Here is a 57,671-nt window from a genome sequence, read left to right on the forward strand (position 1 = left end):
AACCAATTGGACAAACAATTGGAATTGTTGGAGGTATTGTAATTGGACAAGCAGCTGTTCAAGCAGGACTTGTGAGTAATGTTATGGTTATTATCGTATCTATTACTGCCATTGCATCATTTGTTGTTTCTAATTATGATTTATCAAGTTGTATTCGGCTTATTCGTTTTCCAATGATGTTATTTGCCTACTTTTTTGGAATTGTAGGTATTGTTAGTGGATTAATGCTCTTATTTGCTCATTTTGTTTCATTAACTTCCTATGGTTCACCATATGGATTGCCAATTGCACCATTTCGTCTCCAAGAGTTAAAAGATTCTTTTGTAAGATTTCCCATTTCTATGATCACCACCCGCTCGAGCACGGGACAGCCGAAACAAAGAAAGAAAAAAGAAGGTGGTTCGCATGGGGAATCTTAAATTCCAAAGTATAACCTTATTCGAATATATTGTTTTCATTCATTCACTGCAACTTGCATCAGGTATGTTAATTATGCCAAGCCCTCTTGCCACTACCGCTGGTACAGACGGCTGGATTTCTATCATTCTGGGATGGATAATTACTTCTATAATTGGCGTAATTATTATATTAATGTTACAAAAAAATCCTAACAAAAATTTCTCTCAGATCTTAAATGCATACTTTGGTAAATGGCTAGGGACAATTTTTCTTCTTTTATATGCCTTTTATCTATTTTTTGCTGGTTTTAATACTTTATTAAAGGCAACTGATATTGTAAAAGTGTGGATATTCCCTTCCACTCCTGCTTATCAAATTTCCATATTATTACTATTACCTTTTATTATTTTATCACTGAGTGGGATAAGGGCTCTTACTAGTTACTCTATGCTTGTTTTCTTCTTCACTACTTGGATGCCAATCTTTCTCCTTTTCTCATTACAGAGTATTTACAATCCTTTACACCTACTACCTATTTTTAAAGATGGCTTATATCCTATTGTAAAGGCAACAAAAGAAACCATTACTCCTTATGCGGGCTTAGAAATTGCATATTTTATTTATCCGTTCTTACAAAAAAAACAAAAAGCCATAAAAGGAATACTAATAGCGAATACTGGAACCATGTTTTTCTATCTATATGTGACTATTCTTTCTTATATATACTTTAGTCCGGAGGGGATAAAAGAAGTAATTTGGCCAGTATTTCATCTGTTAAAAGGAGTTCGTTTTTCTTTCATAGAACGATTAGAAATTTTATATATCGCTTACTATTTGATTGTATTTTCCACTACAATATATCCGTATTTATTTTTCAGTTTCGAATCTGTGACCATTTTATTTCAAAAAACCGTTCGCAATTGGGTGCTGGTTGGTTTTATGGTATTAATAGTCGGCTTATTCGTTTTTCTAAATCCCGATGTGGATCAATATTTGTTTATATATTCTCTTATGGATATCTTAAATATCATTTTCTTTATTCTATTACCAATCTTCTTTTTCGCTTACAGCATTGTTTTTACTTGGTTTACTAGGAGGAAACAGCTTTGATTCGAAAATGGATATGGATTGTAATCTGTTGTGTATGTTTAATTGGTTGTGGTCAGAGAATTCCTCTTGAAAAAGTTTCTTTAATCCTTTTAATCGGCTTAGATAGTACTTCTAATGGAAACATAAAAGTGGGCACAAGCATACCACTCTTTCATCATAAACAGCAAAGCAGTACTGTAGAGCATTGGGTTCAGGCGTCAACCATATATGATGGATTTAGCAAAATGGATACGAAATTAACAGGGTATGTGACATCATCCAAAGCTGAAGTTATTTTAATTGGGGATAAATTAGCACAAGAAGAAAATTGGATACAGGCGCTCGATTCCTCTTACCGTGATCCTTACGCTACCATCAATGCTAAAGTGGTGCTTGTTGATGGACCGGCAGAAGATATGTTTAAAGTTAATAGGCCTGATAAGCCATCACTTCCATCTTATATAAATGGTGTAATCGAGTCTTCAATTCAAAATAATCAATCCGTCTCTTCTACAATTCAACAATTAATGAGAGAAAAAAATGAACAGGGAATGACGCAAACTGTTCCCATTATCAAGAAAACAAATAATGAAATTGATACGGTAGGAATTGCATTTTTAAATCATCAAGGAAAGTACTTAACGAAGATTCCTAAAACCGATGTGAAGTTTTTCAACCTTATTAATAAGTCAAAAAATACAGGTCGGATGATACTACACCTTGTTCTTTCTCCAAAAAAATCTGATAAAAAGCCAAATACGTCTGTTTTCGTACAAAATGCAAAGAGAAAAATTAGTGTTGATTTCCAAAAAGGTAAATTTATTTTTAATATAGATGTAAGTATGAATGTATCCTTAATTGAAAAAACCAACGGAAACTTAACTAAAACTCGTTTACATGGTAATAAGAATATAGGTAGATTGGAACATGAAATCCAGGAAGAGTTCAATAAAAAATTACAAGGCATGTTACAGGATATGCAGAGAAATAAAATTGATCCAATTGGTTTATCGTTACACGCTAGAGCTTTTCAATATAAAGAATGGAAAAAGGTAAAAGAAGATTGGTTGCGCGCTTTTTCAAAAGCTAAAATACGTGTGAATACACATGTTAAAATAAAAGATACAGGAACAATTAGGAATTAAACTATCTAGATTATTTTTAGCCAAGAAAACTTCCCCCTCAATTTGTGTGAAGGTGCAAAGTTTCTCAAGAGATAAACAGAGGCATGAATATATGAGGAAATATTATGAGGCTACTAGTAATTCCTGTAATTCATGATATACCGAAAAGGCGAAGTCTCCAAAGAGACTCCGCCTTTTCAACGTACAATGAACTTCAACAAAATGGTTTAGTTTTAAAGCCATCGATTAAACTTCCTGATGTATATTTTCTTTATAATTTCAGTAACTAGAGCATATATTGTTAAAATTCCAAATAACCACGGGAAATAATACAACGGAAGTGGAGTTAAGCCAATTTGGGTACTTAACCTGGTAAATGGAAGGGAAATCCCTATAATCATAACTAAACCTGTAAGTATCAAAACAGGTCTAGCAGCCGTACTTTGTAGAAAAGGAATATGTTGAGTACGAATCATATGCACAATTAATAATTGTGTTAGTAACCCTACTACGAACCAACCCGTTTGAAATAAGGATTGCATTTCAGGAATATTTGCACCAAATATATTCCACATTACAATAAAAATGATTATATCAAAAACACTACTTACCGGCCCAATAAAAATGATAAAACGAAATAAATCTTTTGTATCCCAACTTCTTGGTTTCACTAAAAATTCATTATCTACTTTATCCCATGGAATTGAAAGTTGGGATAAATTATATAGTAAGTTTTGACATAATATTTGAATTGGTAACATTGGAAGAAAAGGAAGAAATGCGCTAGCAATTAATAAACTTAATACATTTCCAAAATTTGAACTTGCTGTCATCTTAATATACTTCAGTATATTTCCAAACGTTGTCCGCCCTTCCACAATAGCATCTTCTAATACATGTAAATTCTTTTCTATAAGTATAATATCTGAACACTCTTTAACTATATCATCTGCTGTATGGATAGATACACCAACGTCAGACTGTTTTAAAGCAAACACATCGTTAATTCCATCCCCCATAAATCCAACTGTATGGCCATTCATTTGAAGTGCCTTAATAATACGAAATTTTTGACTAGGATTTAATTTTGCGAACACACTTGTTTTACTTGCAAGTTTTACTAATGCTTTATCAGGAAGACTATCAATTTCATAACCCAGTACTGGTTCTCCTATATACAAGCCCATTTTCCTACATACATTTCTTGTCACGGACTCATTATCACCAGTTAAAATTTTCACTTGTACCCCTTTCTTTTGTAGAGTATGAAGTGCAGCCATAGCCGATTGTTTGGGTGGATTTGAAAAACCAACATATCCAACAAGTATCATATCTGATTCATCATCAATAGAGTAACTCCCCACTTTATCACTCTTCAACTGCTTATATGCAACTGCAACAACACGCATCCCCCGTTCCTGCCAGAGTTCAATTAAGTGTTTATTTTTACGTTGGATTTCATCTGTAATAGGAATTATCTTATTATTTTCTTTTATATAACTACAAATTGATATAACTTCTCTAACAGCACCTTTACATAGCATTATTCGTTCGTTAGCATTTGTTTCTACAACAACTGAAATTCGTCTTCGATTAAAATCAAATGGGCATTCATCTATTTTTGAGTATTGAGATATATCATATTCACTACAATCTCTTACATAACGCATAACCGATAGATCAATTTCATTTTTATATGCTGTATGAAAGTAACTATTTAAATACGCTAATTTCAAAACCTTATCCGACTTTTCTCCATTTGTATCTGTATGACGTACCAGGTCCATTTTATCTTCTGTCAACGTGCCTGTCTTGTCGGTACAGAGAATATCCATAGCTCCGAGATTATGGATAGAAGATAGTTGTTTTACAAGTACCTTCTTTTTACTCATATTAATAGAACCTTTAGCCAAATTAGCGGTTACAATCATTGGAAGCATCTCTGGAGTAAGTCCAATCGCTACAGCTAAAGCGAATAAAAATGCCTCATACCAATTCCCATTTATAACTCCATGTATCATCATAACAATAGGTGTCATGATAATCATAAATTTGATTAATAGCCAACTAACTTTGCTTACCCCTTTATCGAATCTAGAATCAGATTTCTTGTTCAGTTTAAATTGATTCTTTGCTATTGAACCAAAGTAAGTATCTGTTCCAGTACCCACAACTATTGCTTTTGCGGTACCACTTATAATATGAGTTCCCATAAAACAGAGATTTTCCAATTCGATCAAATTTTGGATTTTTCTAATTTTACGTTTTTTGTACATATGGAAATACTGATTTGTTTTAACAATGGGTAATGCTTCCCCTGTTAGTGATGATTGATTTACAAGTAAATTTTCCGATGAGATGATTCGTACATCTGCAGGTACAATATTCCCGGCAGATAATTCTATAATATCCCCTGGTACAAGATTCTCAAGAGCAACTTGTACCTTTCCACTTTCTTCTAATACCGCCCTCTTATTTTCCTTATATAAAACATCTCCCCCCCTCAGAACAGTTACCTTTTCATATACAAGATTTTTTAATTTTTCTATAGACTTCTGAGAACGAATTTCTTGTATGAACCGAATTAACACACTTACAGCCACCATAATCCCTACAATAATAGTACCCTTTATATCATTAGTAAGAAAAGATAACATCCCTAATATTATTAGAAGAGAAATAAACGGACTTCTAAAAGAATTAAATAATGTTATATACCATTTTATTCTTTTTTGATAAATCACTTTATTTTCCCCATATACTTCAAGCCGCTTAGTAGCTTCTTCCTGAGAAAGTCCATGAGACGATGTTTTAAAAAAAGCTAACGTCGACTCAACATCACTTTTTGCAATTTCACTTAGCATTTTATAATTTTTTCCTAGTACTTCCTGATTATAAAAAGATTTTTTTTTATTAGATCGCAACAACTTAACCTCCTACCCATTAAATAAAATCCCCCTGTTTTTTCAAAATATAATTTTAACGAATTCCCCGAAAGAATTCTCCTTCCTCAAGCGTGTGAAGGGCGTAGCCCAACGGTAGGTGGCAGATGAATTTCGGTTTGGCATAGCCAAAAACTTTTGATAAACTAGCTATATGAAGTTCTTTGATAACTTGATATATGAGGTTGCAGGAAGAAAATAGAGTGCGAAAACCAAGCCATTCGGTTCCTGCGTAAAATATCAACCGTACCAAAAGAGCGTCCAAGCGTTGGACATCTAGGGGTGGAACACCCCGAAGTAACGCTCAGGGAGACGAAAGGGTACTTTCGTCGTGGAACTGAGAAGCTCCCACTTCAAGCTTTGCTGAGTGGCGAGTAGTTCACAGCTACATTTTTATAATCACCCTGAATTTTTAATCAAATTTAGAAGTGCAATTGCACTTAAATAGTATTATTCTCACCGTAAAAAGTAATTTTTATTTATAAGTTTCCTATTATTAGCAGCAAAACTTTTGAATATAATGTGGTCTGTCGCAAGTATAATAGTGTAGACGCTTTATTTATTATTTTTGAAGTTAGTTTTAACTATATAATGGATTATGAAGGCCCACAAAAATCCTAAAACAGCTCCTATTAATACATCCAGCGGATAATGTACTCCTACCCAGACCCTTGAAAAAGCAATTAAAAAAGCTAACAATAAAAATGCTTTCCCTAAACGTTTTTCATATAAGCATAAAGTTATAGCTATTGCGAAGGCACTTGTAGCATGATCACTAGGAAAAGAAGCATTAGCGGTATGCTCAACAAGTTGTTTTATATTCAACTGAGAAACAAATGGTCGTTCTCTATAAAAAAACAATCCAATAATTCTATTCAACACAAAAGCAAAACAGCATGCTATAATAGCTTGAATTACACAGGTTCTATTTTTATATTTTTTGTTTAACCAAAGAATCATAAATAATAGTATGAACATATACTGAGCATATTCAGCAAAAAAAATCATTAAATAATCGATGTATACATTTCCTTTCACCTGCTCATTTATATACCGAAATCCATTATAATCTAGATTGTTTATTAAATTTAACATTTCTCCTCCATAAGCAAATATATTATCTGTTTTTTTATTGAAAATTGAGATATTTATTAACAGTCCCATTGCTATTAAATTAGCCATTAAAGAACTTCCACCAAAACTAATAAATGGAAGGGGGGTGCCTGTAAGAGGGAACATTCCCGTGACACCTCCTAAATTAGCAATAGATTGAAGACCTATCATACTCCCGATTTCTATTGATATTAGACTTCCAAATTGACTTTTACACTCTTGAACAATCTTAAAAGAGCGAAGTACTATAGTTAATAAACCAGTTAATATGATTAGTACCCCTATAATTCCAAGCTCCTCAGATACAATTGACATAATAAAATCAGTATGAGGCTCAGGTAAAAAACCTTCCTTTTGAATACTATTTCCAGATCCTATGGCAATAAATGAATTTACAAGTTGGTAACCATCCCCTTTTGCATCAAGAAATGGATTGAACACCGTTGTAATACGTGCCATTTGAACATCAGATAAACCAAACCTAAAAAGAAAGTATAAAGTCGGTACCCAAACAATTGAAGTAACAGCTATCCATTTCATTAAAATAAAAATGTTTATTCCAGAACATATAAACATACTTGCCCCTATTCCTGAAATTAATAATGCAGAACCTAGATTGGGTTGTTTGTATATCAAAAAGAACGTAAACATTAAAAGCAAAATAACTTTACCACTGCCTTGCCAATATGATTTTTGCACCTCTTGACGCTTTGAAAAAAAAACCTGCTAGTACAATAATCACACCCATTTTAATAAGTTCTGCAGGCTGTATTCCAAATATCCAAGATTGTGCATTATTAACAACTTTCCCTTTCCATAAAACTAAAAATAGTAATACAATACTTACAATTACAATACACACGGAAACTATGCGTTTTTTCCATATATGAAAAGGTAGTCCTATACAAATTATTAACCCTATTACTCCTAAAAAAAGTTTATTTAATTGAGAGCGAAAAAAGAAATCACCACTATAACCATAATTTTTTACTGCAACAATTGAGCTAACACTATACATCATCAAAATTCCAAATATAATTGTAACGATAAGCGAAAACACCAACGGATAATCCAGTAACTTGAATACTTTTTTCATTTCTATTCTCTCTTTCTCCATGCTTCCCACAATCTTGTCTACAAACTTTACGGGAACGAACCTAGGTATAAAAACTTAATATAAATTTTTTATAAGCCTAATAACATTTTTGCAATGGTAAAGTACAGAATTAACCCCGTCCCATCGACTAATGTCGTAATGAACGGACCTGAAATAACAGCTGGATCCAACTTTAACTTATTTAGAATCAAGGGTAATACAGATGAAACAATAGACGACCAAATAACAATGAATAATCCAGTTATAGCTACAACTTGTGCGACTTCTGTACCTACGCCTAAAGTGTACGCACGAATTAATGCCGCAACGGCTAATGTAAGCCCGAGTAAAATACCTACTAATGCTTCTTTTTTCATAACACGAAATATATCTTTAAATTTCACCTCATTTAGAGCTACAGCACGAACCAATGTAGTTACGACCTGTGTGCCTGTATTTCCACCAGTTCCAATTAACAATGGAATAAAGAAAGCCAGTGCAACTACATGAGTCAAAGTTTCTTCATAATGTCGAAGTACAGAACCAGTATACGCTTCCGCTACAAACAGAAGTAATAACCAACCTATACGTTTACGGTATATTTGCCAAATAGAGGTTTCGAAATATGGCTTATCTAATGGGGTGCTCCCCCCTAATTTTTGAATATCTTCAGTTGCTTCTTCTTCAAAAACATCCATTGCATCATCAAAGGTTATGATACCTATCATCCGATTATCCATCGTTGTTACAGGTATAGCAGATAAATCATAATCCATTAGCTTTTGTACAGCTTCCTGCTGGTCTAGGTCCACTGAAACTGAAATAACATCTGATGCCATTATTGACGATAAAGTCTTATCATCTGAGGCTAGCAATAATTCACGAATAGAAACAATTCCATTAAGCTGACCACGCGTATCCAGAACATAAATATACGAAATTGATTCAACCCCTGCCCCAATTTTTCTAATATGCGACAGCGTATCTTTCACTTTCCAATTTTCCCTGGCGGCAATATAGTCAATTGTCATCAGACTGCCCGCTGTTCCAGATTGAAAAACCAGCAGACTTCTAATTCTTTGTTGAGATTCTTCAGACATAAGTTGTATCAGCTTTTTAGCCTGAAGTGCATGAATTGAAAGAATTACATCAACAAGGTCATCAATAGATTGCCTTGCTAATAGCTCTTCACCTTTATCCAAAGGCAAATTGGTACAAATATTATATTGCTCCTCTGGAGTAAGGTAACTAAGAATTTTCGCACCTTTTTCAGTTGGAAAATATTTCATTAAAGATATCTGATCTTTATGATGAAAATCTTTCATTTCCATTGCAATATCATAGGATTGAGTTTTTATAAGCTCTCGCACTAAGTGTATGTCTTGTGTCTTTAATAATTGTTGCAAACATTTTTTCATCGTAATTCCTCCTTAAGGACAATGGTACTTGTTATCATTTTCCCACTTCTGGGCAAACAAATTTCTTAATAAATATGGGATCAATATCATCAATCATTAGTTTTCCCCCCTTTTATAAGAGATTTATTACAAATAAAATTTTGCATATAAAAAACCTCCCCTAGTGATTCAACTAAAGGAGGTTGATTTAAAAAAGACATAGCTAAATAAAGCTCATTCCCCCTAGTTGAGTTTTGGCACTATACAACGTAAAGGATGAATCATTCATCACTTAGCTATCTTAAGAAGAGCCTTAATCCGACAATTCCTGTTCTACCCATTGGCATCTTTCGATATTTTTGGGCAATAGCCTGTGTTTGTATAGGAGCCTCACCTAACAGGTTATAAATATTTTAAATTTTTTGTTCGTTTCGTGTTAAAGCATATCCACTATTTTTGAACTTGTCAAGTAATAATAAAACTTATTTCTTCATTTTTTGATATCAAATCATTCCCAAAACATAGATATAAACAACTGTATACTAATTTATATTTATACAACGAACTTTACAATTTATGCGCTAAATTTTCTAAACTATAAACTATTATACAAATGAAATGATTTATAGATTTCCTTATATAAATCTCTCGCAATATTTAAAATTTAAATATAAAAAAGTAGAAAGCATTCTTGCTAACAAGAATACTTTCTGTTTTACACGAGTCTTTTAGTAACTATTTATTTTTAGTAAAAAGGATATAACTCGGGTCATAATATACCCATTGATCATCATCAATACTTAACCATCCATTTTGTTCCTTATATACAGAATATGATTCATTTTTATTTAGTTTCCGAATTACTTCATAAGCCGTCCCGGGTCCCTTGCGCAGATTTACTCCAGAACCAGTTATGGTAACAACACCTATTGTATTATTGTTATCATTATTTAATACATGTAGCATTCTATTCAGAAAGGCAGCGGCTTCTCCGCGAGTGGCTGTACCTTTGGGCATAAATTCGTTTTTTTCATTTCCTTTTACAATCCCTAGTCCATAAACACGTTGTACAGCTTGTTTATCATACGCTAAGTTCTGATCAGTAAAAGGCAAGTCTACTAGCTTTCCAATAATATTTTTATATTGTAACGCTCGATCAATCATAATGACCACTTCATCACGCTTAATTGTGTCATTTGGAGCAAAAATATTATCTCCTCTACCACTAATGATTCCAGCTGCTGCTGCACGATTAATCCCATCTATTAATGAGGGGTGTGCCGTATTAAGATCAGTAAATTTTGAAGTACCCTCAGGCAACTTTAAGGCTCTAGTAATAAATGTTGCAAATTCTGCTCGAGTAACAAGACGATCCGGCCAATATGAACCTTGTCCATCTCCTACCATAATCCCTTGCGATGCTAATTCACGAATATCTTTTTCATACCAACCACCGGTAATATCATCTTTATTGTTAGCGTTATAATAGTTTTTTGTACCAACTAAAAAATCATTCCAAGCATCTCTTTTAATCATTTTTGATGGACAAATTTTCCCGCTCCAATTTTGATGTTTAACCACATGATCTATAGTAATATCTAACTCCCTCATCAAATATGCTGTTAATTTACGAGCGTTATCCACAGATTTATCATAATTCCCATCACTATTTACAGCAATTTCAATTGCAATGGATTGTCTATTTCCAGTTCCATTCGTTCCATCACCTGCATGCCACCCGTTCTCATCTAAAGGTAGATGTTGATAAATCTCTTTATCATCCACTGTAAAATGCCACGAAGCAGCACGATCTGTATTCCCTGTTGCTTGATTATATAAATATTGTGCGTGATTTTTTGCACCTGCCCCTGGGCTCTCATTATCTGTTTCATGAATTGTAATATACTTTGCATTCATCGCATATCCAGGACGAATATTATCGTTACCTTTTGGAACCATCCATTCTGTAAATGGTACACCATATATATTACTAGTAGCAGCTCTTTGTTTAATAAGTGAAGGCTTTGACCCTTTAAATTTTACAGAAGGCGACTTTATCCATTTGATCTCACCATTAGTTTGTATTTGAAACCAATCTCCTGCCTGTGTTATAGCATCTAGTGTTTGGGGTTCTAAACTACCATTTTCTTCAAATTCATCAAATGGAGATGAATAAACTTCTGTTTTCTCATTAATTACTATTTTTCTTGAATCACTTGGTAAAGTATAGATATTTCTTTCTATAAAGGTTTGATTACTATTATATATCCAACCTTCTCCCGAGCTTGTTTGAACAAAATACCAGTCACCATTCTTCTTTGTTCCTGTTGCTATTTGTTTAGGTATTTCACTGGTAACAGTAGATTGTATATTAGGAGAATCATATAAAGTAGTTTGTTTTTGGATATTTACAATAAAGTTTCCTTGTATTTCACCATTTTCATCTATTTTATCCCCTTTTCCATCCTCATCTCTCATATCATCTTCAATACTCTTTATCGCTTCTATATCAGAAGACGTTATTTTAGTTCCCGTTACTACATTTTCTACTGAATCTGCAAACGAAGTAGTAGGAATGTTTATGTTTACTATTTGAAGTACCATGACCGTTGCTAAGACGTTATAAAGTCGTTTATTCATATTAATTTTTAACACACAATGCACGTATTACGCTGTGTTAAATCCCCCTCCTTTTTTAAAATAGTTTTAGCAAATTTACAAATGAAATTAATTTCAATATTCTGTAATTTTATACTAAAAACCACCATTTCTGTATTATTGTATATAAATAAAAGTGGAAATTATCTTTAATAACAGTTCTCCCTCCTCTTCCCATAATCATATTTCTAATAATTACACGCATTTTAGAGTAGCGTATAAAAAAAGAACTACAATGATAAAGAATAATTTACCTCTTGAATTTCAGAGTTTAACAAAATTTTATGCAGTGAATATGGGGAAATTATGTCCGTTATTTTAATTCAAATATTTATCTATAGTAATTATATACTCATAATAATTAATCAAGAGACGCTTATAAAAAAGCTGCTGATCCCTTCTATATAGACATGTTCATCCTCTTTTAAATTTCAATATAATAATTTTTGGTATAAAGATATTTCTATATTTAGAGTAAGACAGCACAATAAATTTGAGTATTTATATCATTTTATTTATTTCAAATAGTATTTCAAGTAAAATAAGGAATTTTTTTCTTTTTTTATTTTTCTGTATTTTCTAATTTCATATGTTATAATGAAAAAAACTTAAATTTCGACATTTTTCGTCAAAAAAAAGGAGAGTGCTCTATGAAACAATCGTTAACTTTTAAAGAAACAATCCCTATTGGACTTATGCTGTTTGCAATATTTTTCGGTGCAGGTAATATGATATTCCCTCCATTATTAGGATATTCATCTGGAACCAATATTTGGATATCAATTTCGGGATTTGTTGTGAGTAGTATTGGACTTCCATTACTAGCCATCGCTGCTATTTCCCTTTTTGGTGGAAATGTTAGTACCCTTGCTAGTAGGATTCACCCCGCCTGTGGTGTTATTATCCCTCTTATCATTTATTTAGCAATTGGCCCTTTTTTCGCCATTCCTCGTACAGGCACTGTTTCATATGAAATGGCAGTTGCCCCCTTTTTAAGTAACAACATGCAAAATCAATGGTATATATTACTCCTATACACATTTGTATATTTCGCTATAACGTATTATCTATCTTTAAATCCCTCTAAATTGGTAGATAGAATTGGAAAATATTTAACTCCGCTGTTACTAATCATGATTAGTATTATTATTGTTAAAGCAATTTCTTCACCAGTTGGATCTATTTCAACACCCTCTGATTCATATCAGCAAGCTCCTTTTTTCAAAGGATTTATTGAAGGATTTTTAACAATGGATGCCCTTGCTGCTCTCGTATTTGGAATTATCGTAATTAACGCTATAAAAGAAAAAGGTGTTACAAATAAAAAATCCATTGCTAAATCTACTATAGTAGCAGGGCTTATAGCCGCATTTGGATTATCTATCATATATATATCACTTGCTTATATTGGAGCTACTTCTCAAACATTTGGCACATTTGAAAACGGAAGTGTGTTATTAACAAATGTAGTACAACATCTATTTGGACAATATGGTCTTTCCTTATTAGGAACTACAATGTTATTCGCATGTTTAACTACATCTGTAGGACTCGTTTCAGCATGTGGGAGATTTTTCACAACACTATTTCCAAAGATTTCTTATAACAAAATCATTTTAATTATTTGCTTATTTAGCTTTGGAGTATCAAACCTTGGTTTGTCTATGCTAATTAAACTTTCCCTACCCATCCTAATTGTTATCTATCCTGTAGCAATTGTGCTAATTATCCTCGCTTTTTTTGATCGATTTATAAAAGATAAGCAGGCTGTCTATGTTGGATCAGTTTTAGGAGCATTACTGATTAGTATAGTACAAGGATTAGAAACAGCAGAACTTGCTAGTGACTCGTTGCTTACTTTCATGCAATACGTTCCTCTATACAATGAAGGAATGGGATGGATTTTAATAGCCTTACTTGGTAGTTTGATTGGTTTGATGATTTCAGGAAGAACTAAACAATGTTCTACTACCTAAAATCATTAAGGCAATTGTAATCATTGGAACAATGTAACTCTAAAGGGGCGTCTGATTCCTGTACAAAAAGAAAATATATAAACGAAAATAGTATCGGGATTGAATTTTTCCTGGTAATAACATTATGGTAGCTTCTTTGAACTCCCCCCACTTAACAATCTTACGAGATGTTTGAAGTGGTGGATTCCTGCGAACATCGATATATCCACCAGTTATCTTAGCAGGCTCTTCCCGTAGTTCCTACGGTAAGAACTGAAGTGTCTTGTACGTTGACTCATCACGCTTCCTACTTTAGCTTGGTTTTCGCAACTTCGGCAAGCGTGGGACGATGGAACGTTGAAGATTTTACGATTGCAACGATTTTTCTGCAACCAACCTCATATCTTCAGTTTTCAAAGAGCAATCTGTACAAGTATATTGTAGCAACCGTTTTGACTTACGCCATCCGACATTTATCTCCCGCCTACCTGCTGGTGCTATCACACCTTCACACAAATTGAGGAGGAAGTGTTCTGTCGGAAAAAGATAAAATAATCTTTGCACATCATGTTTCCACTTATTTTCTTTGTCATACTGAATCCACGTCTTTTTAAATAAATATATATTCATTAGAATAAGGAGGAGTAAGCATATGGATTTTATTAAAGATGTAATCACTCCCATCCACAAATTCATTGGAATTACAAATGAATTTTTATGGGGTTACATCCTAATTGCTCTTTTAATTGGGGTTGGATGCTATTTTACAATTCAAACAAGGTTTGTACAATTTCGCTATGTTGGTGAAATGATTCGCTTACTTAGTGATGGTGCAAGTTCCTCAACTCGTAAAGCACAAAAAGAAAAAAATGGAGTTTCTTCTTTTCAAGCATTTTGCATGAGTACAGCTTCTCGCGTTGGTACAGGAAATCTAGCTGGTGTCGCCATTGCGATCTCCACCGGCGGACCCGGTGCAATATTTTGGATGTGGCTTATCGCAATAATTGGAGGAGCTTCTGCATTTGTTGAAAGTACACTTGCTCAAATATACAAAGTAAAAGATGGAAATAAATTTCGAGGCGGTCCAGCTTACTATATGGAAAAAGGATTAAATAAACGCTGGATGGGAGTTGTTTTCTCAATTTTAATTACAGTTTGCTTTGGTCTTGTGTTTAATGCTGTTCAAGCGAATACGGTTACGCTAGCATTTGAAAACGCATTCAACCTAGAGCCTACAATTGTCGGCTGTATACTAGTAGGTTTGATAGCACTAATCATTTTTGGAGGCGTAAAACGGATTGCTCGTGTCGCAGAAATGATTGTACCATTTATGGCGATTCTTTATGTTGGTGTTGCACTATTTGTGGTTATTACAAATATTACGCAAGTTCCTATTTTATTAAAAGAAATTTTGCTGCATGCTTTTGGTATTAAGGAAGTTGTAGGCGGAGGGCTTGGTGCTGCGATTCTTCTAGGAGTAAAGCGTGGTTTATTTTCAAATGAAGCTGGCATGGGAAGTGCGCCAAACGCAGCTGCGACTGCCAATGTTACACATCCTGTTAAACAAGGATTTATTCAAACGCTTGGTGTTTTTACGGATACACTAATAATTTGTAGTTGTACTGCATTTATGATCCTTCTATCCGATATGCACAATGCTACAGACCTGAATGGGATTCAATTAACACAAGAAGCATTAAAAACTCATATTGGACCATGGGCACCTACCTTTGTAGCAATAGCTATTTTTCTATTTGCCTTTAGTTCTCTCGTTGGGAACTATTATTATGGGGAAACAAACATTGAGTTCTTAAGTGGTAGTAAGACATTATTACTGATATATCGTATTTCGGTAATTGGTATGGTAATGCTAGGTTCTATAGCAACGGTTAAAATTGTGTGGGATATTGCAGATTTATTCATGGGGATTATGGCCATTTTCAACCTAATTGCAATCATCCTCCTTGGAAAATATGCTTTCTCCGCCCTCAAAGATTATATAAGGCAAAAGAAAGCCGGAAAAGATCCGATTTTCTATGCAACTAATATTCCTAATTTAAATAATACTGAATGCTGGAACAGCGAAAGCACCCAAGAAAAGATTGGATAACAAAAATCTTTTCTTAAATACAGAGGAGTCAATTTTTAGAATACCGAAGATGCACCTTTATTCAGGTCGTTTATTAAATACAGATTATATGAACACAACTAAAAAGTTGTGGAAATAGGAAATTATGAACTTGCACGTTTATAATATTTCAGACAATATCTATCCATTTCACCAAAAATTTTATTAACCTTCAGATGAATTAGAGAGAATACATTTAATAAAAAGGAAAAGGACGTATTAGTTATGCACTGTATTCAAACAAATAACCTAGAACAATTACTAGAGCAAGTACAATCATATACAAAAAAAGGGAAACTGGCTACTTATATCCCAGAACTAAGAAATGCAAATCCAGATGATTTAGGGATTGCAATTTATCATAAAGAAACAGATTATATCCATGCTGGGAACTCCCAAACGCTTTTTACCCTTCAAAGTATTTCAAAAGTAATTACGCTTGCACTTGCACTTTTAGAGCGTGGCGAAGAGTATGTATTTTCTAAAGTTGGAATGGAGCCAACTGGGGACCCTTTTAATTCTATTATAAAACTAGAAACAGCTAACCCTTCTAAACCACTCAATCCAATGATTAACGCAGGAGCACTAGCGATTACAAGTATACTAACAGGGGATAGTAATGATGAGAAGATGGAACGGATTCTTTCCTTTGTGCGTGATATTACGGACAATCCTACGATTAATTACTCTTCAAAAGTAGCCGGCTCTGAATTAGAAACAGCTTACTTGAATCGTTCTCTTTGCTACTATATGAAACAAAATAACATTATCAATGGCGATGTAGAGGCGTTAATGGACTTATACACACGTCAATGCGCAATTGAGGTAAACTGCATTGATTTAGCACGGATTGGTTTGATTTTTGCAATGGATGGATATGATCCATATAGAAAAAAACAAATCGTTCCGGAACATATAACAAAAATTTGTAAAACATTTATGGTCACATGCGGCATGTACAACGAATCTGGTGAATTTGCAATTCGCGTCGGAATACCCGCCAAGAGTGGGGTTGCCGGTGGGATATTCGGATGCGTAAAAGGGGAAATGGGAATTGGTATTTTTGGACCCGCTCTAGATGCTAACGGAAATAGTATAGCTGGTTTTAAAATACTAGAACTACTTTCCGCACAAGAAGGCTGGAGTATGTTTTAACGAATTCCCCGAAAGAATTCTCCTTCCTCAAGCGTTGGACATCTAGGGGTGGAACACCCCGAAGTAAAGCTCAGGGAGACGAAAGGTTACTTTCATCGTGGAACTGAGAAGCTCCCACTTCAAGCTTTGCTAAGTGGTGAGTAGTTCACATTCATAAGTTATTATCTAACTGCTGGTGTTCACCATCCAATAAAACCAGTAACTACATCCAAAAAAGTGCTCCTAGATTTATCTAGGAGCACTTTTTTAGGAAATACTCTTCTCTCCATGCTTTGCCTCACACCCAAAAATAAGGGAGCAGATTCTACTCTATAGGTTGACTGTGAATTTGTCGATTCATGGTAACCCAAGTGGTTGTAAACAATATCATTAATAGCATTACAATGATATATAATCCGGTTTGAGGTATCATGGTACCAATCATTACGCCCATCAATAAGAGGGTTGGAATTTGAATAGTCTTAAGTTTTTATTTTCATACATCTAAAGAATCCACGATACCTCTATAAAAGTGAATTCATTACTCAAAAACCTCCCTAAACAACTCATGTACTGCTTTACCTTGATGAAAACGAATTTCCTCTACGTTTTCATGTAATACAATATTTCCGTCTTTTAAAAAGATTACCTCATCAAATGTATTTTCGATTTCTTCTATTAAATAATTTTTTACACCATAACACAAAAAAGACATGAGTCTATACTTCTCAATGACTCATGTCTTTTCTTTTTAAAGTTTATTCTACCGTTTTTATTAAAAGCAAATACTTCTACTTTGTGCTACTATATCGAAACACATACTTTATTTTATAAAAAGTATTATTTTAATTTTGTCAATTCCCAACATTGAGCATCTGTACCATTGTCTGGCCATTGTTGAATATTAGCACCATTGTTTTGTATACTACTCTTCAGATCAAGTAATTGGCCGCTATGCTTAGCTATCAATTTAAGCGTTCCATCCGAATTTTTTTCGATTTTCCATTTTTGATTATCTCCACCAATGTCTTCCCATTGTTCTACATTCGCACCATCACTGTTTGAAGCTCCGGACACAGTAAGCAATTTCCCACTATGAACTGCTTTGATTTTATAATACCCATCCAGCTTCTCTAGTTCCCATTTTTGATGATCTCCGCCGTTATAATCCCATTGTTGGACGTTTACACCATTATCCATTGAGGCGCTAGATATATCTAATACTTTTTGACTTCCTTTATTTTTGATGATATAGACACCACTGTAGTCAATCCCTTCAATACCATCGCAACAAAGTATTTTTGCTTTTTGCAATGTATCTTGTTGCAATTTTTCGTCTAAAATTATTTTTGTTAGTTTGTGGGTCAACTGTTCATTCTCATTGAGTAATTCTTCTGCACTCTGCTTCCCTTCGTTGAAGGCCCGAATTGCATCTTGTATTTTTAATTTTTCTGCTACGATTACTCCTGCAGCCGCTAACTCAGCTTCTCCAATACCTGTCACGATTTTCTTCTGTGCTTCTTTACAATTGCTTTCGTGAATAGCTGTCACTTCATTCGTCATTTCTACTTTACGATAAATTTGTCCATCAGGAATAAGCTTATATTTATAATCAACTTTTGCTTTGTTTGTCACTTTCTTAGGCACTGGGTTATCAATCAACACTTGGAAGGTGACTCTGGTCGTCGTCCCGGGCTCTACCGTACCAATATTCACGCCACTTTCTATATTGCCTGAGAGAGGGCGCCCATCTATCTGTAAACTGCCTGGAACCAACTTCGTTCCATTTGGAACTTGATCCTCAATTACGACATCGGTCAGTTGTGTATCACCTGTATTAGCAAATTCAATGGTATAGGTTATAATGTTACCTGCCTTGACATAAACTGACATGTCTTGCCGTTTCACTACCTCTACCTCTACTTTTCGAATGACCGTAATGGCTTCATTACTATCTGCTGTACCTGAAGAGACCGGTAAGCCTGGGGCACTTTGGAAATCATACACGACAGTAGCTTTATTCACCGCTCTATTGTCTGGTGGCACTTTTAATACTAAGGCTTGAAAGGTAACTTCCGTCGGGCCTTCGATAGATATGGAACCAATGTCTACTCCTTTTATCGGATCTCCACCAGGTATAGGAACGCCATCGATCTGTAAGCTGCCTTCAACAAATTTTAATTCTGGTGGAAGAGTGTCTTTTAAAATAGTTTTTTGTGCTTCGGTCATTCCACTGTTTTCAATTAATAGAGTGTAAGTAAGGATTTCACCCACGATAGCTGCTTCTTTATTTACTTCTTTATTAATTTTGATTTCTGGACTATTCACATCAATTTGGACACCCAGACCTGTCACGATATAACCATCTGATTTCGAAGTCAGTTGAACTAATGCCTCCGTTTGTGAATTCTCCATAGCTGTAGAAGCGTCCACATTGGTAATATCCCAATTATAACGAACTGCTGGTCCGGCACTTCCTGGTATGACATTTACATTCCCATAGGTACCACTCGTATCCAGATTCCCTGCATCATCATTAATTTGTGAAGCAAAGAAGTTGTCAATCGGATTATTGGGACCTGAAATGGGCTTTAAAGAAGAGGCATCTTTTCCAAAAAGTAACTGATCTCCTGGAATCTTTGAATCTCCTTCCATTGCGGTTAGCAACAATCTTGCTTTGACATCACCAAGTTCAGGCGTAGAGAAGCCAGAAATTTTCTGGCTTACTGATCCCGTTTTCTCAATCGATGCAGTTCCGACATGAATGTTCATATTTCGAAGAGGCAGTGTAGGATCTTTATAAACCACAGATAAAGTCCATCCCCCCACGTTGTTCCCTTTATATCTTTGTACTGTCGCTGGTACACCACTGACAGTATAATTACCAGCCCCACCTGCATCTATAAAACTAGTAACATTGGCAGAGCGAACATAAAATATTTGGTTCGCCTGAGCTACTTGCTGACTCGTAGTCGGATCTGGCGTAATGAGGGTACTCCCTTTTGGCGAGATTAACGTTATGGCCCGATCTATTTCACTCGTCACATCCTCGGTACTCGTTTTTGTTGATCCACCCCAAATTAGCTCTGCATATAATACTATGCTTCCCGTAGGTAAGCGAAGCTGTGCAGCAGAAGCATTTTCTTTCCAATCCAGTGTGGTACCTGCAGGATATCCTGGTACCTGCTTAGACAAATCTAATGTGATAAATGCACCAATATCTGTATAACTGATATTGGTATTACTTAGACCCAGTGTGTTGCCAGTAAAAGTAACCGCTCCATTAGTCGTGGTTGAATATCGCTGAATAAACGCCATGATTCTCACCCTTTCTCTATTTATCTATTTCTATCCCTACTTACAACCACAACATAGGTCTTTAACTTGATCTAACTTTTTCTTCAACTCTTTTTCCAGATTAGCAATTTGCTGAACTGCTTTCTTTGCACTCTTGTTAATTGCTAGCAAATCCGTCACTTTAATCCGGCCACCTCGGAATGAATTAATTGCTGCTTGAATCTTTTCGCCTTCCATGTAAAGAATCGTGGCTAGGCCTTTTTCCTCTTGTGCGATGGAATGAATGATTAAGTCACGTGACCATTCACAGGTTGTTCGTCCTGCTGGCACATTGGTTTGTACTTCGTTACTGACCGCATCTACATAACCACCTGAATACTGAGAGCCCATGTAAGCTTTATTCCTAATCACTCCACTAGAATGAGGTTTAATCACTTCAACTTTAAATGTAATGATGATAGGCCCTTCAATGGATAGTCTATCAAGTACAATCGTTTTCGTTGGATCTTCACCAGGTTTTGATTCACCGTCAATTTCCACACTATTCGGGACAAACTGCACCTCTTCTGATAGAAAATCCTTAAAATGACAATTAGTAACATCAATTAGACTATCATTGGAAATGGTAAACGTATATGTTAGAATATCTCCTACCACCGCATCAATTTTGTCTACTTCCTTTTCTATACTCACTTTCGGAAAATTAGACATGTGCCTCTCCCTTTCTTTTCTGTAATTCATACCTTATTAGTGATGAATCAGATTCCCTATTTTTCAAAAGCATCTGAGGAAAAGTAAGACATCCTCTTCTTCTCTACTTACAACCACTACATAAATCCTGAATCGTATTTCTCTTGTTCTGTAGTTCTTGTTTCAATGTAGATAATGTTTGAGAAACACTATTTTCACTCTGAATAATCAAATTCTGTTCATTTTTTGTAATCCTGCCACTATTAAAGGCTTGATTTGCCGTCTTTATTTTTTCTGCTTCTGCATCCAGTAACTCCTGAATGGCCTTCTCTTCCTGTTTAATTGAAAATTCAATGGTACTTTGATTGTTCTCACAGTTAGTAGGAGGACGCACAATCACTTTTGTCTCTGTTATATTACTGGCCGCTTCTCCTTTTTTGATAGGCGTTCCAGAAGCACTTTCAAATTCATAATTTAAGGTGGCTTTATTTTTCACTAGCTCATCTGGAGGAATATTGATTACTTTCGCTTGAAATGTCACTTCAATCAGTTCTCCTGTTCCTACCATTCCTAGCTTAATCCCATTATTTACACTCACACTAGGTTGAGGCACACCATCCACAAAAACACTACCTGGAACAAACTTCAACTCTTTTGGAAGGATATCTTTCAAGATAGTGTTTTGTGCGTCAACCGGATCCATATTTGTTACAAGAACGGTATAAGTCAAAATATCTTTTACTTTTGCCTCATTTTTGTTTACTTTTTTATTTATTTCCATCTTCAGACTATCCTCCATTAATCTATTCGCCTCAGTTTTCATATTTACATACCCCCGACTTTGAGACATATTTCATCACCCTTTCCATCATCGAATCAAATTATATATGGATGTTATGAGCAAAAATCACAAATTTCTTGGGTAACAGCGAGTTTATCTTTAAGCACTGATTCTAGTACGATTAGGCTGTCTAACATATCCTCCACACTTTCATTGACAGCGATGAGATCTTGGACTCCTATTTTCTTATCTCCAAACGCACGAGCAGCTACTTCAATTTTTTCTGCTTCTGCCCGCATAATCCTAGCAATGCTTTGTTCCGCCTCAGCAATCGTTTGGATAATCTGATTTTTCCCTTCTTCACAGGTAGGTGGCTCAATCACTTCAATCCCAGGTTTGTTACTAATACTCGTCGCTGTCGATATAGGTAAATCTGGTCTACTCTGAAAATCAAAGATCATCGATGCTTGATTATGCACCACTTTATCATCAGGCTCTTTCATGATTTTCGCTTGATACGTGATGAGGACTGTTTCTCCTACAGCCAAAGTACCAATGTTCACACCCTTAGCAATATCTTGTCCTGGCCATGCCGCGCCTCTGATTCGTAAACTATCTGGTAAATATTCAAGTTCTGGATCTAAGTAGTCCTGAAGAATCACATTAGTCGCATCTACATAGCCATCATTTTTTACTTCCAAAGTGTAAGTTACTATTTCACCTACTACAGCTTGTTTTTTATCCCCCGACTTATTCATTTTTACGATTGGGCTATTGGCGTCAATCTGTACTCCATATCCACTCACCAAATAGGTATCTTGCGCCGTCGCAATACGGGCGATTGCCTCGGTTTGACTATGATGCAACGTGTGAGAAATATCTACATTCGTGATATCCCAACCCGATCGTACGCCAAATCCGTCTGATCCAAGAGGCTTATTGAGCGTTCCAGCAGTTCCACTAGTATCTAAATTTCCTAGATCATCGTTAATCTGCGACGCAAAAAAATTATTTCCAGGATTATTCGGCCCAGATATCACCGAAAGCGACGAACGATTGGGACCAAATTCAAAGCGATCGCCAGGAAGATTAGAGTTTCCTTCCAGTGCCGTAAGCATGACACGTCCCTGGATATCCCCACCTTCTGGGGTTTTAAAATTATAAATCAACTCATCCACTGGAGGATTAGACATAGAAATCACTTGAGACCCAACATAAATATTCATATTTCGAATTTTAAGTAATGGATGTTTATAAGCGACAGCCAACGTCCATCCCACTGTATTGGTAGAAGCTAGAAAAAAAGTACAATCTCTTACCGTTCCGGGAATACCACCTACTATATAAGTTCCAGCTCCACCTTTTTGTACAAATTCAGTTACATTCGCAGAGCGAACATAGAAAACTTGACCGCCAAAGACGGACTCTTCTCGTGCAGTGAAGGCATCTGGTGCGATGGATACAGTAGCAGCTGGGGTAGTAAAAGTAATCGAAGTATTGATAGCTGAACGAACATCAGTATATTGATCTTTAGTCGATCCACCCCAGATCAACTCGGCATACAATATTTCACTGTCTGCAGGGATTCTCAGCATAGCCAAAGAGGAATTTTCTTGCCAGTTCATTGTACTTCCAGCTGGATAGCCTGACACTTGTTTAGAACTATCTGTTGTCAAAAAAGCCCCGATATCTGTACTTCCATCTGCATAACCTAATGTATTTCCTGTAAATGTAATCGCACCATTGGTTGTTTGGGTGAAACGATGAATAAATGGCATATTCTTCCCCCTTTTCAATCTAAATAAAGCTATAAATTCTTGTGCTTCTTTCTCATTAATCTACTAACAACAAATCTGCTTAGCAATTTCTAATTTATCTTTTAATAATTTCTCCAACTGTGTAGCTTTTTGGACTACTTTTTCGACACTCTGATTAATCCTAGCAAGTTCTTGGGCAGAGATTCGTTCTTCTTCAAATGCCTTTACCGCTTCTTGTACCTTTACACTTTCTGCTTGAAGGATTTTCATCAAACCGAGCTCTTGTTGTGCTACTGATTCAAAAATCTGATTTTGTGCTTTTTGACAATCGGTCTCTAACCACGCCGTAATTAGGTTACTTGTTACTATTTCCTCACGCACATTGCTACCTGGTTTCAGCTGAAATTGATAAATTGCCTCTGCTTGGTTATCTACTTTCACTGGCAACGGACTCTGTAACGCTACTTGAAATGTAATCACAGCTGTTTGGCCAGGAATTAATGTACCAAGAGGAATTCCTGTTGTTAAATCATCAAGCACCGGTGCACCATTTACTTTTAAACTCCCTGGAACGAGTACCGTTCCTGTAGGTATGACATCTTTAATAGAAATTGCATTTACTGAAGTATCTCCATTATTGGTAATATCGAGCGTGTAGGTGATAATATCTCCCTTTTTATCGTAAACCGAACGATCTTCACTTTTCACGAGATCGACTTGTACATGCTTAATGATAGTATTTACTTCATTTGAGCTACTAGATCCTGATGTGAGAGGTAAACCCGCTGCACTTTGGAACTCGTAATCCAGCTTACCCGTATTAGTCACCTTTCCATCTGTAGGGACTGCAATCACTTTCACTTTAAATATGATCTCGACTGGCCCTTCTATGCTTACAAATCCGATATTGACTCCTTTAGCTGGATTTTCTCCGGGTTTGGCTTGCCCATCGATAGTTAAGCTGTTCTGCACAAATTCTAACTCATCTGGAAGAATATCTTTAAAAATGGAATTCTGAGCTTCTACTAGTCCACTATTTTCTACTAAAATTGTGTAAGTTAACTCATCTCCGACTATTGCTATATCTTTATCCACTTGTTTGTCTATCTTAAGTTCCGGACTATTCACATCAATTTGAATCCCTAATCCAGAAAGGATGAATCCATCCATATCTGTTTTGAACCGAGCAATCGCTTCAGTTTGTGAGATTTCCATGGCGTTTGAAATATCCACATTCGTAATATCCCAGCCATAGCGCTGTGTAGACTGTTTTTGCCCTGGGGTTACATTACTATTTCCCGCTGTCCCACTAGTATCTAAATTTCCACCATCATCATTAATCTGTGAAGCGAAAAAGTTATCCACTAAGTTATTCGGTCCAGAAATGGCTTGTAATTGGCCTGGGGATGGACCAAATAAAAATTGGTCCTTAGAAATGAAACTATCGCCTTCGATAGCAGTCAATAAAGCTCTTGCCTGAAACGGTTTGGATTCAGGTGTCCCAAAACCTTTAATTTTTTGATCCACTACATTCCCTCTTTCAACAGATGCCACACCAACATATAAGTTCATATTTCGTGAAGGTAAAGAAGGATTTTTATATATAACAGCAAGCGTCCATCCTGCTGCATTACTTTTACTTGGCCGTTGGATTGTGGCTGGTACCCCACTTACAGTATAAGAACCTGCCCCACTCGCCTTTATTAGTTTAGTAACATCAGCTGTACGAATATAAAATGTGTGATTTTCATGCACTACTACTTGGGCCGTTGTAGCATCAGGAGATATTGTTTGTATTGAACCTTGTGGGTTAGTTAAGGAAATGGGAACGTTAATATCTCCTGTAACATCCACTGCATTAAATTTTGAGGTACCTCCCCAAATCAACTCTGCATACAGCACTTCACTAGCTACAGGAAATTTCAGAACTGCTTGAGAAGCATTCAATTTCCAATTCAATGTACTACCTATTGGATAACTTGGGACTTGTTGGGTAAGATCCAACGTAATGAATGCTCCAATGTCATTATAGCTAGGATTATTCGAACCAAATCCTAGCGTATTACCTGTAAACGTCATCGCACCATTTGTAGTCGTTGTATAACGCTGAACTATTGACATTCTCTTCGTCCTTTCTATAACAACTAGAATAATAACTATTATTTTATTTTTTAATAAAACTTAAGCGGGGATTTCAATTCATATAATTGCCTCCTATGTAAATATTTGATAACACAAATTATATTTCACTCACTGAAAAACTATATCTATAATTAAATGTTCTTTCTATTTATCATTATTTATCTGATTTTTCAGGTAAATATATTTCAAATCCAGTTCTGCTGTTAAAATCATTTAATAGGAATACCACCACATCTCTATTAAGCTAATAATAAAAAAATGATATCATTCAAATTTTTCAGTTAACAATTATAAAGGTTTTGATATTTGGACAGATTGTAACTCCTAGTATTTATCGTTTGAAGGTTGGAACAATACAGACAAAAAAGCAACTAATTGAAATTGGTCGCTTTTTTGTCTTCTATTTACTTGGCCTCTTATCGTGAACAGCCGAGATATGTGTAAAAATAGGTCATAGACTTACTTTTATGGTTCTGGTGCAAAAACTATATGACTTATGTAACTAATCTCTGAAACTTGGACATACTGATACTAGTATTCTAAAAAAGGACGTGATTAGTATGGAAAAGCAAAACCTATTCAAACGGAAACAGATTATTCAGTATTTTCTTTAGGGGATTGAACAGGCATGCACGATTGCCCAAACTGTTCAATTGGACAAAACATTGGAGGAATGGCCTGGTGAAACCCCGGGCGGTGTGCTACGCAATATTGCATCTCACAACTCCTACCATTTAGGAGAAATTGTGCTGATTCGCAGATTATTTAGCGCTTGGCCACCGCCAACAGGCGGATATCCGGCCTAAACAAGGAAAGGGTTCCACCCATCCCCATCAACTTAAGAAAAATAAACGCCCCCAAAACGAAAAAAATGAGCTGACTTCTCAAAGTAACTACCTGTAGAGAAAGTGAATTTTGGTTTTGGGGGTACTTCAAAACCTTAGCTTGATGACGATGGGGTACCGCCAGCATTTCGGAAAAAAACCATGCTAAGAGCATGCAAGGTTTTATACAGTTTTTCGGCTAATCCAGTAACAAACAAGAACCCTAAAACCGCGCCAGGATAGGAATGTATAAAAAAATGCATAGATCCGTAGAACAAAAAAAGGAGGTTCCCTTGTGAGAGTAGGGATCCGCCTTTTTCTTTCTACCCATAATAGGACTTTATGTTAACTTCTATGAATACAATATACATCCATCTCATAAGAAAAACCGCTAGGAAAACATCTTGACGGTCCTTTTGTGTATAAATCCCATGAGGAGTGATAGATATGATCCGGCACTCGTAACCATGTATAGATCGGTATGTTTTCGTTTTCCAAGCAGGTCAAACATATATAATTCACTGTCTGTTTAGACTTGCGTAATGGCTAAATTCCTTATTGATTATTTTATCGTGAGCTGGCGCTACTTGTGGACCTACCGAGTTGATGCACGTTACCAGAATATGCTTCCCGTCTAGAGATCCGACGGCTCTCGATTCATATCCGAAAGTACCTCCGGCATGCCCCCAGTAAGATTGCCCGTCCGCTGTTTTAAATTCATAAATCCCTAGTCCGACTTTACCAAAAGGTCCATCTACTGTTGTGTGCATCTGGTCCATCATCTCTTGAGTCAGAAGCTTCCCGCCCAACAACGCACTGAAGAAGGTAGTCAAATCATTAACTGTTGAGACTATATCTCCCGCCGCATTTGCCCATGATTGATTCATTTCTGTTAAATCATACAAATGACCCGATCTATCCATATTATATCCTGTGGCATGCTTACCCGGAATTTCGTGACTATTTCCCATCACAAATGTCCCTTTCATTCCAAGCGGTATGATAAACCGTTTCCTGATCTGCTCCGCATACGTTTCTCCTGTTACCTTTTGAATAATTTGACCGGCTAGTACAGTATTCATATTGGAATAATTCCAGCCCTTCCCTGGTGCAAATACAGGTGGCTTTGAAAGTCCAAGGTCGATAAGCTCATCGACGGAATAGTAACGGTATGGATTTTGAGGCAAAGTAATATCTCGGAAATCCAAATCTGTATAGCTAGCAAGCCCACTTGTATGATTCAATAACTGACGGATCGTAATTTTGTTGCCATCATACCCTTCACCTTTTATGACACCTGGCAGCCATTTTTCAACCGAATCATCCAGATTCAATTTTTTCTCGTCAGCCAACTGTAATACAACGGACGCTGTGAAAGTCTTTGAAATACTTCCAATACGGAATGAAAAATTGGACTCCACCGGGTGTGGTACTTCATAACTGGCTGTACCTGTAGCGTAAGACCAGCGTTTCCCGTTCTGTAACCCGCCAGCTATGACACTTGGGACTCCTTTGATGGTTACCACCTCATCAATGACGCGTTTGACTTCATCCCGATGCTTGCTTTTCTTTTCCTTCTCTGTCTCCACTTGTACCGCGCCTTTAGTCTGTACCGGGTTTACAGACCCATAAGCAGAAAATACCAGTGTACTCGCCGATATAGCTGTTAATGCAAGTACAGCTCCTTTTTGAATCTTGAGTAATTTCATAACGTATCGCTCCTATTATTTTGGAATGTTGTGTTGCTTTACATCCTCACCTTACCCCCAAAATTGTTAAATCGGATAGTGATGAAACCGCCAAACTTTTGTTGACACTCGGAATTGGACTTGTCACATATACCATATGACAAACTGTCAAATATCTCATGTGACGTGCTTGTTACAGTAAATTCTAACTGTTTACCCTCTCTTTCGCTTGACGGATCAGAAGTTTATGGTGCATGATAGGTTTGATTTATTCAGAATTTATTTTAAAAAATACAAGTAGGTGTGCATAATCCGTGTTCTCTATAATAAAAAAATGGTTCTGGTATGATTGGATATTTGTGGCCATACGAACGCTTTGGATGGTCATTATCATAAGCGCTAGTTTTATCAAACCGTCATTAATCGATGCGTCTTTTTGGGTCTTATTTTCTTTTGCTTTCGTCGTTTATCTCGTTCCATTAATCGCCTGGTGTAGAAATGCAGATTGGTATCTTGCAGTCGACGTCATGGCAGCGGGGGTTTTTCATCTTTATTTAGCCTATACAGCACCGGAGTTACTTTGGTCTTTCGTTTTACTTGTGATGAATATCGGCTTGGCCAGCAATCGAAGAACCTATGTATGGACAGGTATCCTCTGTGGAATCATATTGCCGGCATTGAACGGTTGGATCGCTGGTCGTCTCCCGTATGAATTTATCGTTAGCAACGGTTTTGGATTCGCCATCGGCTTCACGTTTAATATATTAATTCAGTCCCATAAGCAAGCCCTAATTATTCATGAGCAAAAGCTATTGTTGGAGCAGCATATTGAGCGGATTGAGGAACTTACGCTGATGGAGGAGCGCAGCCGGCTGTCACATGAGCTGCATGACACGATTGGCCATACGCTTACCTCACTCATCGTCGGCGTCGAATCGCTGCGATCGTCCGTACCGAATTCACAGATAGAGAGGATCGATTCGCTTGTCGGAATCGCCCAACACAGTCTGGTTGATATCCGAAAACATCTGCATCAGCTCTCTCATACTCCATTGAACCATTCGTTAAGTGAATCTCTACGGCAATTTACCGAAGATTTTATGAAGTCAACAGGTATAATGGTCAAATTCCGTGTGATCGGCAGCGAGACTCTCGTTATGCAAAAAATAAACTTTTGTCTATATCGTTGCCTTCAAGAGTCTCTGAACAACGCGGTTCGGCACGGTTCGGCGAGCTTGATATCCGTTCAGTTGTATTTCGAGAGTCAGCAGCTCAGGTTACAGATCGAAGATAACGGCATCGGAATGGAAGAAATCCAATTTGGATTTGAACTTAATGGGATGAAGGAACGACTTAAGCTATTTCACGGCACGGTGTCCGTGCATTCCGAGCCAGAACAAGGAACTTTCGTCATATGTAATATTCCGTTGCAGACAGAGCCTGCACATGATACAATCCGCCTACTGCTCGGTAACGACCAGGTGATCATTACCGACAGTTTGAAGCAAATTTTGGATCAGCATACTGATTTTAACGTAGTTGGTACAGCCAGGGACGGTGGCGAAGCATTAGAACATTGTGAGCGGTCCCAACCGGATATCGTGCTAATGGATATTAGTATGCAGGGAATGAGCGGGATTGAAACTTTACTTGAGATGAAACAACGATGGCCTGATATGAAGGTTGTGTTCATGACAACGTTTGAGGATTCCTTGCAGGCAGCAACTGCATTGGAGCACGGGGCGGAGGGCTACATGCTGAAGTCGATTCATCCGCGAGAGATGAAGGAAGCCTTGAAACTAATTTATAACGGAGGAATCTGGATTGATCAATCGGTCGCTACGCGAATTTTCGAAGAGATGAAAAGTCAACGCGAGCAATTGGAGAAGATCGGTTCAAGTCAGGAAAACTTCCCGTACGGGCTTACGAAACGTGAAATGGAGATTCTGGAGCATCTGTCAGGTGGACTGCGTTATAAGTCGATCGCCGCCAAATTATTTTTATCGGAGGGAACGATCCGCAATTATTGCTCGACTCTCTACTCGAAGCTCAGCGTCAACAACCGCGAAGAAGCAATAACAAGGGCCCGAAAGGAAAATATTGTGTAGATGGTACTCAAGATATAATCATTTTTCCGTATTCGGGGCACGGCAACGATTACTATTTTTTGGGCCACTAATTATTTTAAGTAACAGAATTAGAGTTCCGTTAAAATATTTACTACATAACCATTTAATTTTAAAGAAGGATTCTTGCGATTTGAAAATTGTACATAGTCACCAATTTTTATTGTTGGAACTGAAATCCTAATTCATCAACTTTACGATTTATACCAGTAGTTTTCATTTTTATTCTTCCTTAAATAATCCAATCAATGCTTTTTTGCTGTGGTTTAAAATTCAACTTAACAGTGGATTATACATTACGGAAAAGATAATTGCCTTAAAATCACAATCTCGGCGACTATCAATATACAACCCCCTTTTTTATATAGATCCCAAATAAAACAAAACCACTCACGAGGCACAGCGAGTGGTTTTGCTCTTTACGTAAAGAAATTAATTATATCTCGCAACTTATACATCAATGAAAAGCAATGATAGCTTAACAAACTTCAAAATTGAATTTACTAGTGTTTTTTCACGAGAACAGGAAATCTTATAATTAAGTTCTTATATTTTCCAATAACTATTTCCCATCATCTCTTCGGTCTCGAATCTTTTGTAAATAATCAAATATACAACTACATATCATTATAAACAACACTGCTCAAATAATCCAAACCCATAATTTCTTTAATCAGATAGAAAGCTAGGGGAAGTACAGTTAAATTTTATGCAATTGTAAGTAATTGCAGTAATTCATCGTACGTTGAAAAAGCAACGCTTACAAAAGAACCTTTAATAGTCTAAAATAATTTTTATCGAACATTAATTTCACCATTCGTTTGAATTACATATTTATACCAATGAAACGAATCTTTTTTGTATCGTTTCATGGATCCATTACCTTCATTATCACGATCCACATAAATCATCCCATAGCGTTTTTTCATTTCGCCTGTAGTAAATGAGACAATATCTATAATTCCCCAAGGTGTATAACCAATTAAATCGACACCATCGTAGGTTACTGCTTTTTCTAATGCTTCAATATGTGATTTTAAATATTCTATTCTTTTCTGGTCATGGATTGCCCCATCTTTTTCTAGAATATCCGCATCTCCAAATCCATTCTCTACGATAAATAATGGAATTTGATATCTGTCATACAATCGATTTAATGCATATCTTAATCCAGTTGGATCAATTGCCCATCCCCAATCAGTAGATTTAATATATGGATTTTCCACACTTTTAGCTAAACCACCGTTTACAATATCTTTTGCACTACTAATTTCCACATCATTTTTTACTGTCGTGGACATATAATAACTAAATCCTAGGTAATCTACTGTACCATTTTTTAATATCTCTTCATCACCTTCTTCGAAATTAATAACGTACCCTTCCCTTTCAAATTCTTTCAACGCATATTTAGGATAGTAACCACGAATTTGAACATCAGGGAAGAAGTATTTTAGTCTTAGTGATTCTTCGGCTAGCATAACATCTTCCGGGTTTGATGAATAAGGGTAAATAGGTATATACGAAATCATTGCCCCAATTTGGAAATCAGAATTAATTTCTTTTCCTTTTGCTACAGCTAATGCACTTGCAATTAATTCATGATGTCCTACTTGATACATTACTTCTTTAGCATTTTCTCCTTCTTTTACAACCACTCCTGAGTTTGTCCATAAAAATAGAGGGTTATTTACATCCATTTGGTTATTGATTTCATTAAAAGTCATCCAGTATTTCACTTTATTTTTATATCGTTTAAAACAAACTTCAGCAAATTTTACAAAGAAGTCTATTACTTTTCGGTTTCTAAATCCACCATATTCTTTGGCTAGATGCAATGGCATTTCAAAATGAGATAATGTGATGATAGGCTCAATACCATATTTAAGTAATTCATCAAATACATTATCATAGAATTGTAGTCCTTCTTCGTTAGGCTCTGTTTCATCACCATTTGGAAAGATTCTGCTCCATCCGATAGAAGTTCTTAAACACTTTAATCCCATTTCACCAAATAAAGCGATATCTTCTTTATATCTATGATAAAAATCAATTGCTTCATGGTTAGGATAAAACGTATTAGGTTCAACTGTATCTGTTATTTGTCTTGGCACTCCATGTTCACCTGCAGTTAGTACATCAACTACACTAGGTCCTTTATTCCCTTGATTCCATCCGCCTTCGAATTGGTGGGCAGCTAAAGCACCACCCCATAAGAATTTCTTTGGCATTGTTTATTCCTCCTTATTTTACTACTGTAAATAATTTCTGATATAGTTTGGTTTCAGAAATATCTGCTACAATAATTTCTTTATAAGTATTCGAATTTGTTATGATAATAGGTGTAATTGTTTTTAACCCCTGTGTTTGAATTAATTCTTTATCAAATTCAATTAATAAATCCCCTTTTTTGATTTTTCTACCATCTTCTACATGTATAGTGAAAGGCTTTCCAGCTAATTTAACTGTATCTAAACCAATATGTACAAGCAATTCAATACCAGATTCTGAGCGTAACCCAATCGCATGTTTGGTAGGTGCAATCCTGACAGCTGCTCCATCAAATGGGGCATATAATTTATAATCTGACGGATCTACAGCTAAACCTGTCCCCATAGCACCTGAGCTAAATACTTCATCAGGTACTTTTGAAAGTGTGATAACATTACCACTAAATGGAGCACCGATTGTTTCTTCATTATTCTGTTGGATATTTGTCTCGCGTTCTTGTTTTGCTGTTAAGTTTTCACCTTCTATTTTTTCTGCTGTATCTTCACCGAATCCAAATATTTGAACTAAAATGATAGGTAAAATAATCGCAACCCCAGAACCTAATAAAATTCCCCAGATAGACATTGGGTAGTCAGCATTTATACCATTTACAATCGTTAATGGACCTGGTAACCCCGCATAGGCAAAGTAGTATGGATTAAAAAAGCTAGCTGTAATTGCACCTATAGCGCCTGAAATACATCCGAATATAAATGGCTTTTCAAATCTTAAATTCACGCCATAAATAGATGGTTCTGTAATACCAAAAAGTCCAGTAATACCCGCTGAAACTCCGACTTTGCGCACATCTTGACTTTTCGCTTTTAAAACAACACCCAGTACGGCACCAACTTGTGCAACCACTGCAATTGTTTGATAGGCTTGGAATGAATCTCTACCATACAAATCAAAATTTGCTAACACCATAGGAGTAGTCCCCCAATGAATACCGAAAATAACTATTACTTGCCAGAACCCTCCTATAATAGCTCCAGCTAATGCAGGTACATTTTCCGCTAAGAAATTATAACCATTTGCAATTCCTGTTGCTCCCATTGTTATAAGAGGTCCAATCAGCAACAATGTAAGCGGAACCATTATTGCCATACATAAAAACGGTACAAATAACGGCCTAATTACCTCATTGATTCGCTTATTTAAAAATCTTTCAAGATAGGACAAAGTCCACACTAAAAATAGTGGTGGTAACACTGAAGATGTATACACTGTTTCAGTTAAGGAAATACCTAAAAAAGTAATACTATGTCCTTTTGCAATTTGCGCCGCCATTTCTGTCCATAAGGGACTTACTAATGCAGCACAACACGCCACTGCTATGTACATGTTTGTTTTAAAGTGCTTTGATGCTGTAATTGCGATAAAAATCGGTAAAAAAGTAAATGGCGCCCAAGAAATAAAGTTTAGAACTTGATAAGTTCCAGTTTCTACAAAGTTATCAGAGAGTAATTTTATTAATATTAGTAAACCTTGTAAAATGCCAGCTGCGGCTAAAATATAAAGAAATGGGGCAAAAACCGCTGACATGGTTGCGATTATACGGTTTAACACTGTTCTTTTTTCTTCTTTTGTTTCACTAGGAATATCGGTGTTTATTAAACCTGCAAATTCTTCATAGACTTCTCCTACATGTTGCCCAATAACAACTTGAAATTGCCCACCATTTTCTACAGCCGCAATAATCCCAGGTAAACTTGCAACTTTTTCTTTGGCTTTTGGATTAGATCTCTTAAGTACCAACCTAAGCCTTGTAGCACATCGTGTAGCATTAATAACATTCGTTTCTCCGCCGACAGCTTCTAAAATATCCTTTGCAAGTTTAGGATAATCTCTAATTTTTTTTGACAATCTTACTCCCTCCTTCGACTTTTATACACACTTATTATAATTGTACCGGTATAATTAATCAATAACTTAACAAAATTATTATTCATTAACGATTATATTAGATGTCCTATTAATAGGTTTATGCTATATTTGATATTAAGCGAAATAAATAATTTAATGAGGTATGTATATGTTAAAATACCAAACAATTGCAAATGAAATTGAAAAGTACATTGAGAATAATAAGCTTCAACAAGGAGATAAATTACCAAATTTAGAAACGTTAATGAATCAATTTGGAGTAAGCAAAAGTACTATTACTAAATCATTAGACCTTTTAGAGAGAAAGGGTGTAGTGTTTCAAGTTCGAGGAAGCGGAATATTTGTTAGAAGGCATAAAAGAAAAGGCTATATTAGTTTACTTTCTAATCAAGGATTTAAAAAAGATCTTGAGGATTGTAATATCACTGCAAGAGTAGTTGAATTAGAAGTTAAAAAACCAACACCAGAAGTAGCAAAGAATTTAAATATGAATCTAGATGATGATATTTATTATGTAAAAAGGATTCGGTACATTAACCAAAAACCGTTGTGTTTAGAGGAATCATATTACAATAAATCTATAATAACGTATTTAAACAAGGAGATTGTAACTGAATCTATATTTAATTATATTACGGAAGGATTAGGCTTAAGAGTTGGCTTTGCAGATTCATATATTCATGTAGGAAAACTAAATAAAGAAGAGGCCGGATATTTGGATTTGGAGAATGGATCACCTAAGCTTTATGTTGAAGGCATTTTTCATTTAACAAATGGTCAGCCATTTAATTTTTCAAAAGTTACTTATAACTACGAGCAATCACAATTCTTTATACAAACAAATAGTCATTTTCTATAAAATCATATATCAAAACCCCCAATAACCGAACTGGAAATTGAAAAATGACTTATCCTATCGATAAGTCATTTTTATATCGTAATTATCAACAATATAATTTAATAAAGCCAAAAAATAAAAAATCCGATTTCAAATCATATTGGAAATAAAAGTAAGGATATGACCTATTTTTACACGTATCTCGGCTGTACCCCATATAGATATAAATGTTAATTATGGGATTAACATCCCAAATTAACTAAAAATAATATATAATAAAAATATGATGGTTATCCTTTTATTTACTCCTTATCTTTTTTTATTTGTGGATTTTTGATGCAAAAAGAATCCTTATCATAAGGGAGTACGGCAACAAAACGCGAATTTCGTATATTATCAAGACCTAAATTAATAAATGCTTAAAATTAAAAGGCCTACACATATTAGATATTACTAATATGTGTAGGCCAGCATTGTTTTGTCTATGTTTTCTTTATAGTATCTAGTCCCTCATGATTTTTTTCGTGATCCCATTCCACTTAAATTTCGAATGTTACTTCTTCAAAGAACAAAGGGAATCTTCTACGAATGGATTTCTACATAGGAAGATTTTAAGCTTCATTGATATTCACCCAAACAGCTTTTCCTTCTGGTGAATCTTTTAGTAAATCCCCCTTAAAGTCTTTTGTAAAATAGTTAAATATCATATATCGGTCTTTGACGATCGGATTAACATATTCATAAAGTCCTTTATAAACAAGGTTGCTAACTTCAAGATCAGTTTCCTCTTTAACTTCTCTAATGGCACTATCAACAATACTTTCCGGAAATTCCAAAACTCATTACTAAAAACACAGTATCATACGGAACATTAAACACCGTTTATGGATTGTAGTGCTAGTCCATTTATTATTTCCAAACCCATTTAGAATGATCAATAAATGGGGGCAGATTATGTTGATATTTCGTATAAATAATATCATTACATTAATTTTCTTTCGGAAGTACAATTCTTTTATACAATTGAACTGTAATAAAATAGTAAATCGAGTAAATCACTACGAAAATAATAATTGGTACCCAAATACGATTGTACGGATCAGGCAAAAGAACTCTGAACATGTTCATACCAACTAATACGTGAACAATACCCACAATTGCTGGGACTAAGAATACAAAGAATAACTCCTTATAAATTGATTGTGCTAATAACTCTCGGCGAACACCGATTTTACGAAGCATTTGATAACGTGTACTATCTTTGGATGCACCGGATAGAATTTTAAACATTAAGCAGCTTGCCATCATTGCTAAAAATGCAACTCCAACGAAAAAACCCATAAACATTAGTCCGCTGGCAAAATCATGACTCACAATATACGCTTGATACTTACTATCCAATTCTTCCGCTTTCACATTTTTATATCTTGATATCTGTAATTCATCAAGTTTTTTCCATTCTTTTATGTATGATCCAAAATCATCTGTTTTCCCCATAAACACAGTACTTTCTTTACCCTTCAACCCATCGTATATGTTTTGATCTACAATTTTCATTTCATAATCAGGATATAAATAATTTGGCTGGATCGTTCTGAAAGCCTGGATCCATTGTTTTGTGTCGGTCTCTCCTTTAACCCATTTTATTGAAAATGCACCAATGGGTAATCCCTCTGAAACTTTTTCTGTTTTCATACCTTGCAAGAAAGGGCGATTTTTTTCTAAATCTTCTTTAAGATAATAAACATACCTATCATCAACTTTGTAATGATATTCAAGTTTTTCTTGAAATAAGATACCACCCAAAATTTTCTTTTCTTCCGCTGTTGGATTATGAATGACTGAATCGTAAATTCGCATTTGATCTGTCATTTTTAGGATGTTGTTTTTAAATGCCATACCACAAGCAATTCCACCAGCACCAAGAGCCACTAAGATTGCTACTGTTGCAAGCACATTTGTTAGGCCATTAATGCGGAAATTTAATTGTGCAAAAGTAAAAGCATTGAGGCCTTTTTCACTACGTTTTTTATTACTCTTTAACTTGTTAATCATAACTGGGAGAAGTGATCCAAATAACATGTAAGTACCAACGGTTGCTGTGATTAATCCAACGGCCATTAATCCCAGACCAATTAGCGGGTTTGCATATTTCATATAGATTAGTGATGCATAACCAATACCCAATAAAATCACACCAAGGATTGCAACTACAACTGTCATTTTTCCTTTTATGGCGACACGTTCTGTTTGTGCATCTGCATGTACAAGTTGTAATACAGAAAAACGCGCTAGCTTAATACTACTTATACTTGCTGATAGTACAAATAATGCAAAGAAAAAGATGCAAGTAACCGTCATAGATGGCATGTAAAATGCTTGATAACCACTAACAGGAAGTTCTAATTGTTTCATTAGTAACTGACCGATACCTTCTGCGAGCCCTACACCAACTGTAATTCCAACCACAAGAGATGCGGCACCTAATATAATTGTTTCGATAAACATAAGTAAGGTAACTTTATGCTTTTTTGCTCCTAACATCATATACATACCAAATTCTTTTTGGCGAAGAGATGATAAGAAAGAGTTTGCATATAAAATATAAAAAAATGTGATAAACGCTAACAAAAAGGACCCAATTTTAAATACAGACACAATATCCCTAATAGAAGAGTTAGATTCAAGGAACGCCTTATTGAGTGCTAATGTTTGAAACATATAAAAAGTTGAAATAGAGACAATAAGACCAACAAGTAAGACAATGTAATCTTGCAACTTACTTTTTAGGCCTGACATGGAAAGCTTAAATAACATGATTGAACTTCCTTCCTTACGCTTTTTGTGTACCTAAGTTTGCAAGCACGTCTAAAATTTCTTTATAGAACTCTTCACGTGTACCACCGCAATAAATTTCTTTATATAGCTCACCATCTTGAATGAATAAAATACGCTGACAGTAACTTGCACTATATGGATCATGAGTAACCATCATAATAGATACGCCTTGCTCTTTATTTAAGTTTGTCATCGCATCCAGTAAACTCGTTGCATTTTTAGAATCAAGCGATCCTGTTGGCTCGTCCCCTAAAATAATTGCTGGTTCATGCACTAACGCACGTGCTGCTGCTGAACGTTGCTTCTGTCCACCAGATACTTCAGATGGATACTTTTGAAGTATTGCTGAAATGCCTAACATATCAGCTACTTTTTCTACTTTCGGTCCAATATTTCGTGATGAAACACCTTGAAGTGAAAGTGGAAGAGCGATGTTTTCGTAAATAGATAAGTTCTCTAATAAGTTAAAGTCTTGGAAAATGAATCCTAACTTTTGTGAACGGAAATCAGAAAGCTCACCTTGTTTCATTTTCGTAATATCAGTTCCTGCAATTTCAACAACGCCGCCCGTTGCTTTATCTAACGTTGAAATTACATTTAATAATGTCGTTTTACCAGAACCAGAAGGTCCCATAATTCCGACAAACTCACCCTCTTGAATTGAGAATGAAACACCTTTTAACGCGTGTGAGTGATTCTCACCTTTTTTACCGTACACTTTTTGGACGTTTTTCACATCTACAACTGGTTTTGTCATATATATCCTCCTACGTTTGTTTTTTCATTTCTTTAAAATAAGCTGCTATTCTTATTTGCTTTTAATAAAATTTTCATGTTGCATCCACCTTAAAGCTACAATGAAAACTTTCTTCTTTATCTACTTCACTCACCTCATCGCTTTCAATATATACATGATAAACTATGAAAATTAGAAAACACCCCGTAAAACCCTTAAGAATTCTTAAGATTTTATAAAAAAAAGCTTATGGAACCTGTAATTCCATAAGCCTTTCTATTTGATTGGATGTTCAACAATAAAGGACATCCAGCCGTCTTTATACTCTGCATGTATATTACCATGATGAAGTTCAACAATTCTTTTTGAGATAGCAAGCCCTAGACCATTTCCCTGGTCATCTTTTCTTGCCTTATCTCCCCTGAAAAACCTTTCAAACAATTTATTTGGATCGCTAACAGGTGGCTTCTCGACTTTATTTGATACTTTTAAAATTGCTTTGTTACCTATTAGTTCAAGACTTATTGATAATTCGGATGGTTTCATGCTGTACTTTATCGCATTCATAAACAGGTTTTCATAAACACGTACCATTTTTTCTACATCCATGAAAATAGGTATTGTTTCTTCCGTTATTGATTTTTGAACGATTAAACCTTCCTTTTCAAATATAGGTATGTATTCTCCAACTATTTGCTCCAACAAACCTGATAAATCAACTTCATTAAGGTTTAACTTAGCATCGAGGTCTGATAAACGGGTATATTCAAACAGTTCATCAATTAGATATTTCAGTCTCTGTGATTTTAAATAAGTGGTTTCGAGGTATTCCTGTAATTGTGTTTTACTGTCGTATTGCCCTCTTTTTAATAAATCTACATATCCGATAATAGATGTCAACGGTGTGCGTAAGTCATGAGATACGTTGGTAATGAGTTCATTTTTTGTACGTTCTAATCGTCTTTCCTGTTCAAATGTATTTTCCAATTCCTTGGACATATAGTTGATATTTTGAGCAAGTTGGGTCAATTCGTCCTTCCCCTTAATCCCAATTGTCAGACCTAGTTTTCCATTGGCAATATCATTCACATTATCAGAAATGAGCTTCAAATATACTATTTTCTTTCGAACCAATATCAAAAAAAGTATTATAAAGGTAAAGATTGCGAACGCAAATAAGAACAACATTGCGATATTGAATTCAAACAAACCCCAATGGTCGTATTTTCTAAATAATGGATCTAAAATGAATAGAAAAGTGAGGATTGTAAAACCAAACGAGATAAAAAAACTTACTGCAACAGCAAGCAAAAGTTTTATAATTATTTTATTTCTAAAACTAATCTTCTTCATATTTTATACCCAATTCCCCACACAGTTTTAATATAAATGGGATGTTTAGAATCCTCTTCTATTTTGTCTCTTATTTTTGTAATATGCACCATGACGGTATTATCTGATTTATAAAAAACCTCTTTCCAAACGGCTTCATATATTTTTGCAACGCTCAGGACAACCCCTTTGTTACGGGCAAGTAGTTCGAGAATATCAAACTCTTTTGGAGTTAACCTTGTTTGCTTTCCTCTTACCCATACTTGACGTGTATCTGTACTCACGGTTAAATCACCAATTTCTAGGATACTTTTATTATGATCTATTGACGTATTGTATTTTTTAAACCTTCTTAATTGGGATTTTACCCTAGCAATTAATTCCAATGGGTTAAACGGTTTTGATAAATAATCGTCTGCACCAGAGGCTAGACCCTGAATTTTGTCTATATCCTCAGATTTTGCAGATAGCATAATGATAGGCATATTGCGGTCTTCCCTAATCTTCATACACGCTTCAATACCATCCATATTAGGCATCATAATATCTAATATAATCAGATCAAACTCCTTTTCTTCTAACAGTTGTAAAGCTTCAATAGCATCTTCAGCCTTTTGAGTTTTCAGACCTTCATTTTCTAAATAAACAGAGATAAGATTTCTAATCTCTTTATCATCATCAACAATAAGAATTTTTGACTCCATATTATTCCTCCACATTTTTTCTAATATTGAACAATTAAAGACATTTGCAGGTGAGACATGTCTATCGTCTCTTTATTGTTAACTTGCAAACGGAAAACAAGAAATAACATAATGAATATAGTGATATCAATCCCCTAATATATTGTTCAACATATACTGCTAAGCCATATTACAATTCATAAGATTCCTTCTTCTTATAATTAATTTCCCTTTTAATACACGTGTGCTTGGCCCATATTTGACAATGTAATTTACTTTCTTCAAATCAATTCCTTCAATCATTTTATCTCCAATAAACCTTAAACTTGGAAGGGCTGCACCAACTGATTTTTGGCTCATTATATACAGAAATAAGAAAGTGAATTGTATTCATACTTAATCACCCCACTGGTAAGAATTCATACTCATACTCTAGAATCCAAACCTTAAGAAAAAGGGGCAAAAGTTCTTAAGAATTCTTAATCTTTCTACAGCAGTTTGTCTTAAAAATATATAGTCACTCTTGAAATGTCCACTATTAGCTTCTCATTGTAATAATATTTATTAATAACACCTAAAAAATAAAGTAAAGTATTAGATTCAACTTCCAATAATCCAAGAGGGAGTCCATAGTAATTTATAGAAGATTCTGGGGTAGGCATTACATTAAATACTATCGTAAAGAAATTCGTAAATTTAGTAAGATATATACGCTAGCCCAAAAGGAGACTGGTGCAAATTTTCTTAGCAGATAAAAAGTTGGTATGATTGCAGATGGATTTTATGCGATCGTTAGTAATTGATGTAATTCATCGTACACTAAAAAAACGAAATTTCGTTGTTGCAAAAGGATTATGAATATCTAATCCAATTAGAAGAATACAATAATCAATTATCCGAAGTTAACTTCATACAAAACTAATAACAAGCATTAAAAAACTTTGCCTACTCTTTAAAATGGAAACATAATCTATTTATCAAGTAGTCAATAATGAATAGAAATTATGTTTAGGGCGCTTTACAAAGAGACTCCGCCTTTTCAGCGTACAATGAATCTCAACAATTACTAGCTACTTCCTAAACATTGCTTCTCATTTATCAACCTGTTTATGCTGGTTATAAAATTTGCAACAGAATCAACAATTTCTTTATATTACTTATTAACCATTAGTTGCTGGATCTTCTCCTGTATTCCCATCATAACTTGGTTGCGTTGGCGTTCCACGACCATCCCCATTGTTTGGCGGCGCTGTATTTCCTTGACCACTACCGTTGTTTGGTGATGTTGTATTTCCTTCGCCTCTACCATTGTTTGGCGGCGTTGTATTTCCTTCGTCTCTACCATTGTTTGGCGGCGTTGTATTTCCTTCGCCTCTACCATTGTTTGGCGGCGTTGTATTTCCTTCGTCTCTACCATTGTTTGGCGGCGTTGTATTTCCTTCGCCTCTACCATTGTTTGGCGGCGTTGTATTTCCTTCGCCTCTACCATTGTTTGGCGGCGTTGTATTTCCTTCGCCTCTACCATTGTTTGGCGGCGTTGTATTTCCTTCGCTTCTACCATTGTTTGGCGGCGTTGTATTTCCTTCGCTTCTACTATTGTTTAGCTCACTTTGCTTTTGCTCTTCTTGTTTCTTTTGCTTTTCTTGTTGCTTATTTTGATTATTATTACTTGGCTTTTCAGTCGTATTTGGAGAAGAATCACGTTTCTCACCTTTAATACGTAATTCGCTACCTTCTTGAACTACACTTTTCGGCATTTTAAATTGCGACTTATCTGTAGCCATCTTGCTCATCATTTCTTTAAAAATCAACTGAGAAATTTTCGTATTTTTACTACTAATATAATCGTCTTTACTATCTTTTATATATCCAGTCCATACTGCCATCGTATATTGTGGTGTATAACCAGCAAACCAACTATCACGAGTTGCACTTTCTGGTAGATTATATTGTGCTATTTGTTCTAAAGAATAGTTTGTTGTACCTGTTTTACCCGCTACATCTAAAGAATCTATATTAGCTGCTGTACCCAATCCAGATGAAATAAAAGTACGAAGCATATCAGTAATCATATATGCTGTAGAATCCTTCATAACTCGTTTTGGCTTTTGCTCAAAGCTTTTTGATTTACCATCTGGATAAACTACTTTCTTAACAAAATGCGGCTTCGTATACTTACCATCATTACCAAATGCCGCATAAGCACCTGCAATTTCAGTTGGTGACGCTTCATTTGTACCAATCGCTGTTGATTCGGTCGGTGCTACATTAAATGTAATACCTAGCTTTTCAGAGAAAGCTTTTGATTTATTCATTCCTACTTCTTTTGCAGTTTTAATTGCCGGGATATTTCGGGACGTTTTCAATGCATCACGCATTGTAATTGGTCCTAAATGCTTTCTATCTGCATTTCTAACTTCTTGTCCTGTTGAATACTTAAATGGAGAGTCGTCAATTTGATGGTAAGTAGCCCATTTTAAATATTCAATTGCAGGAGCGTAATCAAAAATTGGTTTCATCGTTGAACCTGCTGAACGATTTAATTCAATCGCTATATTATGTCCTTTAAATACAGCTTTATTTTCACCACGCCCGCTACCAATTGCACGAATTTCTCCTGTTTTCGTATCCATAAATGTGAAAGCCCCTTGGAACTTCTCATTTGGATAATTTATAATGTTTTCATTTAAAAGCTTGTCCGCAAAATCCTGTGCCTTTTGGTCTAATGTAGTATAAATTTTTAAGCCGTCAGATCCAATATTAGCATCTGGCAACTCTTTTTCAACCTCTTTCACAACCGCATCCATAAACGCAGGATATGGCATTTCTTTTTGTTCAGTTGCTTTCTTAAGTCCTTCTGTTACTGGAACTTTTGATGCTTCTTCCATTTCTTTTTTTGTAATATAACCATGTCGATTCATTAATTCAAGTACAACATTTCTTCTTTCTGTTGCTTTTTTGATATTTTTTTCTTTTGTTGGATCATAGTTATTAGGTGCTTTCATTAAACCAGCAAGCATCGCAACTTCTGGTAGTGTTAAATCTTTCAATTCCTTACCATAGTAATTTTGTACTGCTGTTGCGATTCCGTATGAACGGTTGCCTAAGTAAACTTTATTTAAATACATTTCTAAAATTTCATGTTTTGAATACTGTTGTTCTAGCTTATACGCTAAAAATATTTCTTGCGCCTTTCGCTTTGACGTTTTTTCCATCGATAAGAAGTAATTTTTAATAACTTGCTGCGTAATCGTACTTCCACCTTGAGAGCCGTAATCACCTTTTAGGCTGACTAAAACTGCACGTGCAGTACCTTTAAAGTCTACGCCACTGTGCTCGTAAAAACGTGCATCTTCTGTCGCTAAAAACGCATTTTCTACTAATTTAGGAATTTGATCATACATAATATTCGTTCGTTTTTCTTTCCCATATTCATATATCAATTTTCCATCTTTATCATAAATTTTTGAGGATAACGGATTAACAAGTTTTGCTTTCTCAAGTTTTGGTGCATCCTTGATCATAACGAAAAAAGTAGCAACCCCTGCGACTAACCCTACAATACCAAGTAGTAAGCAACTGATTAAAAATTTGCGAAGAAACAATGTTTTACCTTGTTGTTTTTGTTTTTTAGAAGTTGGTTGTTTTTTCTTTTTAACTTGTCGTCGCTCCTCTCGAGAACGATAATTTTCTGACATGTTACTTTCTCCTGCCTTTCAATTCTCCCGTTGATTTACTTAAAACTATTGAGGTCACCTTTAGAAATATACTTATATTAAAAAAGTGTAGTAATCGAGATTAGTAAATTTTTTCTAATCAGCAGATTATAAAACTTAGATTAACTCTTGAACAAACTAGTTTCATATCTATTCTTTATAATAATGCTGCCCTTTAAAGTAAGAGAATTGTGAGCTGTTCCTCACCTCTTTGTACTATATCTAATGTTTGTAATAGTGAGTTCTTGAATTACTCGTCTAATTTAATGGTTCTTGTTAGCATAATCATAATGAAAAGAATGTAAAAAACGATTCTTTTGATGTAAAAAAGAATCGACTTCTAATTTTTCGAATAAAATGTTCCCCGCAGTTTTATCACTATAATGAATATTCGTCTCCGCAATTTCCCCCAAGAGTCATACCGGTATCCACTTGATTCTCTGTAATTGGTGAACACTTGACTAAATCATATTTTGTATAAGTGAAAATATCGCCTAATTTGTCAATTGGATATTGTAGTAACAATGCCCCTGCAATCAGAGCCTTAAAGGTAGATGCGTAAACAAACCGTTCGTTAGGTGATCGATAGGTAACTGCCCAGTTTGTACCAGCGTCGATTGGATAGACACCCAGTCAAGCGTCAAACTTTTCTCAAGTTGCGTGAATGCTCAATGAGGCGCATAATTTGCATATTTATTTTTCTCTACTTTTTCTTTTGCTTCCATCTAAAATGGTTCACCTTTAAAAAGTTTTACACTTGCAAGACTTAAACTTAATACTCCAACACACATCCCTATTTTTAACATCCTTGTACTATTCAAGATAATCAGTCCTTTCGTGTTTTGCAGTACTTAAAATAGATGTCAAACCTGACTCAATGTATAAAGTTTGGGCACTAAGTTTTTAGGATTACATTTAATAGACAATTTAAGTAATAAATTTGTTCCACTTTGATATGAGGAAAAAATTTGAGTTTGTATAGTAACGGAACCGAAACGTTAATAGGGGTACAACAACGAGAAATGGAATTTTATAGAAAATCCAATCTTAGCTTGATAGACATGTAATACCATCAGCGTTTTAGAACATTATCATGCTAAGCAAAAAAACCTCACTTTTCATCTTTTTTCAGATAAGAAGTGAGATTTTTCGTTTTGGTGTATTTATTTTTCTTAACTTGATGGTGACCAGTTTTTACCCATATAGACGTAATTTTTTACTTTTCTGTAATATTTACAAAATTGACGGCTCTCATTTCCTTATTTCCCAAAACCGTATTTATTTTATCTATTTCCTTTGTTAATTCTGGTGCTTTCCCTTTATTGACTAAATTAAGATTCCCAAAAGATTTATTAAAAGATAGAATCTGTCTAGTTTTTTCTTTCCCATTTATTTCTTTAAATAATGTATCATCTACAATTAATAGGATTTCTTTGGATCCACCACGATATGGAGATAGCCATACATCCCCTTTATATTGAACATTCATTTTTTTCTCATCAAATGTTAGTTCTTTCAAGTCTTTATATTCTTTATTTGCAAATATGATAGTTTCATCTTTTTCTATTTTTGGTAACGAATCAAGAGGGACTGAAGATAGGAGCCCCTCGTTATTATCCCTTTCACGAATAAGTCCCTTTTTATTCATTTTTTCAGCAGTTGTTCTACTAATAAATAGTAAATTACTAGTAGCAGTATCCATAGAATCCCCAAATTTAGTCGGTAGCTTTATGTCAAGCTTATTATTATCTATAGTCCCTTCTTTTAATTGATATAGGTCTTGTGAGGTTGTTATATCTTTGTATGAGTCAATTATAGAGTTTCTTATTTGTTCGTTTATCGTTCCTACTTCTATTGAAATTCCATTTGCTGGAGAGTCTTTTGTACCAAATAATGAACATGCTCCTAACATGGTAATCGAAATACTAGCTACTATTAATAATCCAATTCTTTTTTTCATCCTATATTCTCCTTCTTTTTAAATTAAAAGATTGTTTTATACATTTTTTTCAAATATTGAGCACGAACAAAGTAAAAGTATATAATTTGCATAACTAAGAAACAAATCAATACCACAACGGAACTACCCAAGACTGAAAAATCGGCTAACTTTTGTAAGGCCATAAAAGCAACTGTACTATGTGTAATCGCTATTGCAATTGGTAAAAAGAATAACAATGCAAGTTGACGTGACACAATTTTCTTTAATTCAGGTTTACTTAAACCAACTTTTGCTATCATTTTATATTGCTGCTGATTTCGTTCTAAGTCTGTATATAATCGGAAATATAAAAAACTTGCAGCAAACGTAAAGAAAACAATGCCTATTAATACACTCATAATGGATGCAAGTCCAAAACTTTGTTTCATCACTATCCATGTAAAAATCAAAGACGAAAATATATATTTTTCGTTGTCTACTATATGCTCATTTATACCTTTATTATCCATCTGAAAAGCAGCTACAATATTTTCCGCAACTTTTTTTGTTTTCTCCCAATCTTTCACAATAAAACCATTGATAGTGGATTCATCATAGTGATTCTCTGGATCCACTAGCATTTGATTATATACAGCGTCTGGTATAATAATTGTCGTTATGTTTGTATCTTGTAGTTCTTTTGGCGTTAGTGTTTTATTTACATGCATATCTATTTTTATATTTCTATGCGACAATCGAAAGTTATTTTGATTAGATTTTGTATTAGTTACTTTTCTTGAAGGTATGACAAAACTATCATTTTCACCTTTTAAGCTTTCTTTTTCAAAACCAAATGCCTCAGCTAACTTATTATAATCACTTATTTTTATAACGCTTAATAATACATTACTGTTATAAAAGGTATCTGGAATTTGTTTTATTGAATAAGCTACTTGTTTGAATTTAAACCCACCATTATTGAGTTCGCTTTCTATTTTTTTAGATGCTCTTTTTCTAAAGGATTATTATTATAAGACTGATAAGAAAATGCAAAGGGACTATTCGATTCAGCCATAGATGAGTTACCTAATCCCATACAAGTTCCAACTGCAGTGAAGGCAACGGCAGATATAATAGTGACCATAAAAAACATTTTTGCATTATCTTTTAATTGATACACTAAATCTGAAATGGTGAGTATGTTTGTTTTCTTAAAGAAAATATTTTCCCTTTTCTTTAATACACGTAACACATACACACTGAGCTGTGTAAATAAGAAGTACGTTCCAAGTACAACAAAGCTCACCCCTGTCGCCATCATGAATAATACATATTTCATATCCTTGTAATGAATTGCGTGAACACTATGGAAAACAGCCGTATATCCTAATCCAATACAAATAAGTGCGAATAAAGATAGCCCAAAGGATGCTTTTGGTTCAGGCTTTGGCTTTTCTTCTGCTTTTATTAATTCTACTAATTGCTCTACATTTACTAGTCGAGAAGTGAAAAGTGAAATAAATAAAAACAATAAGAAGAACGCTCCAAATGTTATCCCAATTGCTTTAAAGGGCATGTAAAATGGGAGTCCTTTATCAATCATTAACAAATTGTTGCTCATAATTAAGATAAACTTAGAGAACGCCATTCCAATTGTAATTCCTGTTAAAATGGAAGCGATACCAATTATTATATTTTCAATAAATACTAATTTGTTCAATTGTGAGCGTGACATCCCATGTAGCATTAGAATTCCAAAATCTTTTTTTCTTGTTTTTAAAAATGCACTTACAGAATATAGGATAAAAAAGAATGAGAAGAAAAATATTAACCCCTGCGATATCTGTAATCCTGACTTTGCAAATGTATTGATTGTTACACTGGCAGCAAGATCGCCTTGTAAATTAGGATGAAATGCAAGTAATGCATACGTAAAGAAAATCATAATGGCAAACGTACTACTTAAAAAATGAGCCAAATATGTTCGTTTACTTCGAATGACGTTATTAAATGCGAATTGTCGAAAAGTCATGTGCATTTCCTCCTAATAATGCTAAAACCTCTAGAATTTTTTGATAGAATACTTTGCGATTATCTCCACAATAAATCTCATTGTATAACTGTCCATCTTTGATAAACACAATTCGATCACAATAACTTGCAGCCATTGCATCATGTGTCACTAACATCATCGTTGTGCTATTTTCTTTATTAAGCGTTGTCAATAATTCCATCACATCACTAGCAGATTTTGAATCCAGATTTCCTGTAGGCTCATCCGCAAGTAATAATTTCGGATTATGAATAGTAGCTCGTGCAATTGCTGTTCTTTGTGCCTGCCCACCAGAAATTTCATACGTACGTTTATCCAATATTTCAGTTATCCCTAGTTTTTCAGCAATAGCTTCCACTTTACCTTCCATTTCTCTAGGGCTTACACCATCAAGCGTAAGTGGAAGAACAATATTTTCTTTCACTGTCAGTGTATTAAGGAGATTAAATGATTGAAAAACAAACCCTAATTCACGTCTTCGAAATAAAGACAACTGATTTGGAGATAACAGATATGGATTTTCTCCATGAATTAATACTTCTCCTGATGTTGGAGCATCTATAGTAGAAACCATATTTAATAGCGTTGTTTTACCACTCCCAGATGGTCCCATAATTCCTACAAATTCACCTTTATTTATTTTCAAATCAATATGGGATAATGCTGTATAAGAAATTTTCCCAGGATAAACTTTCCCTAAATCTGAAACATGTAGTATCTCCACAAGTATTTCACCTTCCATTTCTCTTTTCTATACATGGAGTGTAGCCTATATATAGTATGTCTCATATCGATTTCCCTAACATTTATCTAACAAGTTTGTAAGATTCAAAAGAAAAAACCGATGAAAAGTTTACCTTTCATCGGTTAACGAGATGCATATGGGAATACGATTTTAACTTTTGTTCCCTTACCTACCTCAGATTCTAACTCAATCTTATGATTTAATTTTTCACATACTTCTTTAACAAGATATAATCCCATTCCCGTAGACTCTTTGAATTTCCTACCATTTTCTCCAGTATAAAATAGATTAAAAACACGTGGTAAATCAGCAGTAGGAATACCCACTCCATAATCTCTTACTTCCAAAATAATTGCTCGTCCTTTTGAATACACCGATACCATTACTTTCCCTTTCTTACTTGATGAATATTTAATTGCATTTGACAGTACTTGATTGAGTATAAATCGAAACCATTTCTTATCTGTTTCTACAATAAGACTCGGATCTACTTTTAATTCTGGATACACATAACTACGTATAAACAGACGTTTATTTTCATGAATAACAGAATCAACCATTCCCAATAATTGCAATCTTTCTACATGAAAATCCTGTTCAAATGTTTCTAAACGAGCAACATATAAGACCATTTCTAATCCTTTTTTGATTCTTTCCGTTTCTTCATTAATACTTTCAAATCGAGAGTCATCTGCATCTTGTGTAATTAACTCAATAACAGAAAGAGGTGTTTTCATTTGATGAACCCATTGATTCATAAAAGTCATTTGTTCTTGTTGTTTTCGTTCCCATTTTTTTAATTGGTTTTGATAATATTGATATTGAGTTTGAAGTAATGTTTCTAAGGCCATTGATAACGGAGTCAAATCACTATCTTTTATTGATTCATTTAACGTTTCCATTGGTGTTGATAGACGCTTGTAGAATGAACGATGACTATAATAACGATATATTAAATAACCCATTAATAAAAAAACACCCAAAAATACAGAATATAATGCTGTCAAAATATGTGGATACCCATCAAACCAATATATAAAAAGGATAATAAGCAATTGACCGAATGTATAACAAATAAGTGGGATATGTTCTCGTAAGAATAATTTCATTTATCCTTTCCTTCCTTCTCCCAAATAGCATGCAGTCGATATCCAGCACCACGAACTGTTTCGAGGGCATTTTCGATACCCAATTCTTGTAACTTCTTTCTAATTCTACCTATATTTACACTCAATGTATTCTCATCTATATACGAACTATCCCACAATTGTTCTAAAATTACTTCGCGTTTTACAAGAAGTGGAGATTTTGTTATCAATATTTCTAATAAAATTGTTTCTTTTTTGGTAAGCAAAACTGTCTTATCATCTAGTTGAAGCTCCATCCTTTCTGGAAACAGGAGTAATCCTGTTTCCTCAACTATTCGTTCTTTTACTTTTGGAGCATACTCACCGTATGCTCTTCTGAGTTGACTACGGATTTTAGACATTACAACTTCATAATAAAAAGGTTTCGTAATGTAGTCATCACCACCATTTTCTAAAGCCATAACCTGATCCATCTCTCCACTCCTTGCAGATAGAAATATAATTGGACAAGTAGAAATAGCTCGTATTTGGCGGCACCAATAATAACCGTCAAAATTAGGCAGATTTACATCTAATAGCACTAAATCTGGTTTAATCTTTTGAAATGTAGCTAAGATATTTTCAAAATCCTCTATAATAACACTTTGATATCCGTATTTTTTAATATGAGTTCCCAGTAATTCAGCGATTTTTATATCATCTTCTACAATCATGATTGTATTCATATCGTACTCTCCTCTAATTTAAGTGTGATTTTTAAAGTTTGTTTGGCTTTTATATTTAGTTTTTAAGTTAATTTATTTAAAAGAAATAATATCTTACATACGCCCTAAAATGCAATTAATATCAAATAAAGCTTATATCTGTTGTTTTTTATTAATAAAAATTTTAACAGTAAATGGGTTGGGATTTTTCAGAATATAGATAAGTTTTATTAATAAAATAAATTGATGTTAGTAAGGGTATTTGAATAGGTAAGAACTCAATATTTTCATTAATATTTTTTATCCAATTTACTTTTCTGACTTTTAATTAACATATATTACTGTACTATGTGTCCAGAAAATTGTCGTTTATGGAGCTCTATTTATTTCTACTAAATTAGAATGAAATACGATTAAAAATCAGTTCCAAAACTCATTACCAAAAACAAAGTACCATAACAAACATGAAATATCGTTTATAGAACTTCCTTAACGTACGGTAAAACCAAGTTTTTTAAATAAAAAATTCCTTAGCGTACGAAATTCGCGAAATGTTGGCGGGACCCCATGCCCATCAACCTAAGAAATTCTTTTCTCCCCATAACGAAAAAATAATCCCAATTCTTATAAATAGTGGTATTTTTATATTTGAAAAATTTAAGCCCAAGTACAAAAAACTAGGGGATTCATAATGTATAATTTCATACATTCAAATAAAAAGTTATTGCTCAATATATCGAAACGATATATAATTTAGATATAAAGTTGAGGTGATAAAATGCTTGAATATATCATATTAGGTTTGTTACATGAGGAATCGATGAGCGGCTATGACTTGAAGAAGAATATCGATCACTCTATCGGTTTTTTCTACAAGTCCAGTTTTGGTAGTCTATATCCCGCACTTAAAAGGCTCGAGGAAAAAGAATGGGTAAGTGTAAAAAATGTGAAGGGTGATAGTAAAAACAAAAAAAATTATACGATACAGAATGCAGGAAAAGTTGCACTTTTCAAATGGCTTGAGCAGCCTTTACAAACTACTAAAAATGAACACTTAGTAAAAATATTCTTTATTGATTATCTAGAGAAAGACAAACGCTCGAATCTTTTAAAAGAATTTTATTATCATTTAAAAAATCAAAAGTCTAAGCTTCAACAAGTCGAGGAAATTGTTGCAGTACAAACGTCTCAGTCAAGTAATTCTGAAGAATTTTACCATCGTTCTTCACTCCTCGATTATGGCGTTCGTCATTTAGAAATGGAGATAAGCTGGCTAGAATATCTTATGAAAAGAAAAAACAATACATGTAAGTAACATCTTTAGTTAATGGAGGTTCAAATGAAGACAATTTTGTTCGAGAAACGTCCCTTTCTTGAAATGGTGATTTTTGTAGTCGCTATGTTAGTCAGTACTTTTTTTATTCCACAAATAAAAGGATTAGTATTCATACTACCGATTGTATATTTTTTAATAGAGAGAATGGCTAGAAAAAGGACAAGGGAAAGTATTGGATTTAATCGAAAAAATATCTTGAGCGATTTGAAACATTCTTGGCCACTTGTAATATTGGTTGGCGTGATTTTACAAGTGATTTATTTCCTTTTGTATAAAAATATATTTCCAGAAGTGTTAGATCATGTATTAGAAAGAGCTGATTTCATTGAAGCAATTAATGGGAATTTACTTTTCACTTTACTAATATTAGCTTTAGGAGAAGAAATTACTTTTAGAGGTTTAGTGCAAGGAAGACTTAACTGGCTTATAAAACCTGTTTATTCGATTTTATTATCATCTATCATTTTCACATTGATGCATATATCTATTGGGAATTTTATTGTGGTTTTAATAGATTTAATAACAGTATTCATAGATAGTATGATTTTTGGGGTTATTTTCTATAAAACGAAGAATATCTATATTTCTTGGATAGCTCATGCATCTGCCAATATCGTTGCTGTTTTACTTATGATGACTATTTAAATTAAGAAAATCCATTCTATATTCATTAAGCTGAGATAAATTTGTATTCAAATTGCGAAAAAAACGCTATTCTTTTTGTAGAATTATACAGGAAGGATGGCGTTTTTGTATGAATTTATCGATTTTAGATGAACTAGAATTGTTTTCTAAAGAACTACAACGATATATGTCACCGTATGCTTTGGAACAGTTAGCTAGAGAGATAGGATTTGTTCAACGAAAAAGTAAATACCGCGCACAGGATTTTGTGGCTCTATGTGTTTGGTTAAGCCAAAATATAGCAAATACTTCATTGACACAACTATGTAGCCGATTAGAAGTTAACACAGGTATTTCTATGAGCCCAGAAGGACTCAATCAACGCTTTAATTCCCAAGCTGTACAGTTGTTACAACAAATATTAGCCTCTTTACTCCATCAACAATTTTGTTTATCTAGCCAAATTCCAACATCGTATACAAACTATTTTCGTCGGATTCGTGTATTGGATTCTACACATTTTCAGGTTCCAGATAAATTTGCCTCTACATATCAAGGTTCAGGAGGTAGTGGTCAAAGTGCTGGTGTGAAAATTCAATTAGAGTACGATTTACTAAGTGGTCAATTTCTACATGTTCATGTAGGATCGGGAAAACACAATGATAAAACGTATGGATCCACTTGCCTAACGTCTCTTCAACCACACGATGTATGTATACGTGATTTAGGATACTTCGACTTAAAAGATCTACATATTATAAGCGAGTGTGATGCTTATTTTATTTCACGATTAAAGCTCAATACTCGTATATATCAAAAGAATAAGGAACCTGAATACTTTCACAATGGAACGATAAAAAAGCATTCTGAGTACATTCAACTAGATATGGAGCAATTTATTGACCAATTACAGTCTGGTGAAACATATGAGATTCCTGAGATTTATATCGGAATGTATCAAAAACTTCCTGCAAGACTTATCTTATATAAATTAACTGAAACACAAATGAAACGTAGGCAAAAAGATTTAGCATCTAAAGAACATAAGAAACAAATCACCTATAAAGAACGCAGTAAGCGGCTTAGTGCAATAAACTTTTACATTACGAATATCCCTTCGGAATATCTACCAAAGGAACAAGTATACGATTTTTACTCCTTACGATGGCAAATTGAATTGATATTTAAAACATGGAAATCATTTTTTCGTATTCATCATTGTAATTCTGTAAAATTAGAACGGCTAGAGTGTCATTTATATGGGCAATTAATTAGTATCCTTCTTTGTTCCTCCACTATGTTTCAAATGCGTCACTTACTCCTCGTCAAAAAGAAACGAGAATTAAGTGAATATAAAGCGGTCTATATCATTAAAGATTACTACCTACTTATATATCAATCTCTACAACAAAACACCCAGGAACTATCAAAGACCTTCCTTCGTTTGTTCAATCTCTTGCATAAAAATGGGCGGAAGTCTCATCGATATGAGAAGAAAACAGTCTTTGATATATTGGGTGTCGTGTACAATTATTTCGTTACTCACAATCATGTAGCTTAATTAAAAAAATGAAACCCGTTAGGGTTTATTTGGTATGCAGATTTTTAGAAAGCTGATATCAACTCTTTAGAAAATAGAAAAAGTCTAGTTGACGGACTTTTACTTAATCTTAGCTTGATGGCGATGTGGCGGGACCCCATCACCATCAAGTTAATTAATTTATTGCTCCATAAAATTTTCTTTATGGAGTTACTTTGAAATCCTAGGTCGATGGGCATTTGTTTTTCTTAGCTTGATAGCGGTGTGGTAGGATCCCTTGTTAATCAGCCTGATTACAAGCAGTATCTAATGTCTGAGCAACACCTTTCCCTCCTCTTCCCCTTCTAGTTTTACTCCCTGGAACAGAATAATTAACACTATCCCCCACTTCAGCTACTGCATATCCTTTTTTTTGTAGCTTCTTTAATATGGATTTTATAGCTTTTCATCATTTACACTCTCCATTTAATTAATTTCTAATTAAGCTGCCTTTTTATTAGGAAGTAAAACCCTGGGATCATCTTTGCATGTAATCGTAGGGGATATCCTCATAGGATTACACATCTCTCCACCCCTTCTCCAACCACTAGAATTAATATTTCCTATTATTTAAATACGATTTTGTCCAATTTTTCTTCTGATAGGAAATACTTTTCTTGTATATTTTTTTCGAGAATGTCTAATAATAGCATCCTTTAACGAATTCCCCGAAAGAATTCTCCTTCCTCAAGCGTTATGAAGGGCGTAGCCCAACGGTAGGTGGGAGATGAATTTCGGTTTGGCATAGCCAAAAACTTTTGATAAACTAGCTATATGAAGTTCTTTGATAACTTGATATATGAGGTTGCAGGAAGAAAATAGAGTGCGAAAACCAAGCCATTCGGTTCCTGCGTAAAATATCAACCGTACCAAAAGAGCGTCCAAGCGTTGGACATCTAGGGATGGAACACCCCGAAGTAACGCTCAGGGAGACGAAAGGTTGCTTTCATCGTGGAACTGAGAAACTCCCACTTCAAGCCTTACTAAGTGGCGAGTAGTTCACAGGAATAACTTATTGCCACACAACAGTTCCCTAGTCTATCCTTCAATTCAGATGTTCTTTTCCTTTTTAGTATAAAAATACCCCTTTAGATAACCACCTAAAGGGATAGAGCATCGAATCTTTTTTATAAACATCGTGACTTTATTTTAAATCCATAATTAACTCTGCCTTCTTGTTATAATCTACTTTTGCGAATTCTCGATTACTATATCCTTTTAAAGACCAAGCAAATTGATTTCCGTCTAATAGTTCATTAATAGGTTCTGTTGAATTGGAATCCCCTTGAACAGTTTTAATTAATAAATCTATGCATCTATAAGTCAATGGAGCCTTATCTTTTAGCTCTTGCTTAGATGATTCGCTAAAATAATAATATGTAAAACATTCCGCAAAATATTCTTCCTTATTTTCGTAATATTTATCCGGGAAAAATTTCTGTCTCTCTTGACTGAAAGGAACATCAAACAAATCAGTATGACTTATATTAAAAAAAACCACTCGATCAATTGCATGCGCTATTTCATGAAGTTCTAAATTAATGGAACCATGCCCCTTTCCTCTCTCACTAAAACCTATTCTAGCCATTACAGGTTTTCCACCAATATCAGATCCCACACCTGGTACATCATCCCAGGTCAATTGTTTTCCTTCGGCATTGGTTTGCCCTTCCCATCCTCGTGGAATTAATCCTTTTAGGTCCCTGTATTCGTCAGACTCAGTGATAGGATAATTAACAAGTTTTACATATGTTCCGTCTGCCACTAATTTATCAAGTATGCCGCTTTTTATTTTTTTTATTCTATCAACCATATGTTGTGCCTCTTGATATTCTTCCACATTATTTCCTCTTATATCAATATGAATAAGCCTTTCATTTTTAGTCTGTTGTTCTTGTATAAACTCAAGGTTGTTTAAAGTTTCGGCTGCAAGGGGATGGTTTGTAAGGGAAATAGACAGAATAAATATCCATAATATCAAAATTGTATTTTTTTCATATAAATCCTCCCGTTATATGATTTTTAATAACCCTTTGATTAAATAGGGATATTTCAAAAACAAAATTGATAGTGATTGAAGAAATAAGACTTCCTTTTAAAAGCCTCATTTCATGATTCCAATAATTCTGGGTTAATTTTATTTTCCATACTGGCTTGCCTTTTTATATTGTATGTATTGAAGGTCTTTTAAATGAAAACAACCTAAATCTCGGATACATAAATCATTTGCTGTTACAGTTGGGACACACAGAGAGCCGTAAGTGCGATCATGTTGTTTACCTGGACCTGTATGAATATGTAGGAACTGTCCACCTGGATAAACCGATGAAAATACATCTGGGAGTTGAAATGCAGTTGAATCTAAAATACGAGTATGCTTGAAAACAGAAGTGTATGGAGAAGAAATCGGCATAGATGCGGCCAATTTTTTGCTTAGTAGTTCGGCTAGTAGGGGGTGTAAAAGTAGGACGGCCGCCTTATTAAACCGTTGATTCAGTCCCTCAGGACTTGATGAGTGCTTCGATTGATGCGACTTACTTTAAAAACGGACTCAAGTTCATTTAGTGAATAATTACCATCCTCCCATTCTTTCAATATGTTAAATTTATCCTCCGCAGAGTAAACTTTTTTAGACATTAACAAAACTCTCCTTCAAGCAAACAGATTTTTATTTTTTATCTGTCTACCTAAAGGAGAGCATATCAGTTTAGAAAGAATAACGTTTTCTTGGTACTTAGGGGTATTGTTGATGGGCATGTATGGTGCTCCTATCAGTATATCCAAGTTTGATAAACCATTTTTATATGTTTCAAAGTTTTTACATCAGAACCCATATTAGTTTAGCTTTTTTTTGCACCTATAACTTGGACATCATCAAATAATACATTAGATGTTCCATTTGACGTTAGAATCCCAACATGAGTGTTTGCTAAATCCCTACTTGTAATAAATTCTAGTTGTATTTCTTGATAGCCTGCTT

The 57,671-nt window shown here is 34.6% G+C and carries 32 protein-coding genes, 10 pseudogenes and 1 riboswitch (2 of these 43 running past the window's edge); of the genes and pseudogenes, 12 read left to right on the top strand and 30 right to left on the bottom strand.

Annotation, left to right across the window (positions count from 1 at the left end):
* The 3 genes in view from JFT95_RS27685 to JFT95_RS27695 are tightly spaced (each overlapping or abutting the next) and all read left to right on the top strand, a layout consistent with a single transcriptional unit that may run on beyond the window.
* A protein-coding gene (locus JFT95_RS27685; RefSeq protein ID WP_201053846.1) for a spore germination protein crosses the window boundary here: on the top strand, positions 1-419 show its 3' end. It extends 1,090 nt beyond the left edge of the window; 419 of the gene's 1,509 nt are visible here — the last part of the coding sequence; its start codon lies off the left edge, out of view; its stop codon occupies positions 417-419.
* Positions 406-1,509: a GerAB/ArcD/ProY family transporter gene (locus JFT95_RS27690; protein WP_201038266.1), complete on the top strand. Its 1,104-nt coding sequence runs from the start codon at positions 406-408 to the stop codon at positions 1,507-1,509. The genes JFT95_RS27685 and JFT95_RS27690 overlap by 14 nt, the downstream gene beginning before the upstream one ends.
* On the top strand, positions 1,506-2,633 hold the full coding sequence (locus JFT95_RS27695) for a Ger(x)C family spore germination protein (RefSeq protein WP_002203957.1): 1,128 nt from the start codon (positions 1,506-1,508) through the stop codon (positions 2,631-2,633). The genes JFT95_RS27690 and JFT95_RS27695 overlap by 4 nt, the downstream gene beginning before the upstream one ends.
* A 212-nt stretch (positions 2,634-2,845) precedes the next feature.
* Here the strand turns inward: JFT95_RS27695 and mgtA are convergent, their stop codons facing one another.
* The 5 genes and pseudogenes from mgtA to JFT95_RS27720 all read right to left on the bottom strand — a co-directional run bounded on the left by mgtA (position 2,846) and on the right by JFT95_RS27720 (position 11,800).
* Positions 2,846-5,539 (bottom strand): magnesium-translocating P-type ATPase, encoded by a 2,694-nt coding sequence (gene mgtA / locus JFT95_RS27700; protein ID WP_201053848.1) that lies wholly within the window; start codon positions 5,537-5,539, stop codon positions 2,846-2,848.
* A gap of 570 nt (positions 5,540-6,109) precedes the next feature.
* Complete coding sequence (locus JFT95_RS27705) at positions 6,110-6,649, bottom strand: undecaprenyl-diphosphatase (protein ID WP_201054006.1); 540 nt, start codon at positions 6,647-6,649, stop codon at positions 6,110-6,112.
* A gap of 33 nt (positions 6,650-6,682) precedes the next feature.
* A pseudogene (locus JFT95_RS27710) lies at positions 6,683-7,763 on the bottom strand (FtsW/RodA/SpoVE family cell cycle protein); the annotation flags it as partial.
* 89 nt (positions 7,764-7,852) lie between these two features.
* Entirely contained in the window at positions 7,853-9,181 is a 1,329-nt protein-coding gene (mgtE, locus tag JFT95_RS27715) for a magnesium transporter (protein ID WP_201053850.1), read from the bottom strand.
* A gap of 211 nt (positions 9,182-9,392) precedes the next feature.
* Positions 9,393-9,569, bottom strand: a riboswitch (M-box (ykoK) riboswitch).
* 326 nt (positions 9,570-9,895) lie between these two features.
* A complete protein-coding gene (locus tag JFT95_RS27720; RefSeq protein ID WP_201053852.1) occupies positions 9,896-11,800 on the bottom strand; it encodes an S-layer homology domain-containing protein in 1,905 nt (634 codons plus the stop codon).
* A gap of 668 nt (positions 11,801-12,468) precedes the next feature.
* Here JFT95_RS27720 and brnQ point away from each other — a divergent pair.
* From brnQ to glsA, 3 genes are all read left to right on the top strand, one after another.
* Positions 12,469-13,794 carry a branched-chain amino acid transport system II carrier protein gene (gene brnQ / locus JFT95_RS27725; RefSeq protein ID WP_078204026.1) on the top strand — a complete coding sequence of 442 codons (1,326 nt, stop codon included), beginning with the start codon at positions 12,469-12,471 and terminating at the stop codon, positions 13,792-13,794.
* A gap of 631 nt (positions 13,795-14,425) precedes the next feature.
* On the top strand, positions 14,426-15,883 hold the full coding sequence (locus JFT95_RS27730) for an alanine/glycine:cation symporter family protein (protein ID WP_116746609.1): 1,458 nt from the start codon (positions 14,426-14,428) through the stop codon (positions 15,881-15,883).
* A gap of 243 nt (positions 15,884-16,126) precedes the next feature.
* The gene (glsA, locus tag JFT95_RS27735) at positions 16,127-17,056 is read left to right on the top strand and encodes a glutaminase A (protein WP_201053853.1); all 930 of its coding nucleotides are present in this window, start codon (positions 16,127-16,129) and stop codon (positions 17,054-17,056) included.
* A gap of 520 nt (positions 17,057-17,576) precedes the next feature.
* Here glsA and JFT95_RS27740 read toward each other — a convergent pair.
* The 6 genes and pseudogenes from JFT95_RS27740 to JFT95_RS27765 all read right to left on the bottom strand — a co-directional run.
* Positions 17,577-17,717: pseudogene (locus JFT95_RS27740) on the bottom strand (ABC transporter ATP-binding protein); the annotation flags it as partial.
* A gap of 158 nt (positions 17,718-17,875) precedes the next feature.
* A complete protein-coding gene (locus JFT95_RS27745) occupies positions 17,876-20,353 on the bottom strand; it encodes an RICIN domain-containing protein (protein WP_201053854.1) in 2,478 nt (825 codons plus the stop codon).
* Positions 20,354-20,389: 36 nt separating this feature from the next.
* Positions 20,390-21,043 carry a DUF11 domain-containing protein gene (locus tag JFT95_RS27750; RefSeq protein WP_002169678.1) on the bottom strand — a complete coding sequence of 218 codons (654 nt, stop codon included), beginning with the start codon at positions 21,041-21,043 and terminating at the stop codon, positions 20,390-20,392.
* A gap of 103 nt (positions 21,044-21,146) precedes the next feature.
* Positions 21,147-21,872, bottom strand: a complete 726-nt coding sequence (locus JFT95_RS27755; RefSeq protein WP_151304213.1) for a DUF11 domain-containing protein — start codon at positions 21,870-21,872, stop codon at positions 21,147-21,149.
* Positions 21,873-21,916: 44 nt separating this feature from the next.
* Complete coding sequence (locus tag JFT95_RS27760; protein WP_002193452.1) at positions 21,917-23,581, bottom strand: alpha-helical endospore appendage domain-containing protein; 1,665 nt, start codon at positions 23,579-23,581, stop codon at positions 21,917-21,919.
* 63 nt (positions 23,582-23,644) lie between these two features.
* On the bottom strand, positions 23,645-25,681 hold the full coding sequence (locus tag JFT95_RS27765; protein WP_149191314.1) for a DUF11 domain-containing protein: 2,037 nt from the start codon (positions 25,679-25,681) through the stop codon (positions 23,645-23,647).
* 608 nt (positions 25,682-26,289) lie between these two features.
* On the opposite strand from JFT95_RS27765, the pseudogene JFT95_RS27770 reads away from it, so the two are divergent.
* Positions 26,290-26,508: pseudogene (locus JFT95_RS27770) on the top strand (DinB family protein); the annotation flags it as partial.
* A 536-nt stretch (positions 26,509-27,044) separates the two neighbouring features.
* Here the strand turns inward: JFT95_RS27770 and JFT95_RS27775 are convergent.
* Positions 27,045-28,106: pseudogene (locus tag JFT95_RS27775) on the bottom strand (serine hydrolase domain-containing protein); the annotation flags it as partial.
* A gap of 422 nt (positions 28,107-28,528) precedes the next feature.
* Here JFT95_RS27775 and JFT95_RS27780 point away from each other — a divergent pair.
* The gene (locus JFT95_RS27780) at positions 28,529-30,322 is read left to right on the top strand and encodes a helix-turn-helix transcriptional regulator (RefSeq protein ID WP_002069631.1); all 1,794 of its coding nucleotides are present in this window, start codon (positions 28,529-28,531) and stop codon (positions 30,320-30,322) included.
* Positions 30,323-30,420: 98 nt separating this feature from the next.
* Here JFT95_RS27780 and JFT95_RS29730 read toward each other — a convergent pair.
* The 3 genes and pseudogenes from JFT95_RS29730 to JFT95_RS27790 form a co-directional block, all read right to left on the bottom strand.
* Positions 30,421-30,519: pseudogene (locus tag JFT95_RS29730) on the bottom strand (DUF2187 domain-containing protein); the annotation flags it as partial.
* A 615-nt stretch (positions 30,520-31,134) separates the two neighbouring features.
* Complete coding sequence (gene bglA, locus JFT95_RS27785) at positions 31,135-32,571, bottom strand: 6-phospho-beta-glucosidase (RefSeq protein ID WP_201053855.1); 1,437 nt, start codon at positions 32,569-32,571, stop codon at positions 31,135-31,137.
* A gap of 13 nt (positions 32,572-32,584) precedes the next feature.
* Positions 32,585-34,477 (bottom strand): beta-glucoside-specific PTS transporter subunit IIABC, encoded by a 1,893-nt coding sequence (locus tag JFT95_RS27790; protein ID WP_201053856.1) that lies wholly within the window; start codon positions 34,475-34,477, stop codon positions 32,585-32,587.
* Positions 34,478-34,646: 169 nt separating this feature from the next.
* On the opposite strand from JFT95_RS27790, the gene JFT95_RS27795 reads away from it, so the two are divergent.
* The gene (locus tag JFT95_RS27795) at positions 34,647-35,357 is read left to right on the top strand and encodes a GntR family transcriptional regulator (RefSeq protein WP_201053857.1); all 711 of its coding nucleotides are present in this window, start codon (positions 34,647-34,649) and stop codon (positions 35,355-35,357) included.
* Positions 35,358-35,875: 518 nt separating this feature from the next.
* Here JFT95_RS27795 and JFT95_RS27800 read toward each other — a convergent pair.
* From JFT95_RS27800 to JFT95_RS27850, 11 genes and pseudogenes are all read right to left on the bottom strand, one after another.
* Positions 35,876-36,172, bottom strand: a pseudogene (locus JFT95_RS27800) (NUDIX domain-containing protein); the annotation flags it as partial.
* Between the two features lie 151 nt (positions 36,173-36,323).
* Positions 36,324-38,153 carry an FtsX-like permease family protein gene (locus JFT95_RS27805; protein ID WP_201053858.1) on the bottom strand — a complete coding sequence of 610 codons (1,830 nt, stop codon included), beginning with the start codon at positions 38,151-38,153 and terminating at the stop codon, positions 36,324-36,326.
* 16 nt (positions 38,154-38,169) lie between these two features.
* Positions 38,170-38,931 carry an ABC transporter ATP-binding protein gene (locus JFT95_RS27810; RefSeq protein ID WP_016126981.1) on the bottom strand — a complete coding sequence of 254 codons (762 nt, stop codon included), beginning with the start codon at positions 38,929-38,931 and terminating at the stop codon, positions 38,170-38,172.
* A 255-nt stretch (positions 38,932-39,186) separates the two neighbouring features.
* On the bottom strand, positions 39,187-40,263 hold the full coding sequence (locus JFT95_RS27815; protein ID WP_201053860.1) for a sensor histidine kinase: 1,077 nt from the start codon (positions 40,261-40,263) through the stop codon (positions 39,187-39,189).
* On the bottom strand, positions 40,260-40,946 hold the full coding sequence (locus JFT95_RS27820) for a response regulator transcription factor (protein WP_201053861.1): 687 nt from the start codon (positions 40,944-40,946) through the stop codon (positions 40,260-40,262). The genes JFT95_RS27815 and JFT95_RS27820 overlap by 4 nt, the downstream gene beginning before the upstream one ends.
* Positions 40,947-42,085: 1,139 nt before the next feature.
* The gene (locus JFT95_RS27825; RefSeq protein ID WP_201053862.1) at positions 42,086-44,623 is read right to left on the bottom strand and encodes a PBP1A family penicillin-binding protein; all 2,538 of its coding nucleotides are present in this window, start codon (positions 44,621-44,623) and stop codon (positions 42,086-42,088) included.
* 1,234 nt (positions 44,624-45,857) lie between these two features.
* Entirely contained in the window at positions 45,858-46,601 is a 744-nt protein-coding gene (locus JFT95_RS27830) for a lipoprotein BA_5634 family protein (RefSeq protein ID WP_201053863.1), read from the bottom strand.
* A 23-nt stretch (positions 46,602-46,624) separates the two neighbouring features.
* A pseudogene (locus JFT95_RS27835) lies at positions 46,625-48,594 on the bottom strand (FtsX-like permease family protein).
* On the bottom strand, positions 48,569-49,339 hold the full coding sequence (locus JFT95_RS27840) for an ABC transporter ATP-binding protein (protein WP_286676791.1): 771 nt from the start codon (positions 49,337-49,339) through the stop codon (positions 48,569-48,571). Before JFT95_RS27840 ends, JFT95_RS27835 begins: the two are co-directional and overlap by 26 nt.
* Before the next feature lie 143 nt (positions 49,340-49,482).
* On the bottom strand, positions 49,483-50,469 hold the full coding sequence (locus tag JFT95_RS27845) for a sensor histidine kinase (protein WP_201053868.1): 987 nt from the start codon (positions 50,467-50,469) through the stop codon (positions 49,483-49,485).
* Positions 50,466-51,173, bottom strand: coding sequence for a response regulator transcription factor (locus JFT95_RS27850; RefSeq protein WP_201053870.1), 708 nt, complete (start codon positions 51,171-51,173; stop codon positions 50,466-50,468). The genes JFT95_RS27845 and JFT95_RS27850 overlap by 4 nt, the downstream gene beginning before the upstream one ends.
* 757 nt (positions 51,174-51,930) lie before the next feature.
* Between JFT95_RS27850 and JFT95_RS27855 the strand changes: the two genes are divergently transcribed.
* The 3 genes from JFT95_RS27855 to JFT95_RS27865 all read left to right on the top strand — a co-directional run bounded on the left by JFT95_RS27855 (position 51,931) and on the right by JFT95_RS27865 (position 54,673).
* Entirely contained in the window at positions 51,931-52,467 is a 537-nt protein-coding gene (locus tag JFT95_RS27855; RefSeq protein ID WP_016093795.1) for a PadR family transcriptional regulator, read from the top strand.
* A 24-nt stretch (positions 52,468-52,491) separates the two neighbouring features.
* A complete protein-coding gene (locus JFT95_RS27860) occupies positions 52,492-53,133 on the top strand; it encodes a CPBP family intramembrane glutamic endopeptidase (RefSeq protein WP_016093796.1) in 642 nt (213 codons plus the stop codon).
* A 109-nt stretch (positions 53,134-53,242) separates the two neighbouring features.
* Positions 53,243-54,673 (top strand): IS4 family transposase, encoded by a 1,431-nt coding sequence (locus JFT95_RS27865; protein WP_201053872.1) that lies wholly within the window; start codon positions 53,243-53,245, stop codon positions 54,671-54,673.
* Between the two features lie 265 nt (positions 54,674-54,938).
* Here JFT95_RS27865 and JFT95_RS29740 read toward each other — a convergent pair.
* From JFT95_RS29740 to JFT95_RS27880, 4 genes and pseudogenes are all read right to left on the bottom strand, one after another.
* Positions 54,939-55,101 (bottom strand): annotated as a pseudogene (locus JFT95_RS29740) (DNA cytosine methyltransferase); the annotation flags it as partial.
* A 755-nt stretch (positions 55,102-55,856) separates the two neighbouring features.
* Positions 55,857-56,672: pseudogene (locus JFT95_RS27870) on the bottom strand (anthrax toxin lethal factor-related metalloendopeptidase); the annotation flags it as partial.
* Positions 56,673-56,846: 174 nt separating this feature from the next.
* Positions 56,847-57,200: pseudogene (locus JFT95_RS27875) on the bottom strand (IS4 family transposase); the annotation flags it as partial.
* Positions 57,201-57,531: 331 nt separating this feature from the next.
* Positions 57,532-57,671, bottom strand: partial view of an insecticidal delta-endotoxin Cry8Ea1 family protein gene (locus JFT95_RS27880; RefSeq protein WP_201053874.1) — the 3' end only. Its footprint extends 2,290 nt past the window's final position; the window shows 140 of its 2,430 coding nt (coding positions 2,291-2,430); the start codon falls outside the window, past its right edge — the gene reads right to left on this strand; it ends in the stop codon at positions 57,532-57,534.

Origin of the sequence: Bacillus sp. TH17 (assembly GCF_016651125.1) — a bacterium.
GTDB classification, from domain to species: domain Bacteria; phylum Bacillota; class Bacilli; order Bacillales; family Bacillaceae_G; genus Bacillus_A; species Bacillus_A mycoides.

Excerpts from the sequence above, each read along its gene's own strand:
- JFT95_RS27690 (WP_201038266.1), top strand. The coding sequence starts at position 406 with ATGGGGAATCTTAAATTCCAAAGTATAACCTTATTCGAATATATTGTT.
- JFT95_RS27720 (WP_201053852.1), bottom strand. The coding sequence starts at position 11,800 with ATGAATAAACGACTTTATAACGTCTTAGCAACGGTCATGGTACTTCAA.
- JFT95_RS27805 (WP_201053858.1), bottom strand. The coding sequence starts at position 38,153 with ATGTTATTTAAGCTTTCCATGTCAGGCCTAAAAAGTAAGTTGCAAGAT.
- JFT95_RS27810 (WP_016126981.1), bottom strand. The coding sequence starts at position 38,931 with ATGACAAAACCAGTTGTAGATGTGAAAAACGTCCAAAAAGTGTACGGT.
- JFT95_RS27845 (WP_201053868.1), bottom strand. The coding sequence starts at position 50,469 with ATGAAATTATTCTTACGAGAACATATCCCACTTATTTGTTATACATTC.
- JFT95_RS27825 (WP_201053862.1), bottom strand. The coding sequence starts at position 44,623 with ATGTCAGAAAATTATCGTTCTCGAGAGGAGCGACGACAAGTTAAAAAG.
- JFT95_RS27855 (WP_016093795.1), top strand. The coding sequence starts at position 51,931 with ATGCTTGAATATATCATATTAGGTTTGTTACATGAGGAATCGATGAGC.
- JFT95_RS27850 (WP_201053870.1), bottom strand. The coding sequence starts at position 51,173 with ATGAATACAATCATGATTGTAGAAGATGATATAAAAATCGCTGAATTA.
- glsA (WP_201053853.1), top strand. The coding sequence starts at position 16,127 with ATGCACTGTATTCAAACAAATAACCTAGAACAATTACTAGAGCAAGTA.
- JFT95_RS27755 (WP_151304213.1), bottom strand. The coding sequence starts at position 21,872 with ATGTCTCAAAGTCGGGGGTATGTAAATATGAAAACTGAGGCGAATAGA.
- JFT95_RS27750 (WP_002169678.1), bottom strand. The coding sequence starts at position 21,043 with ATGTCTAATTTTCCGAAAGTGAGTATAGAAAAGGAAGTAGACAAAATT.
- JFT95_RS27815 (WP_201053860.1), bottom strand. The coding sequence starts at position 40,263 with ATGAAGAAGATTAGTTTTAGAAATAAAATAATTATAAAACTTTTGCTT.
- JFT95_RS27705 (WP_201054006.1), bottom strand. The coding sequence starts at position 6,649 with ATGTTAAATTTAATAAACAATCTAGATTATAATGGATTTCGGTATATA.
- bglA (WP_201053855.1), bottom strand. The coding sequence starts at position 32,571 with ATGCCAAAGAAATTCTTATGGGGTGGTGCTTTAGCTGCCCACCAATTC.
- JFT95_RS27860 (WP_016093796.1), top strand. The coding sequence starts at position 52,492 with ATGAAGACAATTTTGTTCGAGAAACGTCCCTTTCTTGAAATGGTGATT.
- JFT95_RS27865 (WP_201053872.1), top strand. The coding sequence starts at position 53,243 with ATGAATTTATCGATTTTAGATGAACTAGAATTGTTTTCTAAAGAACTA.
- JFT95_RS27830 (WP_201053863.1), bottom strand. The coding sequence starts at position 46,601 with ATGAAAAAAAGAATTGGATTATTAATAGTAGCTAGTATTTCGATTACC.
- JFT95_RS27820 (WP_201053861.1), bottom strand. The coding sequence starts at position 40,946 with ATGGAGTCAAAAATTCTTATTGTTGATGATGATAAAGAGATTAGAAAT.
- JFT95_RS27765 (WP_149191314.1), bottom strand. The coding sequence starts at position 25,681 with ATGTCAATAGTTCAGCGTTATACAACGACTACAAATGGTGCGATGACG.
- mgtE (WP_201053850.1), bottom strand. The coding sequence starts at position 9,181 with ATGAAAAAATGTTTGCAACAATTATTAAAGACACAAGACATACACTTA.
- brnQ (WP_078204026.1), top strand. The coding sequence starts at position 12,469 with ATGAAACAATCGTTAACTTTTAAAGAAACAATCCCTATTGGACTTATG.
- JFT95_RS27760 (WP_002193452.1), bottom strand. The coding sequence starts at position 23,581 with ATGCCATTTATTCATCGTTTCACCCAAACAACCAATGGTGCGATTACA.
- JFT95_RS27730 (WP_116746609.1), top strand. The coding sequence starts at position 14,426 with ATGGATTTTATTAAAGATGTAATCACTCCCATCCACAAATTCATTGGA.
- JFT95_RS27795 (WP_201053857.1), top strand. The coding sequence starts at position 34,647 with ATGTTAAAATACCAAACAATTGCAAATGAAATTGAAAAGTACATTGAG.
- JFT95_RS27745 (WP_201053854.1), bottom strand. The coding sequence starts at position 20,353 with ATGGCGTTTATTCAGCGATATTCAACCACGACTAATGGAGCGGTTACT.